Genomic DNA, 55753 nt, shown 5'->3' with positions numbered 1-55753 from the left:
ATTTTAATCTTTTTAATTCCATATTCCTGATTATATCTCTTTTTGGCAAAATTTCAAATGCTGTTGCCCTGGGAAACTCGCATAAATTTGTTGCCATTTTCAGAAAAAAGGTGTAAACTGTCTTTAAAAGTCTGCGCAAAAGAACGCAGCACCGAAAGAAGCAATCCGTTTCCCGAGAATAACAGGCGGATATTGATATATCGCCAAAACATGTAAGGAAGTGTGAACAATGTCCATCGACATGAAACGAAATCTGACCATGCTTACCGATTTTTATGAAATTACCATGTCAAACGGTTATTTCCAACACGGATTTCAGGATCGGGAGGCCGTATTCGATATGTTCTTCCGCCGGATTCCGGATGATGGCGGCTTTGCGATTTTCGCAGGGCTGGAGCAGCTGATTGAATACCTGCAAAATCTCAGCTTCACGTCAGATGATATTGACTATCTTCGGTCGAAAGGTCAGTTCAGCGAAGCGTTTCTTGACTATCTGAAGCATTTTTCGTTCCAGTGCGACATCTGGTCGATGCGGGAGGGTACGCCGATCTTCCCATATGAGCCGGTTGTGATCGTGCGCGGCCCGATCATTCAGGCACAGCTCGTCGAAACGATGGTCCTGCTCACCATCAACCATCAATCCCTGGTGGCTACCAAAGCGAACCGCATTGCGCGCGCAGCGGCCGGTCGGCCGGTCTCCGAATTTGGCTCACGCCGGGCGCAGAGCTACGATGCAGCGATTCTTGGCGCGCGCGCAACCTACATTGGCGGATGCTCCTCGACCGCCTGCGTCATTGCCGACCGTGAGTATGGAATCCCAGCAGTCGGCACGATGGCACATAGCTGGGTTCAGGTGTTCGACAGCGAATATGAAGCCTTTAAAAATTATGCCGAGCTCTACCCGGACAACAGCGTTTTTCTGGTCGATACCTATAATGTACTGAAATCCGGCGTCCCCAATACCATCCGGGTAGCCAACGAGGTGCTCAAGCCGCTGGGATTTCGGCCCAAAGCGATCCGGATCGACAGCGGAGACATTGCCTATCTATCGAAAAAGGCCCGGAAAATGCTAGATGATGCAGGGTATCCAGACTGCAAGATCATGGCATCCAACTCGCTCGACGAATATCTGATCCGGGACCTTCTGGTTCAGGGTGCGCAGCTTGACCTGTTTGGCGTAGGCGAAAACCTGATTACCAGCAAATCCGATCCTGTGTTTGGGGGGGTCTATAAGCTGGTTGCGGTCGAGCAGAACGGGACCCTCGTTCCAAAGATCAAGGTGAGCGAGAGCATCGAGAAGATCACCACCCCTTGTTTCAAAAATCTCTACCGGTTCTATAACCGGGATACCGGGCGCGCAATCGCCGACTATGTCACCATGCACGATGAAACCGTGGACGATACCCGCCCGGTTACCATCTTTGACCCGGTTGCAACCTGGAAGAAAAAGACGATCAGCAATTTCCGAGCCGAGTGCCTGTTGGTGCAGGTGTTCGAGCGCGGTAAATGTATCTATCATTCGCCCACGCTGGAACAGATTAAGCAGTATTGCGCCGCTCAGATGGAGACTCTTTGGGATGAGGTCAAACGGTTCGAGCACCCGCACCGCTACTATGTGGACCTTTCCGACAAGCTATGGAAAGAACGAAACGATCTGCTGGAAAAAATCAACGCTGACTGATTTAAAAATCCCCCGCTGTGTTGCAGCGGGGGATTTTTTATTCGACCGAAATCACAAAGTAGTAAACCGGCTGTCCGCCATTGATGAGCGCAACCTCCACATCCTCCGGCATCTTCGCGCTTACCGCGCGGTAGACTGCCTCGGCTTCCTCTTCAATCACGTCTTCGCCAAATAACAGGGTCACAAAGCTGCTGTCCCGGCGCACCAAAGACTTGGTCAGACGGACAACCGCCTTGGTCAGGTCGTGCTCGGTGAAAGCCAGCTTCCCGTTTTCCAATGCAAGCAGTTCGCCTTCCTTGATTTTATGCCCATCAAAATCACTGTCCCGAGCTGCAAAGGTAATCTGCCCGGTCCCAACCCGTTCATACGCTTTCTGCATGGTGAGCTGGTTGGACTTGACATCTGCATCTGCATCGAACGCGAGCATTGCCGCCAATCCCTGCGGGATCGTCCGGGTCTGCAGCACCACCACATTCCGATCCGCGAGCTTGGTCGCCTGCTCCGCTGCCATAATGATGTTCTTGTTGTTGGGCAGCACGAACACTGTTTTTGCCGGGGTCGCGTGCACCGCCGAAAGGATGTCGTCGGTCGACGGATTCATCGTCTGACCGCCCGAGACGATGTTATCCGCTCCGAGATCCTCGAAAAGCTGGTGCATCCCCTTGCCTGCCGCAACTGCAACAAACCCATATTCCCGTGAGGGATCGACCACCGCATACCGGAACCCCTGGTCTGAAACCGGTTCCACGATCTTTTTCTTCTGGTTTTCAAACTGCTCCCGCATATTTTCAATCTTCATATTGGTGAGCTGTCCATTTTCAAGCGCTTTCTGAAGGGCAAGGCCCGGATTGTCGGTATGCACATGGGTCTTGATGATCTCATCATCGTCAACCACTACAACGCAGTCACCAATCGTCTCAAGATAGGTGCGCAGCGGCTGCGGGTCTACTGTCCGCTCCTTTTTCAAAATGATAAACTCGGTGCAATAGGTGAAGGTGATTTCTCCTTCGTACTCCCCTGCTGCGTTTTTATCCGGGTGTATCGAATCCGAGTCGTTTTTCGCGCTCTCTTCGGCAAGCTCTATGATCCCGTTGCCGTCGAATACCGACGCCATCCCCTGGAAGATCACCAGCAGGCCCTGTCCGCCCGCATCGACCACGCCTGCCTTTTTGAGAACCGGCAGCAGCTCGGGGGTTTGGTCCAGCGCTTCCTGTGCCGCAGAAACCACTACCCTCCAGATCTCGGCGGGGGTAACCTCGTCGGTGAGTACCTCCCGCGCCGCAACGGCCGCCAGACGGGCAACCGTGAGAATCGTCCCTTCGGTCGGCTTCATTACCGCCTTATAAGCTGCCTCCACGCCCTTTTCGAGAGCCGCCACGAGATGCTCCGCATCCGCCTGTTTCTGATCTTTCAGCCCGCGGGAAAATCCACGGAAAAGCAGCGAAAGGATCACGCCGGAATTCCCGCGCGCTCCCCGCAGGAGCGCAGATGCGCAGACATCCGCCGCCTTGGAGACATCCGATCCGTCCGGGAGCCGGATCAGCTCCCGTTTTGCCGCCGACGCGGTCATCGACATATTGGTTCCGGTATCGCCGTCCGGCACCGGGAAAACGTTCAATGCATCTACTGCCTGCCGTTTGTTCGTGATGTGGTTTGCTCCCGAGATAAACGCGTCCCTGAGCATCTGTCCTGTAATCACAATGTTTGACCCCCATATATCCAGTATTATCGGTTCAGAAAGGATGCATCAGACGCCCTCGGTCTTCATCGCGTCGACAAAAACATTGACTTTTGACACGTCCAGATTGGTTGCCTGTTCGACGGTATAACGCACCTTATTGACAATGCTTTTGACAATCGCAGAAATGTTCACCCCATAAACAACGGTGATGTGCAGATCAATCACCAGGCCGCCGCCCGAAGCGCGCACACGGACACCGGTATCCTGCGTCTGTCTGCCAGCGATTGCCGAGCGAAGTCCCTGCGCCGCAGTACCGACCATCCCAGCCACTCCAAAACACTCGGAAGCCGCCTTGCCTACCAGGTTAGAGAAATACTCCTGGGAAATTTCTATTTTTCCATACTGATTTTCTATGCTGACCAAATCTTGAGTCCCCCTTTTCTTTCCGTTTCTAATCAAACAATTTTGCTGGAAGTGCTTGGTTCTATAGCAGTTTGAAAACAGGACGATTTTTCAGGCAATCATCCAAATACCCGTATAAAACTACCATTCAACTATATTATAAAATAAATCCTGCTCTGTTGCAATCATTTCTGCCTGAAATTCCCGATTAAACGAAATTTGTCCTTGACGGTAGAGCAATGGCAAAAACAGGCATTCGGCCTCAAATGCCTCACAAAAGGCTTCCAACCCTTCCCCTGTCCCCTTATAGGCAGCGTAAAGTGTCTCAAGCTGTTCGCTGTACCCCACCGAATAAGCAAGTGCCCCTCCGCTCATCAGCGGCGAAATATCCATATTCTCAAACAGGCGGACCTCTCCCAAATACAGGTCATAGCCGCCTCGGGCGAGGCTCTCCTCGTACTGGGAAAACGACTGTGAGACCACCTCTACACGAATTCCGATCTGGGAAAGCTGTTCGACAATCAGGGTTGCAGCAGCGGTGCGGGCCGCGTTCTCGCTGTTGGTCAACAGGCGCAGCCGAATTGGTTCCCCTAAAATGCCGAGCCGATAACCATATTCATCCGTCTGTGTCAGCCCCAGCCGGTCAAGCAGGGCATCTGCCTGTGTAAGCTGGCGGGGCGCTGAACGGTTGAGGGTTCCGAGCCGGTAGAACGATGGATGAAACGGATAGCGGGAAACTTCAGCGCAGGACATATAAGCAGTTGAGACCAGCTCGTCCCGGTTCAGCGCCAAATCAAGCGCGCGCCGGAACGCCGGCTCGGCCAGCACCCCCTGCTGCCTGCCGTTTATTCCAAGAAATACCATACGGTTTTGGGACACCACACGCCCGGAAGTGGACAGATTGTTTGTCTCTGAGCCGCTCAAGTCAGAGTAATGCAGGTCGATCTCCCCTGATTTCAACGAGAAAGCCAGTGCGGACGGATCGGTGGAGGAAACCAACCGGATTGTTTCAATCGAGCCTTTCTCACCATAATAAAGCGGGTTCGCCGAAAGCATAACACCGGTATTTCCCCAAGTCCCGGAAACATAGTACCGGCTGATTCCGGTCGGGAAGTCGGCATCCGCATGCCCTTCCTTGATGATTGGAAAAGAAAGCAGCGCAGCAAAATCTGCGTCCGGTTGAGAAAGGGTAAATATGACGTTCCCTTCTTGATCGACCTCACATCGCTCGACATTCTGCAAACGCATTGCAATGCTCTGCCCTGAAGCGACCGCCGTACGGAACGAATAGACCACATCTGCCCCCTGCAACAGTGATCCATCCGAAAAAAGGATGTTCCTTCGCAGCTTGACAGTACAAATATTCCCATTATAGGTCACTGACTCCGCAAGCCGGTTTTCAGGCCGGTAGGAAGGGTCGACCCGTGTCAGGCTGTCATAAAGCAGAGGGATCAGCTGGCGGTTCAGTTCGGTCTTCATCTTATATGGGTTGAGCGAGTCCGAAGCGCTGTACGCCAACCGCAGTTCACTGACCGGCTGCACCTGCTCCGGCTGCGAAGTAACCGGAGCAGGCACCGGTATCTGCTCCGGAGAAATATCCTCTGGTTCAGGTTCGGAGACCGCACAACCGGAAACTGCGACTGCAACCGCCAACAGAAGCGCATAATATCTTTGTTTCATCTGGTTCTCCATCTGGTTCAAAATCGGGCAGCCCACCCATAGACGGAACATATAAGCCATCTATACAGCAATATTGGGGTCCATGGACCTGTGAATAAACCGAATAGCGGTTTACCTGCCAGAATCTATTATACCCGATAAAGGTTCCATTTTCAATGAAGATTTGGAAAGTATCCCGTAAAATCTCGTGATCATAGCGAAAGCACTGGCTATATCCCGCCATCTCCAAGCAACTTGGTGTCACGATGCGGCCGCTGCTTTACGGCTATTGCACCACAATTCGTTCGATTGATTCAACCTTCCCTGCCTTCCCAAACCGCAGCAGGACTCCATGCAGCTCGATCCGGTCAGGGTCGTTGGCAAACCGCTTGGGCAGGCCGGTGCGGAGTTTTTCAATCGCGCGTTCCCGTTCAACCCCCAGGATCGAATCTCGCCCGCCGCACATCCCTGCATCTGTGATGTAGGCAGTCCCGTTTGGAAGCAAGCGCTCATCTGCGGTCTGAACATGCGTATGGGTGCCAACTACCGCTGAAACGCGGCCATCCAGATAGTATCCCATTGCCAGCTTTTCGGCGGTCGCTTCCGCATGAAAATCTACCAGAATATTTGGGCAGTCGATCTGCTTCAAAAGGAGATCGACTGCATCAAATGGACTTTGGTGCACCGGTTCCATATAAACCCTTCCCTGCAGATTGATAACACAGAGGGAAAAAGCGGGATGATCGTAGAGGAACACCCCTGAACCAGGCGCGGAAGGGTGGTAGTTTGCCGGACGAAGCACGCCGGTCTGCTCCTCCAGCAGATCGTATATCTCCCGCCGGCGCAGGCTGTGGTTTCCGGTCGTAATGATATCAACGCCGCTGTCGAACAGATGGCGTGCACTATGCGGAAGAATCCCGTTTCCCTCTGCTGAATTTTCTCCATTCGCAACCACCACCCCCGCCTGGCAGACCTGTTTCAGACGCGGAAGTTCCCGGCGCAGACGCTCACATCCCGCCTGCCCCACAACATCCCCGAAAAACAATACATTCATCCAATCACCATCCAGTCCCTGTATTCTGGTTTTTAACAGGCTTGAGGGACATATTCCATGTCCCCAAATTTTACTCGATTTTTTTGTTTGATTCAAAATCCGCCTTCAGCGGCTACACTCTGAAAGGTTCGCCGGCCATTGGGAAGGATGCGGTTTCCAAAGGCTTCCATATTTGACCGCACTCCACAGAATACAGCGTCCCCAAAAGATTCTAAAATGTAGGAAGGAGCCTTTTTATCAAAAAAGGCTCCCTGTTCTTCCTCAAAGCACTTTTGAAAGAAAATCCTTGAGGCGCGGATTCTGTGGATTGCCAAAAAAGACATCCGGAGGGTTCTGCTCGAGGATCTGTCCCCCATCCATAAACAGAACACGGGTTCCCACCTCACGCGCAAATCCCATCTCATGGGTGACGACGACCATGGTCATTCCCTCAGACGCAAGCTGCTTCATCAGCTCCAACACCTCGCCAACCATCTCCGGGTCGAGCGCGGAGGTCGGCTCATCAAACAGCATGACCTCTGGGTTCATCGCCAACGCCCGCACAATCGCGATCCGCTGCTGCTGGCCTCCCGAAAGCTGGTTCGGATAGGAATTGGCTTTTTCCGCCAGTCCAATCCGGTTCAGAAGCTGCATCGCTTTTTGATCCGCCTCCGCCTGTGTCATCAGCCCCAGCTTAACCGGTGCAAGGGTGATGTTTTCGCGCACGCTCAAATGCGCAAATAAGTTGAACTGCTGGAACACCATTCCCATCTTCTGGCGCAGCTTATTGATGTCACATTTTTTATCCACAATATTGACGCCATCGAACCAGATCTCCCCGCTGGTCGGTTCCTCGAGCCGGTTCAGGCAGCGCAGAAAGGTCGATTTCCCGGAGCCAGACGGCCCGATGACAACCACCTTTTCGCCTTTTTCAATCTTCTCGTCAATCCCCTGAAGGACGCAGTGCCCATGAAAGGATTTTTTCAGGTTTTTAACGTCGATCACCTTTCGCCAGCCTCCTTTCGAGTTGTTTCTGAATCTGGGTCATGCCAACCACCAGTACCAGATAGATGACCGCCGCAATGAAAAGCGGCTCCCCAACAAACGCCCGGCCTTTGATCCCGTCCGCCACCTTAGTCAGGTCACGTACCGCGATATAGCCGGCAACCGAAGTTTCTTTCAGCAGAGTAATGAACTCGTTGAAGAGGGCAGGCAGAATGTTTTTGATCGCCTGCGGAAGAACAATCAGACGCATCGTCATCCAGGAGGTCAAGCCGAGTGAACGCCCCGCTTCGGTCTGCCCGCGGCTGATCGAAAGGATGCCGGAGCGGAAAATTTCTGCAACATAAGCACCCGAATTCAGGCCAAATCCCACGATTGCAACCGGGGTGCCGTTGGTCATGGAGGTAAAGACCGCAGTATACAGAATCAGGAGCTGCACCACCACTGGCGTGCCGCGGATTACCGTCAGATAGAGATTGCAGATCGCCTCGAGCGGCCATAATTTACGGTTGTTCACCGCCGAAACCTTGATGACTGCTACGACCAGCCCGATCAGAATACCCATCACAGTTGCACATGCAGCGATCAGCAGCGTGCGCCCCAGTCCTTCCAGGTATTGTTTCCATCTGTCTGCCTCAATCAGCGCGACATACAGATTATAGTAGTGCGTCTGTAAAAATTCCGCCATCACTTTCTCCAGCCTTTCCATGTCCGAAGGAAGGGACTCTGTGTCCCCTCTGTGCACCGCTTCCAAACCGTATCATCATAATTATACATGAATATTGATTAAATGCAAGGAAAACGCTCCCGATTGCGGGTGAATCGGTAAACTTCAGGGAAAAAACAGGGCGGAGGTATCGGAAATACCCCCGCCTGTCGTATCCAGCATTCTGATTACGCTGCGGTCATGTGCTTTGTGACCAGCTCATCGATTTCTCCATTGGCGACCATCTGCTCCAGCACCTTGTTCACCGCATCCAACAGATCCGGGCACTCTTTCTTGACCGCAATCGCATAGCTCTCTTCGGTCAGGGAGTCCGGCAGAACCTCCAGTGCACCGTTGCTGTTGGCAGCAATCGACTCGGCGGGCAGCTTGTCGATGATAACCGCGTCGCACTTGCCTGCCGACAGTGCCGCACCAGCGTCAATGCCGCTCTTGAACCGCAGGACTTCCTTTGCCGCAACCTCATCGGTCGCATAAAAATCACCAGTGGTCAGTTCCTGCACCGCAATGGTCAGGCCATCAAGCGCATCAGCGGTGACGCCGCTGCCCGCTCTGACAATGACATACTGCGCAGATTTTACATATTCGATCGAGAAGTCGACCTGTTCCGCACGTTCCGGCTTGATGGTCATACCTGCTGCCGCAATGTCGCCCTTGTCGGTTTTCAGCGAGTCGATCAGAAGATCGAAGTTCATGTCGAGAATCTCCAGCTCAACCCCCAGATCATCTGCGATCGCCTGTGCGACATCCACATCAACCCCGGCCGGCTTCCCATCGTCCCCGATATACTCGAACGGAGGGAACGAAGCATTGGTCATCATCACCAGTTTCCCAGCGGATTTGATCCGGTCGATGTTCGGGGTGCTGTCCGACGCTTCAGACGAGCTGCTCTCGGCGGGGGCCGATGCCTCGGCCGAGGAGGACGGTGCTGCGGAAGATGCAGGAGCCGCCGAAGAAGAAGGTGCGCTGCTGCCGCCACAGGCTGCGAGCGAAGACGCCATGGTCATTGCAAGAATGCCTGCCAAAATCTTTTTCATTTCGAATTTCCTCCCTAACCATTCTATACATTTTCAGAATGTTGTTTGCATGTGATGACATTATTATACATGCATTTCGGAGAAAATCAAGCTTTTTTATGAAAAAATATTCAAAATGCAGATTTTTTATGCATCTTCACTATGATTTCTCACAGCGATCCAATAAGTTTTGCATATCTTGAGGGAAAGGCGCGTCAACCACAAGCGGATTCCCGCCCACCGGATGGACAAATGAGAGGCTTGCGCAATGCAGAGCCTGACGTACAATCCATTCCTGCGGCCCTCCATAAAGCAGGTCGCCAAGCAGCGGGCATCCAATCTGCGACAGATGCACCCGGATCTGGTGTGTACGCCCGGTCTGTAACCGGCAGCGTACCACGCTGCACCCTTCCCCGCGTGCGATAACGGTATATTCTGTCACCGCGCGCTGCCCGTCCGGCAACACCATCCGATGCGGATCGGAGCGGTCGGGCTGGCCAATCGGCAGGTCGATGATCCCGGAGACAGGGTCCGGAGTCCCGGAGGCCACCGCAATATAGCACTTTTCCACCCGTCCGGTCAGTGCCGCAGCTGCAAACGCATTGCGGGCGATCAGCACTGCGCCGGTCGTATCCCGATCTAACCGGTTGAGGATATGGCAGGTCTGCGCGATGCCCTGTTCCGCGCAGTGGTGCGCAAACACATTGGCAAGCGTCCCCTGCTGGAGGTTGCGCACTGGGTGGCACGCCATCCCGGATGGCTTGTTGTAGACGATCAGGTCGTCATCCTCGTAGAGGATAGCCACCGGCAGGCTGCACTGCTCCAGCGGCTTTGGCGTATCGTGCAGGGTAATTTTTATCTGATCCCCAGTGTGCACCCGGTCAATCGTACGGACCTGCTGCCCGTTGCGGAGAATCCCGCCTGGGCAGGTCTTGAGCGACCGGACGAGCGAATAGGAGCATCCCGCCCCTCCCCGCAGAAAATGCAGCAGTTTTCGCCCATCATACTCCGGAGGGACCGTATAATTGAGAACCCTCAAAACGGGAGTGCGTCCTCGTCCTCTTCTTCATCGTCGTATCCCCAGCCGCCGTAAGAATTTCCATTGTTGTTGCCGCAGTAGATTCCCTTCTTGACCGGTGCGAGCAAAAAGCCGACGATAACCCCTGCCAGCAGGCAGACCAGACCGATTAAAGTTGTCATTTTCCGATCCATATACAGGCCCCTTTCCTCTTTTCAACTATGTAAATTTTGACGCAAAAACGCAGCCGTAGTGGCTACGGCTGCGCAGTTGATCCGCAGAAATTACTTATCCATGCCAAAACGCTTTTTGAATCTGTCAACACGCCCGCCGGTATCAACCAGCTTCTGACGGCCGGTGAAGAACGGATGGCACTTGGAGCAGATTTCGACGCGGATATTCTCCTTAGTCGAACGGGTATGGATCACTTCGCCGCAGGCGCAGGTAATCGTAGTCTCCTTGTAGTTCGGATGAATGCCCTGTTTCATGATTGTTTCACCTCTCTCTGACATCTATATTGGATGTCATAAATGTAACATATGAATATTACCACAAGTATATCCCGAAAGCAAGTCTTTTTTTCAGATTTCCGCTTTTTCTGCCAAACTCTGCCGGATCAGACCCCCAAAAGCTGTTTCATCGAGCTGCCAATCGCTTCCGAGCGGGCGCCGATCTCCGCTTCTCCGCTGCCAACAAGCGACAGGTAGAGCTTGATCTTCGGTTCGGTGCCGGACGGACGGACAATCGCAGTGCAGCCGTTTTCCAGTCGGTACTCCAGCACATTGGATTTGGGCAGATCAATCGTGCTGACGCCCGCCGCACTGGTTGCGGTCGAGAGTTGGTAATCGAGCACCTCGGATACCGGCGAGCCAGCGATTTCCTTGGGCGGATTGCCGCGCATGGTGGACATGATCTCATCCATCTTCTTCATGCCCTGTGCACCCTCAAACTGGAAATTCGCGACACTTTCAACATACCGTCCGCATTTCTCATAGATCGCATTGAGCGCATCAATCAGGGTCATCCCCTTCTGCTTGTACCAGGAGGCCATCTCGACAATCAGCATCGAGCCGACAACCGCATCCTTGTCTCGGACATGGGTGCCCGCGAGATACCCATAACTCTCCTCAAAGCCGAATACGAACCGCTCGGGATGTCCCGCCGCTTCCGCAATCGCGATCTGCTCGCCGATGTACTTGAAGCCGGTCAGGACATTTTTGACCTCAACCCCATACATTTTACCAATCGCGTTGGTCAGCTTGGTAGAAACGATGGTGGTCACTGCAAACGGGTCTTTCGGCATGGTACCGTTTGCCATCCGGTTCTGACAGATATAGTCAAACAGAAGTGCTCCGACGTGGTTTCCGGTCAGCAGATGGTATCCGTCCTCCGCCTTTACTGCGATACCCACCCGATCGCAGTCAGGATCGGTTGCAAGAAGCAGGTCGGCGCCGGTCTTTTCAGAGAGTTCCAGACCCTTTTGCAGCGCCTCCTTGATTTCGGGATTGGGGAACGGGCAGGTCGGGAAGTTGCCATCCGGCATCTCCTGCTCGGGGACGACAGTAACATCCGCCACGCCGATCTCCTTGAGTACCCGGCGAACCGGCTTATTGCCCGAGCCGTTAAGCGGCGAATAGACCAGCTTCAGGCCCGCCTGTGCACAGACGCCCGGATTGACCTGCTGAGCCAGCGTCGCCTGAATGAAACTGTCAATCAGTTCGTTGGTGATATAGGAAATACTTCCATCCGCAAGTCCCTGCTCGAAGGCGACTCGTTTGATCCCATCGAAATAGTCAAGCGCATTGATTTCTGCAAGCACCGCATCCGCTGCAACTTCAGTAAGCTGTCCGCCGTCGCTTCCATAAACCTTGTAACCGTTGTATTTTGCGGGATTGTGGGAGGCTGTAACCATAATCCCCGCCTCGCAATGCAGCTCACGGGTTGCAAACGAAAGGGTCGGGACCGGCATCAGTTCCTGGTAGATATGTACCTTGATCCCATTTGCCGCGAGCACCCCTGCCGCCTCTTTCGAGAACAGGTCGGACTTGATCCGGCTGTCGTACGAGATTGCAACTGTCGCGTGTTCAAATTTCTGGTTCAGATAGTTGGCGAGTCCCTGAGTCGCACGCCGGATGGTGTAAATATTCATCCGGTTGGTCCCTGCGCCGATAATACCGCGCAGTCCAGCGGTTCCAAAAGCCAGGTCTCTGTAAAACCGCTCAAAAATTTCTTCCTCCTGCCCTTTGATAGATTCCAGCTCTACAGACAGGTCAGCATCCTCAAGGTTGGTTCCCAGCCAGCGTTGATACAGATCGTTATGGTTCATAAACTACCCCTCCAATAATTCCGGAAATTTAGGCAAATTGCTATTCTTATGATATCCTTTTCCTGCCTCAAAGTCAATCAATCTGACCAAAAAAATCCTGTTTTGCACAAAAAATCCCTCTGATGGCCAAACAACAGAGGGATTCCTGGCTTCTTATTGATCTTTCTTATTGTCCAACGCAGCTAACGCGACATCGAATATCTTGTTGACCCGTGTTTTCAGTTCGAACAGCTTCCTTTTCAGGAACTCATTCTGACGCTTGATTTCTACCACCTGGATATAACGGCGCACCTTAATCTTCATCAGCTCCGCATTTACCGGCTTCTGGAGATAATCCACTGCGCCAAGCTGGAGACACTCCAATTCAAAGTTGCGCCCTTCCATGCTTGTAAGAAAAATCACAGGAATATTGCACAATTTCGGGTCCTGTTGGAGAATCTTCAACACATCCTGCCCGCTTTTGGTCGGCATAACCATATCCATCAGGATCAGATCAGGGCTGTCGTACTCTTTCAGATAGCCCAGCGCCTGCAGGCCCGATTTCATCGTCAGCACCTCATATTCACCGCTCAGAAGCGCTTTGCCGATCGCCAAGCTGGTTGGATCGTCATCCACAATCATTATTTTATACATAGCGCTCCCCCTACGATGCCTTTCTATCCTTCCTCTATACATAGAGAAACCTACACTTTTCCTGATGAAGTATCCGCCCCATCCAAAAAGTGTAGATTTTTGGGTGTCGACAGTTGAGGTCGAACTGACACAATATCACTATCGACCAATTTTGTGTGCCGCCATTGAAAACAAATTACTCTGAATTTTATATAACCTGACAAACCTTCCTTGTGAGGCCATTTAAACACTGTTTTTTTCTGCCCTCAAAAACAAAAAAATGTTTTTTCTAAATTATAACAGACAGCAATCTCATTGTCAAGTGGCGTCTCCATAAAGGTGTGAGAATACGCAACAGAAACGGTTGGAATACCTGGGTTATTCTGGAACTCTATCCCCAAATGGCATGCAAAGCTTTAAGACAGCAGCCCACTGGTATTAGATGATTTTCTCCAGCTCTTTTTTCAACTTTTTGATGATCCGCTTTTCCAGACGCGAAATATACGACTGCGAGATCCCGATGATGTCTGCTACCTCCTTCTGGGTCTTTTCCTCCTGCCCCATCAGCCCAAACCGCAGATACATAATCGTACGTTCCCGCTCCCCGAGATGGCTGATCGCGTTGAGCAGCAGATTTTTTTCCGCTTCGTCTTCAATCGGACGGTTGATGCTGTCTGGATCGGTTCCAAGAATGTCCGAAAGCAGCAGCTCATTTCCATCCCAGTCGATATTCAGCGGTTCATCAATCGAAACCTCGTTTTTGTGCGACTGATTCTTCCGAAGGTGCATCAGAATTTCATTTTCGATACAGCGGGATGCATAGGTCGCCAGCTTGATGTTCTTCTGTGGGCGGAAGGTATTGACCGCCTTAATCAAACCGATCGTCCCAATCGAAATCAAATCTTCCACATTGATCCCTGTCGATTCAAATTTTTTCGCGATGTAAACCACCAACCGCAGGTTATGTACGGTCAGAATCTCGCGTGCAGCCTCATCGTTCCGCTCCAGACGCAGAAATACCTCCTTCTCCTCTTCCCTGGAAAGCGGGGCAGGCAGTGTCTCCGGTCCGTTGATATAGTAAATTCCCCGCAGTAATCCCAGTCTGCCAAGCAGGCGTTCCCACCAGAGGGCGACCCTCTTATTCCGCATTGCCATTTTCATCATTGCTACACCCTTTCCCTTCTCAATCAAAATTACTTAACATTCACGGAGCGCTTCTATATGGACCTGCTCAGGGATTCGCCGACCAGACAGGGATTCATCACAGCTTGATATTCCCCGCCAATCGGCTGCCTGCTCACTGCTATGTATACATCGGAAGTCTGTATCTGTGCCCCCTCTCCACTGATTCGGACCTCGTCCGGACGGAATGCCTCCAGCGCACCGTCCCCTGTCACGGTCACACAGGGAATAATCCGGAACCGGGTCTGCTCCTGCGGGCGGATGCGCTCTGCAAGTCCCCGGTCGCAGACGATCACCGGTGCACCCGAAAATGGCTCCTTCAGGTTGCTGCCGGTATCCGCAAGTCCTTTGAGCGAAATCTGTTTCCCTTCGGAGGTGATTACAAGGTCATAGAGATGCTTCGGGGCAGACCGGCTGAAAAACAGCCGGTCAACCAGCCAGAGCACCAGATATGCCCCTGTACAGCAGCCGACCAGAAGCAGCATCGGAAGATCGAAGTAAACGACGCCATTGTAAAAAAACATCCCAACCGGCTCTGCCAGAAACGAAAGCAGAAACAGAAGCCCCCCCATCCCGACCGCAGAAACGGCGACGGCCAGCAGAAGTTTTAAAAATCTTCGCCGATTCTGCCAGCCAAATGCCGCCAATACCATCACACAGGAAAGCAGCAGTTTGTAACCTGCCTGAAACCACCAGCCGATATAGGGCAAAAAGATAACCAATGCCCCCAGCGCACCCGTCAGAGCGCCCAGACCGAGCCTCCCACGGCGGGTGACCACCCCCGCCAGCTTTGCAGCTGCCATCAGCACCAGCAGGTTGATGACATAATTCACCACTACCAGAACATCTGCATAGACTTCCATAAGACGCCCCCTCAAGCCGGACGATCGTTTTCCGGCATCCGGGTTTGAAACAAACCCGCTTCTTTTTTATCTGCTGACTCTATTATAGGGAGCGGACAAGTCTTGATTCTGTCGAAAGCGGGTGGACAGGAAGATATTTCCCGGACAATCGCAAGAACTGCACAGCCTGCATACTATGGGAAAGAGCGGCATAAGCACCTGTTCTGTACCATCCATCGTCAGCTTCTGATCCCTGCTCTCCCATATCAGAAAGTATGGCGCAGGTGCCAGATGAACTGCCGCCCAACTGCTGCATTTTATTTTATACAAAAGGTGTGATTATGAATGGCTTTCTGCTACAACAATGGAGGATGCTGCTGTAATTGCTGTGGTTGCTGCAACTGCTGCGGTTGTTGTAACTGTTGCTGTTGCTGCTGCGAGAAAAAGCGGCCAACAGTCAAAAACGACTGCAAAATCCAGCCGGTCAGCGGCTGCACCGGGAAAGACTGCGAATGGTATCCGGTCGAGGAAAACTGCCCTGATTCCCGGGAAATGCGCATCTGCCGCGACCAGAACGGCTTCTGCGGCATGTACCCTGCCGATTGCAGAAACAGATTCTGGCCAGATTTTGCCCATCCACGCTGGCTCTGCTGCCAGGACCTCTATTGCGCTCGGTAATGTCCGGAACAAAACATATCAAAAAGCGGCTTGAACCTGTACGGTTCAAGCCGCTTTTTTCCCTTATTCACTCCGAAGCCGACATAGCGTCAAACCAAACGTTATGCAATCTTTTCAAGGAAGCCATGGGGTTCTATTGACAACCCCGCCTGCGTATTGTACTATAGAAAAAACGCTGAAGCGTACGGATGCGGCAGAAGCCGCCTGCTGAAACAGCCTGAAGGCTCACCTTTGGTGGGCCTTTTTATCGTAAAGGAGGACTTTCTCTGAATCTGCAAACCTTTTTTCTGTTCCATCCCAAAGCTGCCCTCGCCTTTTCGGGTGGCGTTGACTCTGCCTATCTGCTCTATGCGGCGAAGCAGATGCACTGCGATCTTCGCGCATACTTTGTTCAGTCCCAATTCCAACCGGAATTTGAACTTCAGGACGCACAACGGTTCACCGAACAGCTCGGTATCCCACTCACTGTCCTGCCCTGCGATATTTTGCAGCATCCATTGGTAGTGGAAAATGGCCCCTTGCGGTGCTATCACTGCAAAACTGCCCTTTTCACCGCTCTTTGGGAGCGCGCGCGTATGGATGGCTACCCCCTGCTTCTGGACGGCACCAACGCCTCTGACCGTACAGATGACCGCCCCGGTATGCGGGCACTCGAGGAACTGGAAGTACGCTCTCCCCTGCGGGAATGCGGGCTTACCAAAGCTGACATCCGAAGCCTTTCCAGAGAAGCCGGATTGTTCACATGGGACAAGCCGGCATATGCCTGCCTTGCCACCCGCATCCCCACCGGCACCTCGATTACGGCAGAACAGCTTGAGCACGTAGAGCGGTCGGAGCAGATATTGTCCTCCCTCGGCTTTTCAGATTTGCGGGTACGGACCGAAAACGGCAGTGCCTGCCTGGAGCTGCCCCACCCCCAATTTATCAGAGCAGTGCAGCTGCACCAGGAGATTCGCACCGCTCTTTCCCCTTATTTTAAAAGGGTTCTGCTCAATCTGGCTCCCAGAGATTAGGAATTGTTTGAAAAGGGAGAAAAAACGGTTATTCCGTCTTTCCCGGCAGCTTTTGCGGGCCACGTCCTGAAAAGATTCTGCGAACATATGAAATCGTTTGGCAACACACCAATTGCCAACAGAGCACAGGAGGAATTATGGCACAGGAAAAACTATTGGAACTTCTGCGCCGGGTGCAGGAGGGTACAGTCTCCCCCGAGCAGGCGGTCCTGGAGTTGAAAGTCAGCCCATTCGAAGATTTGGGATATGCAAAAGTAGACCACCACCGGGCAATCCGCCAGGGGATTCCGGAAGTGATCTTTGGGAGCGGAAAAACCGCCGAACAGATTCTTGGCATCGCTTCCGCAATGCGGCGGCGCGGCAACGAAAATATCCTGATTACCCGTCTTTCGGATGAGAAAGCCAGAATCCTCGCAGAACAGCTTCCCCTTACCTATGACCCGGTTTCCCGCATCGGAATCATCGGCCAGAAAGGGGAGGTCACCGCATCAGGGACGATTGTCGTGGCGACAGGAGGAACCAGCGATCTCCCGGTCGCAGAGGAAGCCGCACTCACCGCCGAGACTCTCGGCAACCAGGTAGAACGGCTCTACGATGTTGGTGTCGCCGGCCTGCATCGCATGCTGGCGCATCTGGACGCCATCATGGAAGCCCGGGTGATTGTCGCGGTCGCTGGGATGGAAGGGGCGCTCGCCAGCGTGCTCGGAGGGCTGGTCGACTGTCCAGTGATTGCCGTACCCACCAGCATCGGTTATGGCGCGAATTTTGGCGGGCTTTCTGCCCTGCTTTCGATGCTCAATTCCTGTGCAAGCGGGGTAAGTGTCGTGAACATCGACAACGGATTCGGTGCGGGCTATCTCGCCAGCATGATAAACCACATGGGAGGAGAAAACAAATGAAAACACTCTATCTGGAATGCAATATGGGGGCTGCTGGCGACATGCTGATGGCTGCCTTGTTTGAAATCTGTCCAAACAAGCAGGCGTTTTTGCAGCAGATCAACCATCTGGGTCTTCCGGAAATCACTGTAGAAGCTATACCTGCGCAAAAATGCGGGATTAACGGCACACAAATGCGAATTCTGGTGCGTGGACAGGAGGAACCAGCCAACGACCACCTGCACGACCACGATCACCCGCACGACCACAGCCACCCGCACGACCACAGCCACCCGCACGACCACAGCCACCCGCACGACCACAGCCACCCGCACGACCACAGCCACCCGCACGACCACAGCCACCCGCACGACCACAGCCACCCGCACGACCACGATCACCCGCACAACTACAGCCATCTGCATGACCACAATCACTCGCATCACCACTACAGCTATGCGGACATCTGCAAACGGATCGAGCAGCTCGACCTGCCGCAAACCGTCAAAAAAGATGCTGCGGCAGTCTATCGCCTGATCGGTGATGCGGAATCCCATGCTCACGGTGCCCCGATCGACCAGATTCATTTTCACGAGGTCGGTTCCCTAGACGCGGTTGCGGACGTCGTTGGATGTTGTCTGCTGTTTCACTTGATCGGCGCAGATGAGGTGGTCGTCTCCCCTATCCATGTAGGCTGTGGAACGGTCCGCTGCGCACACGGCATTCTCCCTGTTCCGGCGCCTGCCACCGCCCATATCCTGCAAGGGGCCCCAATCTACGGTGGGCGGATACCTGGGGAGCTTTGCACCCCTACTGGTGCAGCCCTGCTCCGGCATTTTGCCTCTCGGTTCGGCGAAATGCCACAGATGTCAGTTTCTGGAACCGGCTACGGAATGGGACATAAAACTTTTGAAACCGCCAACTGCCTTCGGGCGTTTCTGGGCGAAACCAGCCATGCCCAGGAAGAGATTGTTGAACTCTGCTGCAACCTTGACGATATCACGTCGGAAGCGCTCGGATTTGCAGCAGACCTCCTATTGGAAAATGGTGCACTGGACGTGTTTACCACCCCAATTTACATGAAAAAGAACCGCCCTGCCTATCTGCTGACCTGTCTCTGCAAGCCCCAGGAGCAGGAAAAATTCACCCATCTGATGTTGCTGCACACGACCACACTCGGCGTACGCAGCCGCCTTTGCAAGCGTGAAACGCTCGAATATCAAATCTCCACGGTGGAGACCGCTTTTGGCCCAGTTCGGGTAAAAACTGCATCCGGTTATGGAGTCCGCCGCACAAAACCGGAATTCGAGGATCTAAAAAAGATTGCGGCAGAACAGGGCCTGACGATGGCCGAAGTCTGCCGCTTAGTAGAATCTGCTCTGCATCATGAAATTTGAGGTTTCGATCTAGCGGATCGTCGCCCCTCCGAGTACCCGGTCACCCTCATAAAAGACAACCGCCTGTCCTTTGGTGACCGCCCTCTGTGGCTGTGCAAACTGCACCTGCACAGACCCATTCCCCAATGGATGGACGGTCGCTGAGGCTGGCCTGTGGGCATAGCGAATTTTGGCTGTACAGGGAAACGGTCGTTCCGGGGTGGAATCGTCTGTCATCCGCAGATCGTCTGCAAAAAGTCGGTCCGTGTAAACAGCGCTGTCATCTGAAAGGGTCACCGTGTTCGACACCGGATCCAGATGGCTGACTGTCCGTTTTACTCCCAGCGCGATCCCCAGCCCTCTGCGTTGCCCGATCGTGTAATACAGAACCCCTTTATGCCGTCCAATCACCGTCCCTTTATCGTCCAGATAATCCCCTTCCTGCGGAATCTCTCCCGTATAGCGGGTGATAAAACCAGCATAATCCCCATCCGGCACAAAGCAGATGTCCTGGCTGTCCGATTTGGAAAAGACAGGAAGTCCAGCTTGAGCCGCGATCTCACGTACTTCCGCCTTGCTGTAACGGTCGATCGGGAGCAGAAGCTGCGAAAGCTGCTCCTGCGATAGATGGTAGAGCACGTAGGACTGGTCCTTTCGCTCCTGCTGGCTCCGCAAAAGCCAAAACTGACCACTCTGTCTGTCGAGCTGGATGCCCGCATAATGACCGGTCGAAATAAAATCAAAGCCGAGCCGCTCCGCATCTTCTGAAAACGCTCCGAACTTGATCGTCTTGTTGCAGGCGATGCAGGGATTCGGGGTTTCTCCGTTCTGATAGCCGTGTATAAAGTAATCGAGTACGCCTTTTGAAAAGCGTTCCCGATAGTCGAATACAAAATGCGGGATGCCTAGCCGTTCACAAACCCGTCTGGCGTCTCCGGTGTTGTCCTCAGAGCATCCGTCAAACAGTTCAAACGTCGCACCCGCAACCTCGTAACCCTGCCTTTGCAGGAGCAGTGCGGCAACCGAACTGTCCACACCGCCGCTCATCGCAACCAGTACCCTTTTCTGCATAGTTCTCCTTTTCCTTCTGGAAATACAACAGGCAAAGCCATCGCTCTCCCGTGGCTCCGCCTGTCTGTCGTGTTGTCAATTCTTTATGCAATCAACCCGAAATACAGCCCTGTTGCAACCGCTCCGGCCAACAAAAGCACTCCCACAATTAAAAGCAGTTTCAAAGCGATATGCGGCGCTTTTGGCTCCATCGGCGGAGGCTCCGGCCTTCGAGGATGGTTCCCCTCTTCCCATCTGGAGAGTGTATCCTGCCCGCGCCACTGGCTTTCTTTCGACTGCTCCCACTTCAGTTCAGGAGGGGTTTTTTTCTCCTGCTCTATCACGGGGGTCTCCTGCCATGTAAATCTATCTGTGGTCTTGGACGGTTCCGGATTGGTAGGCATCTTTCCTGGTTGCTGTTCCCATCCAGGCAGCGGACTGGGCGGTACTTCCCACCCGGGGACTGTGCCCGGCTGCTGTTCCCGCATAGGCGGTGGGCTGGGCGGTGCTTCCCATCCGGGGACTGTGCCCGGCTGCTGTGCTCGCGCAGGCGGCGGACTAGGCGGTGCTTCCCACCCGGGGACTGTGCCCGGATGCTGTTCCCACACAGGCGGCGGACTGGGCGGTGCTTCCCACCCAGGGACTGTGCCCAGCTGCTGTTCCCGCATAGGCGGTGGGCTGGGCGACATTTTCCACCCGGGAGCTGTGCTCGGCTGCTGTGCTCGCATAGGTGGCGGACTGGACGGTACTTCCCACTCGGAAGCTGTGTCCGGCTGCTGTTGTTCCCATGCGGGTGGCGGACTGGGCGGTGCTTCCCACTCGGGAGCTGTGCCCGGCTGCTGTTCCCGCACAGGCGGCGGACTGGGCGGTGCTTCCCACTCGGAAGCTGTGTCCGACCGCTGTTGTTCCCATGCGGGTGGCGGACTGGGCGGTGCTTCCCACCCAGGGACTGTGCCCGGATGCTGTTCCCGCACAGGCGGCGAACTAGGCGGTGCTTCCCACCCGGGGACTGTGCCCGGATGCTGTGCTCGCGCAGGTGGCGGACTAGGCGGTGCTTCCCACCCGGAGACTGTGCCCGGATGCTGTGCTCGCGCAGGCGGCGGACTGGGCGGTGCTTCCCACCCGGGGACTGTGCCCGGCTGCTGTTCCCGCACAGGCGGCGGACTGGGCGGTGCTTCCCACCCGGGGACTGTGCCCGGATGCTGTTCCCATCCAGGTGGCGAACTAGGCGGTGCTTCCCACCCGGGGACTGTGCCCGGATGCTGTGCTCGCGCAGGTGGCGGACTAGGCGGTGCTTCCCACCCGGGGACTGTGCCCGGATGCTGTTCCCGCATAGGCGGTGGGCTGGGCGGTGCTTCCCACCCGGGGACTGTGCCCGGCTGCTGTTCCCACACAGGCGGCGGACTGGGCGGTGCTTCCCATCCGGGGGCTACACTCGGTTGCTGTTCCCGCGAAGGTGGCAGATCGGACGGAACTTCCCATCCAGAAATTGAGTTCGGTAGCACCTCTGGTGATTGGATCGACTGTTCTGATTCCGGCACAGAGGACCATGCAGACGGAGCTTCTGATTCAATAGGTGCATCTGGATAATAGACAAAATATGGTTCTTCCAGTTCGATCGGCGGATCCGGCGGCGGAAGTACAAAATCCGGCTCTACCTCTTCCGATTCGGATACATAGACATCTGCATTCTCGTCCGGCTGCTCATCAATCACATAAGGAGGGGTCAGTTCTCCATAATGATCCTGAAAATCCCCAAGAAACCGCTCCCCACAATAAGGACAATATTTAAAATCGCTTTTGACATTATTCCCACAGTTTTTGCAGAGCATCTTTTTCCCTCCGCACCATAATATAAGGACATTATATCACAAAAATATTTTGGGCGCAATAAAAACCCCGGTTCTCACCGGGGTTTTCTTTGGAACTCTTTGAGGGTTTAATCAATCACAGGCTCAATCAAGCCATAAGTACCATTATGCCGTTTATAAATCACATTTACCCCATTGGTCTCCGCATTCAAAAAGAGGAAAAATTCATGTCCAAGCAGGTTCATCTGGAGAATTGCCTCGTTCACGTCCATCGGACGCATATCAAACCGTTTAATCCGCTCGATATGGTATTCCCCGACCTCGCTCTCGTGCTCCTCACCCGCTTCAAGATTTGGGGCGTCAAACGCGGTTTCACGCAGCCTTTTTTCCAGTTTGTTCTTGTTTTTTACGATCTGGCGGAAGAGGGAATCCACCACCGCCTCCAAAGAATCAAAGCGGTCGGAAGTGGTTCTTTCCGCGCGGTAAAACATCCCCCGCGACTGAATCGTTACCTCCACTGTCTCGCGGTCCCCTTCATTGGTCACAGTAACGCTGGCATTTGCACCATCGTCAAAGAACCGATCCAGTTTACCAAGTTTGCGTTCGATGCGATCTTTGAAAGAATCGCGCACAGATGTTTTACGGGCTGTGATGGTAATATTCATAAGTTCAACCCCTTTGTTTATCATGGAAACCCGGCAGAAACATCCATTGACTTTCAACAGTTTGTCCAGATTTCCTGACCTTATTATATATCACATTGGTTGAAATTACAATAGGCTAGACAAAAATTCACAAAGAATTTTATTTTATTGCCTACCTTTCAGCACTATCGAAACGATCCCGCAAGCGATCCCGCCGATTGGGAAAACCACCCAGGCAGGGCTCCATGAATCCGACAGGATACCGATCGCCAGAAAGACCGCTGCCGCTGCAAGGAGAATCACTCCGCAGATGGTTTCCACCTTTTTGGCAGCAGTGGAGACATCTGGCTGGTGGCGCCGGTTGTAGCCCTCAACATTGTACTTCTCTTTCTGCAGCCCAAAATAAATAAAAATCCAGCTTGCGGCGGCTACCAGCAACATAAATCCTGCGGACGCCCGATCTTCTGAAACTTGAAGCTCCAGGAACTGCATCAGGAGCACGCCCAGAATCAACAAAGTGACACTGGAGGCCATTGCGATTGCAAACCACTGTCCGAACTGCTGTCTCTGCGCATCGGTGTAGAAATCGACGATCTGCGGATGCTGTTTTTCAAAATATTCCTTTCGGATGCCAAACAGCACAAACAGAAAGAGGCCGATCGTGAGACAGGGAAGAAAACATAGATAGGCCAGTGTTTCGCTGCTTTCCTCCATCCAGAGAAAAGCAGCCAGCCCCAGGATGATCAGCGCTACCCCTCCCGCAGTCGCAACGCTGAACTGGTTGTAAAACCGGTCGTACTGCGCAGTATCCTCCACCATGTCTTTCTCCACATCCCCGCGCACCAGCATATCCAGATCGCAGGAAAACAGGCTGCAAATCTCAAGCAGATTTTCCATCTCCGGGTAGCTCTGTGCAGCCTCCCATTTGGAAACCGCCTGCCGGCTGACTTGCAGATGTTCTGCAAGCTGTTCCTGAGTCATGTTGTTCTTTTTCCGTAGGAGCTGCAGGTTTTCTGAAAATTGCATTTGACCTCACCTCATGTTCAAATTTGATGGTTTGATTCTACCCGGGAAGCCCCGCAACTTCTACCAACTTGCTGTTACCTTTGGATATTTTTCGCGCAACTTCTGGTTGCATCCGCTTTACATGCGGGTTTACAGACAAAGACAGCCGCCTTTCTTCTCTGGCGGCTGTGCTCATCCCATCGAGGTATTTGGAAAGCATCAGAAGCATTCTTTCCAAATGTGAAGCGAGATTGCCGCACACTGGCTTTAGATTACATCGTTATCCAGTACAAAAATCCTGCCAGCACTGAAAAACAAGCAGTTGTTTTTCAGTGCTTTGACTGGATCAAATGGTTCGATGAGCATGGCGGGTCACATGGCAGCCCATGTTGACCGCCACGGGGAGACTGGCGATGTGGGTCGCACCCGCTTCAATATTAACCGCGAGTGCAGTTACCCGCCCGCCGAACCCCTGCGGCCCGATCCCGGTCTGGTTGATCCGCTCAAGCATCCGCTTTTCCAGTTCGCGGTAGAACGGGTCGGGATTGCCGGACGAGGTGTCCCGGCAGAGAGCACGTTTGGCGAGCAGGGCACAACCTTCAAAATTACCGCCGATTCCCACTCCGACAACAACCGGCGGGCAGGGATTGCTCCCCGCTGTCTCAACCGCCTGCACAACATAATCAACAATCTGATCCGCAGTGGCGGCTGGAGTCATCATCCTGAGGCTGCTCATGTTCTCGCTGCCCGCCCCCTTGGGCGCAACGGTGATCGAAATCCGATCTCCTGGCACCATCCGCAGATGAAGCATCGCCGGCGTATTATCGTTGGTGTTGACCCGACGGAGCGGGTCTCCCACCACCGAGCAGCGCAGCAGCCCATCAAGGTAACCCTGCCGCACTCCTTCATGGATTGCATCCTCCAATCCGCAGACATGCGCGTCCTCGCCCAGTTCGGCAAAAACGACCGCCATCCCGGTATCCTGACAGACCGGGATACACAGTTGTTCCGCTGTCTCATAGTTGCGCACAATGTCACCCAAAACCTCCCGTCCCAACGGGGACTCCTCGATCTGGCAGGCGTGTGCAAGGCAGTCCTTCATATCCTGCGGCAGGACTCTGTTCGCCTCGATGCATAGTTCTTTGACTGTCTGGATCACCAATTCCCGGCTGATTTCACGCATCTTCAGCGCACCTTCTTTCCGTTCAAAATCACCGCCGACGGGCGACCGCAGCATTCGAGCGGTTCCCGGTCGAAAAGCAGGATGTCCGCGTCCTTGCCTGCTTCGATCGAACCAACCCGGTCGGAAATCTCACAGATCTTCGCCGCCTCAATCGTGATCGCCCGAAGTGCTGCCTGCGGTTCCATCCCATGTTCAACAGCGAGCCGCGCACTCATCAGCAGGTAATGTTCAGGCACTTCTGGATGGTCGGTGCAGATCGCGACCTGCACCCCTGCCGCCCGCAAAATTCCCGGGCCAGAGGCACTCGCGTTCGACAATTCGGGCTTCGTGCGTGCGCCAATCAGCGGCCCGACAATTACCGGGGCCTGTTCTTCAGCAAGCTCATCCGCGACCAGATGCCCCTCTGTGCCGTGGACGATCACATAGCCAAACCCAAATTCGTCTGCAATCCGGATCGCAGTAAAGATGTCATCGGCGCGGTGGGCATGGATATGTGCCTTGATCCGATGGTCAAGCAGCGGCAGCAGCGCTTCACATTTGGCGTCGTACTCCGGCTCATCCAGTTCATCGTCCTTTGCTGCTTCCGCAAGCTGCTTGGCATATTTCTGCGCCTTGGCGAGCTGTTCCCGAATCAGCGCGGCAACCGCCATCCGGGTCGCCGGACCGCCATCCTTCTCGTGATAACAGTTTTTCGGATTCTCCCCCATCGCCATTTTGATCGCCAGCGGCGCGCGGACGATCATCTTGTCCACCCGTTTCCCGCAGGTTTTCAGCGCGCAAAACTGACCCGAAATCGGGTTTGAGCTGCCCGGCCCGGTTACGACAGTGGTCACGCCATAGCTCAGTGCCTCAGCAAACGAACGGTCAAACGGGTTGACCCCGTCGATCGCCCGCAGGTGCGGGGTCACCGGATCGGTCTCCTCGTTGCCGTCGTCCCCCTCAAAGCCCATCCCGTCCTCCCACATCCCAATGTGGGAATGTGCGTCAATCAGGCCGGGCATGGCGATCTTCCCCTGTGCATCTATCGTTTCAAAATCCGCGGGGCAATCCTCCATCGGCCCCACCGAGACGATCTTTTCCCCCACGATTTGAATATAGCCGCTCGCATAGTCCCGTCCGGCCATCGTGCGTATCTCTGCATTTATAATCAGCATCTGTTCTATCCTCCAACAAAAAAGGGCACCGCGGTGCCCTTCGATTCCGGAATCCCCCGGCGCGATTATCTGGATGAATTGCGGCTTCGGGACGTCCCGCGCTTGACATCGGTATACCGCTTGAGATCGGACATCTTGTCGTCGCTCGCCTGTTTAAACTTGCTCATCATGTCCTCAAACGACATATTCTCATTCGTAATGGGCTGGCGGCGCTCAAACCCATAAGAAGCCTCTCTGGGGGGCCTGCGCTGATGCTGCTGACGCGGAGGGCGATCCCCCTGCTGCCCGCCCTGATGGCTGCGGAACGGGCGCTGCGGCGGCGCGGAAGGGGCGGGCGCTGCCTGCTTGATCGACAGACTAACCTTTCCCTCGGGGTTGATCCCGATGATCTTCACCTTTACCATCTGGTTCAGGGAAAGATGATCGGAAATTTCCTTGACATAAGACGAAGCGACCTCGGAAATATGTACCATCCCCGTCTTGTTTCCCGGCAGCTCCACAAAAGCTCCAAACTTCGTGATACCGGTCACTTTACCCTCTAAAATACTCCCTACCTCAAGCTGCATAATGTATTACGCTGCCTCCCTTAAAAATCTTGTGTTTTCACCATTTGCCGCAACCTGATAAAATCGCTCGCGCGATGAAAAACCGTTAAGAACCCGCCGCATCCCGAAAGACGTGTTCATCCGAATACCCCATCCCCAGCTTGTCCCGCGCAATACGTGCAAGATAGGTCTGGTCGTCCCCGAGGGAAATCTGGCGTTTAATCTCCTTGTTGCTGATCCGCTGCTCCTCACACTGTTGGATTACCATCTGCAGCTCCTCCTGCTTTGAGACAATCTCCATATGCAAAGAGGCGAGCGAAACAACAATGTATACTCCAAGGAGGAAAAGGCTGATCTTCAATACAGGATTCCTTCTTTTAATCCGTTCTTTTTTCCGTACATGCTCTGCTTTCATCTTTTCAGCATACCTTTTCAGAAAATTTGGCGCGTCATCCTCATGAAGTTACTTTTTCAAATTATACAATATCTTACGTCTCTTTTTCAAGGGTATATTCAAATTTTTTGCCTGCTTTTTCAGAATTATACTGCTTTTATGCAGAATTTTCCGTCCAAAGCGGCCTGCCTTTTCCAAAAGGTGTACAATAGGCGCAACAAATATCCGCCAGAGGGTGCACAGCACCCATCTAGCTGCCCGGATGATTCCCTTGGAGACCCGGATCACCAGCGCACCAATCGTACAGTAGTAGAGCAGAAATCCGACTCCTTCCCCAATCAAAACGAAAATACGAATTTGCCCGTTGTCGGCGGCGAGCATATAAAAAAAGGTGGCTCCGGCGCAGATCACAGAAAAGAGCAGGTCCTCGGCGAGTACCGCGAGCGTTGGATGCGGCAGGGCGATCCGGAGGATGCGGAATAGGTCATAGCAGACCCCCAGACCAGCACCAAGTGCAATTGAGAGCAAAAACAGCCAGGTCTGTCCTGCGATTGTAATTCCCATCTGCACCCCTCCCCATTTAGCGGAACAGCCTGCCCAAAATACCGCCTCGTACCGGCAGGTTATCCGCATAGGACAGTCCGTCGATCCGCTCCCCTTCCAGGCTGAGTTCCCCGGTATCTACATCAATCCGATTGATGTGAAGCCCTGTCCCCCGAATTGCAAGCTCCCCCGTTTCGCAGAAAAGCACCACACTCTGCTCGTCAAAGCTGTCGATCTCGGTCACTCCAGTGACAGTCATCTTCCTGCGTCCCTCCATAATGATATTGTGCGGCGCGGCTGGCTTTTTTTCCTCGACCATCGTGTTTTACCTCCCCTGTCGTTCTCTTTAATAGGTATGCGCCATCCGGGAAAAAAATACACGCCTCCCTGCAAAAAACCAGGCAGCGCGCATCATCGGCAGGTTCTGTCACCAAAGTCTATTAGAACCCGTATTCACAACCATTCGACACCGTCTGAGCGGGTCTTTTGCCGGCCTGCCGCGTTGAAAAATCTTGCAATACACAAAGTATTGTCTGCGTTTTTTCGCCTTGCAGGGCAGCAAAACCCCTCGCCCATCCGGCATCCTCTGATTATGAATACAGGTTCTTATTTTTAAGTGGTCTGGCTGTCAAGCAGATAATGGAGCATCTGCTCGGGATTTTCAAGGAAACGGCGGGTCAGCTGATAGTGTTCTGTTTCGCGATAGGGGGCGCGGCGAATCCCGCTTCCATCTAGCAGGAACAGGTCTGAACCGGGATAGGCCATCAAAATCGGTGAGTGGGTCGCAATCACAAATTGTGAGCCTTCCCGCACCAGGTCACCGATCCGGGAGAGCAGGGTCATCTGACGCATAGGAGAGAGCGCCGCTTCCGGTTCATCGAGGATATAAAGCCCGTTGCCGCCAAACCGGTTGAGCAGTAAAGACAGAAAACTCTCCCCATGTGACTGTTCATGCAGGGAAATCCCCCCATAACTGTCGATGATTCTCGCCCCCATAGGCCCCCTGTCCAGCTGCTCAATATTGCTCGCCAGATTGTAAAAGCTCTCGGCACGCAGGAAATAACCGTCCCGCAGCTTTCGCGCCCCCTTCCAGAGCCGGAGGAACCGGTGCAGGCCGGAGTGCGAATCAAAGGTGCTGAACCGGAAATTCCTGCTGCCTCCCTCCGGATTGAACCCAAATGCGACCGCGATCCCTTCGAGCAGGGTAGATTTTCCCGAACCGTTCTCCCCCACGAAAAAGGTGACCGGACTTTGCAGATCCAGCCCCTCCCTGGCGATCTGGCGGATGGCAGGCAATCCGGCCAGATAGGACCCCTCCGGGAGGCCGTCCGGAACCAGAACCCTGCGGATAAACAGGTCGTTCATTCTACGACGGTGTAAGCGTCGGCAGCGGTCTCCTTTGTCGCATATTCGCTCACCTTGACCACCTTCACCTTGAGCGGTTTCTGCCCCATATTGATCTCGATCAGGTCGCCCTCCTTCACGTCGTAGGATGCGCGGGCGATCTTCCCGTTGACCACGATCCGTCCTGCGTCGCAGGCTTCGTTTGCGATGGTGCGGCGTTTGATCAGCCGGGTCACTTTCAGATATTTATCCAGTCTCATGCTCATTCTCCTTAACAAAAACAAAAAGCCCGCCGCATCGGATGCAGCGAGCCTACATAAATTCCTTACTTACCGGCAACGGCATCCTTCAGAGCTTTGCCTGCGCTGAAAGACGGGACGGTTGCGGCTGCAATCGTAATCGGCTGCTTGGTAATCGGGTTGATCCCCTGGCGCTCCTTGCGCTCCTTGGTTTCAAACGTACCGAATCCAACCAGTGTGACCTTCTCTTTCGCGACAAGCGCTTCAGTGAGTACCTCAATCACAGCGGTCAGCGCTTTTTCGCTGTCTTTTTTGGACAGCTCAGATTTCTCTGCTACCGCATTGATAAGATCTGCCTTTGTCATATTTTGACCTCCATACCTTTTAAAAATCTTTGACTATATCTTCAGACAAAATGCCTGTGATAATACATCACTTCTGTTTAATTTCTTTCCAGAGCCTGTCCAGCTCCTCAATCGGCGTGGTTTTCATGTCAATCCCACGCTTCTGGGCAAGCGTCTCCACCTGTTCGAACCGGCGGATAAACTTTTCGCAGGAATTGGTCAGCGCGTGTTCCGGATCGGCCTTAACAAATCGCGCCACATTAACCGCTGAAAAAAGCAGATCCCCCAGTTCCTCTTCGATATGGGCCTGATCCCCTTCACCGACCGCTTCCTTCAGTTCGGAAAGTTCGCTCTCGAGGTCGCGCATCGCCCAATCGCAACCGGTATAATCGAACCCGGCTTTCGCCGCCCGATGCTGCACCTTCTCGCTGCGCATCAGCGCCGGCAGCACTGCTGGTACGCTGCGCAATGTCTCAGCAGCGGTTTTCTGTCCCTTGCTCTCCTGCTTGATCCGATCCCAGTTGGAAAGCACCTCACCGGTTCCGGAGACAGCCACCTCACCAAACACATGCGGATGGCGTTCCACCAGCTTTTTGCAGATTCCGTCGCAGACGTCCGAAAATCCGAACCGTCCGGCTTCCTCTTCCATCCGGGCATGAAACACGACCTGGAGCAGGACATCTCCCAGTTCCTCCTGCAAAAGCACAGGATCCTCCTTGTCGATCGCCTCGACAACCTCGTAGGTTTCCTCCAGAAAGTTTTTGCGGATCGTGTGGTGATCCTGCTCCCGGTCCCACGGACAGCCATTCTCCCCCCGGAGAAGTTCCACGATTTCCAGCAGGTCGGATATTCCATACTGTTTTTTCTGCGTAAACCCGTCCAACATCACAAAACTCCCCTTCTATCCGCTTTTTAAGAGGACTTTTAGTATTCTAACCTAAAAGAGAATGTTTTTCAAGTGCCTTTGCAAACTTTTCTCCCCCCGGAAGCATGAAAATATCCGTTTTTGTCACAGTTTTTGTCAAAAATACAACACAGAGGTAGACCAGACCCCCGATTGCGATTGCCAAAAGCGTCACAAAACGGCTCGGAATCAGGCGAAAGATCAGATCATGGGAGGTGCGGGCGGCGACAGCACAGCAGACCGATGCAAAAAGCGGCTTCCCAAATACGCTCCCCGCCGGGATGCGGACGCCGGTTACACCCACCAGCGCCCAAAGGCTGGCCAAGACCACGAGCAGGTAACAGGCAAGCGTCCCGACCGGTGCAGCCTGAATATTGAGCTGCGGCACCGCAACCAACAGATAGTTCAGTCCGAGCTTGAGCAGACCGCCGATCAGCAGCAGACGGACTGGAAGTCCGGCGCGTCCCACCGCCTGTAGAATCGCATTGACCGGCAGCGAAATTGCCACAAAAACCGCGCTGATTCCCATAATCCGCAGGGCAGGGGCAATGACCGCAACCTCCATCGGCCTGGAAAAAAAGAGCAGGCGCAGCACCGGTTCTGCCATGGCGCAGACACCGAGTCCGGCAGGCATCGCTATCATTGAGGCAAGACGGAGCGAGGAACAGATATTGCGTTCGAGGGAAAGCCGGTTATGGGTCGTCCAGGCGGCGGTCACTGCGGGTAACAGGCTCACCCCAATCGTGGTAGTCAGAGAGGGCACCAGATTGTAGATCGGAACCGCAAGGCCGGAATAACAGCCATAAAGATAGGAACCAAGTCGGTCGAGCCCTATCCCCGACGGGATCGCCCCATCGTACATTGTGAGCAACAGCTCCGGGGCGTTTATGATTGCGTGGTTCAGGCGGTTCATCACCGAGATCAGGTCGATAAAGGAGGTTAGATTGGAGATCACTGCCGCAAAGCAGACCGGCAGGGCGAGCGCCACAAGCCTGCGCGCAAGGGCCCGCGAGGATGCTGCCGGAGGCGCGGCACGCCATACTTCCGGGCGGATGCTGCCTTTCCCCAGCTTGTGACGGACTACCATATAAAATGCGCCGCAGAACGAACTGACCGTTACACCAAGGATCGCGCCCGCTGCCCCGTAGGGCAGCACCGCAAGCTGTGCCTGCTCGAGTGAGGGATACACCGCCCCAAATACGGTGCCCCCTGTCTGGTATTCGCGCAGCCCGGTATAGACAATCCCATACGAGAATGCCAACCCGAACAGAAGCCGTGTCACCGCCTCTACCACCTGTGAAATTGCGGTCGGAAGCATCTCCTGCATCCCCTGCCAGTAACCCCGGAACGCCGCCATCACGCACCCCAGGAACAGGGCGGGCGAGAGTGCCTGAACGGCCAGCCTGGCGTCCGGATTGCGGACCAGATCGGAGAACCAGCCCGCTCCCATAAACATTACAAAAGAGCCCGCTGCCCCAATGATAAAAAAGACCCCTACCGAAACCCGAAGGAGCCTGCGGGCATCCCGCACCCGTCCCCGCGCCATACTTTCGCTCACCAGTCGTGAGACCGCTACCGGCACTCCTGCTACAAACAGCGCATAAAGCGGATAATATAGGTCATAGGCAACATTGAAACAGCTCATCCCAACCCCGCCCAGAATATTGGTCAACGGGATTTTGAAGAGCGCCCCAATCAGTTTCACAGCCACTGTCCCTGCTGCCAGTATGATCGTACCATACAAAAAGCTCTGTCTGTGCTGCTCCTTCACAGGGAATCCCTCCATTCTCTTGTTCAGGTATATGATCCTGCGGACAGGATTATGCAGTCTGCTGTCCAATCCGGCTGCTATATTGGAAAGATGCTCCAAAACAGTTGAAACGGGTCGAAAAATCGGGTAAAATAGAGGTATCTGAATTCAGGAGGACTGCCTTATGTACCAGACAATCGGCATTATCTGTGCAATGGACAAAGAATTTGCGCTGATCCGCGATGCACTCAGCCACGGGCAAACCGAAAAAGTGGGGCTGCTGACCTTTTACGTCGCCGAACAGAATGGCAAAAAGATCGTTGCGGCGGTCAGTGGGATCGGCAAGGTCAATGCCGCCTGCTGCGCACAAATGATGATCTCCCGCTTTGGAGCGGAATGCATCCTCAACAGCGGGGTATGCGGCGCACTTTCTCCCACCCTGCACCGGATGGATATTGTGCTTGCGGATGAGCTTTGTTACCATGATCTGGAGGAAGAACATCTGCGCGATCAGCTTCCAGGATTTTCCCGGTTCCATCCGGACACCGAGCTGAACGGCCTGGTCCGGACTCTCTGTAAAGAGCAGGGGCTTTCCTGCGTCACCGGACGGGTCGCATCGGGCGACGCGTTCGTCCTTGACCCCGCAGTAAAAGCGGAAATCGCGTCCCGCACCGGCGGCGATGCGATCGAGATGGAAGGCGCAGCGATCGGGCATACCTGTGCGCTGAACCAGCTTCCGTTTGCGGTAATCCGCTGTGTCTCGGACGGCCTTTCCGACTCCGAGATGGATTACAACACCTTTGCCGGGATCGCCGCGCAGAAATGTGCAAGACTTGTGCTTGAGGCGATCTCCCGTCTCTGATTCAATCTCCACAGATGAAAAGAACGCCGCTCCGCTTTTTCGCAAGGTGGAACGGCGCCCTCTTTTTAGGGCCTGCTTCATATTTGGGGTAAGAGCGTTTTAACAGCGAAAACCTGGATCCCTGGCCAAGCTTCCAAGCGATAAGTATCCTCTCTGGGGCTTCCTGATTGTACCAAACTGCGAAAAGCCGAAGACCTTTTTGACTGCTAAAAGAGCCACATCTGGTAAAGCTCTTCCAAGCGCGCCTGTAAAAACGGCTCGATTGATTCCGCATCGGCAATTGTGCAGTGAAGGTCCGCATTCTTTCCGGTAAGCGAGATGAGCGCATCCGCCGCGATCTGCGCCGGGAGTTCTCCACCCGCAAAGGAAAACGAAAGCAGACGTTCCATCCCCGCCATCTTGAGCGGGAAAAACGGGCAGCCATACCGCACCGAAAAATCGCAAAGCTGCATCCCCCGCGCTGGATAGGGATCGCTTCCCCTCCATGGGCAGAGTGTCGCGCAGAGTGCTTCCCGTTCGTTCCCGGAAAGCGGCAGGACCTTCAGGTTCCATGCATCCGAATGCAGGAGATCGGAATAGATCACGGTGACCCCTGTAGGCACGTCCACGCTGCTGACCGCCAGCTCGCAGACCGGTTTCTGACGAAAAACCCCCATCCGATCGAGCAGCCCTACCCCCTGCACCGGTGTGGCCGACCGGGAAAACGCCTCTATCAGTTCCCCGGTTTCTTCCCGGGAAATCCCGCGCGACCATAGCATAGCCGGGATCGCTGCCAGCGAGCAGGCAGACAGCATCTCTATCTCAAGCGCATTGTCCCGCAGCCACTGTGCGAGGATGTGGGAGGATAATGCTCCCGCTCCGCTGCCGGAGAATGCCAATCCGAGTTTCATGGTAGACCTCCTCCAATGAAGATACTACCATCTTATGTCCAGCCCGGCTCAAATGTCACAGGGTCAGTCGAGCGGCTGGTAAACCGCCATGATTGCCAGTGCAGTCCGGAGGCCATCCACCGCCGCACTCATGATCCCCCCTGCGTAACCCGCGCCCTCCGCACAGGGATAGACCCCTTTTACTGTAAGAGACTGGTAATCTTCGCCGCGCAGAATCCGTACCGGAGAGGAAGTCCGGGTTTCGACCCCGGTAAGCAGGGCATCCTCCGCCGCAAATCCCCGGAGTTTTCTGTCAAAGTCAACCAGCCCCTCCCGCAGCAGGCCGGTCACAAAATCCGGAAGAATTTGGGTAAAGTCACACGGGGAAATCCCGCGCGCATAGGTAGGCTCTACCCGTCCAACGGTCAGTCCTGGTTTCCCTTGCAGGAAGTGCCCGACATCCTGGGCCGGTGCGCGATAGTCCCCCTCTGCCGCCAGATACGCCGCCTCTTCCAATCTGCGCTGAAATGCCACTCCATCAAGCGGATGGGTTCCGTAGTCCTCCGGCGCAACCCCAACCACCAGCGCGGAATTTGCATTTTTCCCATCCCGCGCATAGCAGCTCATACCGTTGGTAACGACCCGCCCTTGTTCGGATGCGGATGGCACCACCATTCCGCCCGGGCACATACAGAATGTGTAGACGCCGCGTCCATCCACCCGTTTGGAAAGCTGGTATTCCCCGGGAGGGAGGACGGGATGCCCCGCTAGATCGCCATAAAGCCCTCTGTCGATCTGGCTTTGCAGATGCTCGACCCGCACCCCTACCGAAAATGGTTTGGGCGCAAGTGCAAACCCATGCCGGTGAAGCATCTCAAAAGTATCGCGCGCACTATGCCCCGCCGCGAGGATAAGCTGTTCCGTCGGGATTTCCCCGTCCGATGTCACTGCCGCTGCCAGCCGTCCAGATGAAATCCGCAGGTCGGTCAAGCAGGTGCCGAAACGCACCTCCCCGCCCAGCGCGATGATTTCCTTCCGGATATTCCGGACCACCTGCCGAAGCCTATCGGTTCCAATATGCGGCTTTGCTTTTTGCAGAATTTCTTGCGGTGCACCGAATGCCGCCAGTTCACGCAGAACCCAGCCGCATTTTGGATCACCGATCCGGGTGGTCAGCTTCCCGTCTGAGAAGGTGCCCGCGCCCCCTTCCCCAAACTGCACATTGGTGCGCTCATTTAAAATACCCTCTCGCCAGAACCGCTCAACAGCTTCCACCCGTTCTTCCATCGCGGCACCCCGTTCAAGGATCAGCGGGCGGTATCCATTTCGCGCAAGCAGCAGACCCGCAAACATCCCTGCCGGGCCGAATCCGACCACTACCGGCCGGTGATCCAGCGGTCGGGTACCCCGCGGTACCTCCAGCGGCTTGTCCTCCGTCCAGACCGCCCGGTTCCCCGGCACGCGCGCCGCGGCAGATGCCTCTCCACCCTCAAGCGAGATCGAAACGGTATGCACAAAATGCGGTTTCTCCCGTTTGCGGGCATCGAGCGAGGTTTTGGAGATGCAGGCGGAAACCACCTCCCGCTCGGATACGCCCAGCAGCTTGACCGCTTTGGCGATTGCGGCGGATGGCGCTTCCTCCAACGAGGTGCGGATGGCATGAATCAAAATTGGCATAAACAATTCTCCTAAACCTGGATTTGATGCATCATTGATGGAACAAAAAAGGATGTGATATTACAAATGGGATGTTTGATCATAGAAAGAGATGATGGAGTCAGAATCAAGCCAAAGACAAGCAGATGGATCGTTCTTCTAGCTTGCGCCCTCCTGCTCGGCGGATGCGGGAACAGCGCCGCCGCAAAACCGGTCATCGGACGGCTGTGGACGCTGGAACGGTTCTCGGCCCTTGGGGAGGAATCCCCTGAACCCCCGGAGGAACCGCCTCTGGTGGAACTGGTCTTTGCGGATGACCGCACCTTTACCCTCTCCGACCGCACCAACCAGCAGGAATGGCGCGGGACCTATCGTGCGGAAAAGGTGTACGACTTCTATGAAAAAGGCGGGGTTTCCTGCCGTCTGGAGCTGGACTTTGCGGACAGTCCGACACCCGTTATCGGAAGCTACGGGACAAGGTACTACTATGACGGCACCCAGCTCCCATCGCTGCTGCTTTCCTCCGAAGATTGGGTCTGTTCCTTCCTTGCATATGAATAACACTGTCCATCCGCCGAAACAGGGGCGCCCGGATTCTCCGGGCGCCCCCAGTTTATTTTTCGTCAATCGTGACCACAGCGGCGTATTCCCCGACCGCCCATGCCAGTTTCCGTCCCGGCACCGAGATCGAAACCGGCAGACTGCTCGACCCGGTTGAAAGCTCACGCTCTGAAAAGTCAATCTCTGCAACGATGTCTTTGGCGGTAAGCGTCTCCATCACCTCGGAACTCCCGATGATCCGTACTCCAAAAAGCTGTGTGGTATTGATCGTCACATCGTAATTGATCGGCACATTGACCGGCGTGATCTGTGAGACATTGAAGTATGCCTCGGTCAGACCCTCTCCGCTAAAGCTGACGCCGACCGACCGCAGATTTTCCACACTGATAAACCCGGTTGGCAGGCTGATGTCAAACACCTGTACAAATCCCGGCGTCACCTCACTCAGGTCCACATAACCAATCTGGAGTTCCTCGTAAGAATCCACCACCTCCTCGGGTCCCGCAACCAGAATGCTGTTGTCTGTCATCTCAAACCGCAGATCGTCCCGCGGGAATCCAGAAGGCATATTCAGGTATTCAAAACGGAGCGGCAGACGTTTCTGTTTGAGCACCTGCACAGTTACATTCGCGGAATCGCTCTCCATCGTGAGCCTATCTTTGGGAATTTCGTGACCTTCCTCATCAAACAGTTTAATCTCGCTGCGGATGGTCTGGTTTTCGGTCAGCGGACGCCCGGAGAACGATGCAGACACGATGCACTGTGCAATCCGGCTGATGTCCGCTTCCGGGCCGGTCACCTCGACCGCGCGGGGACTGATCGTTGTCCCTGCATTCAGATACCCGTCAGGCACCTGAGGACCGTCAATATCCATTTTTACTTCGAACCGTTTGGTGGTGATCCGGTCAACCCGCACATTCACCGTAGACGGCTTGATCTCACGCACCACATAGTTTTGATTGGCAGTCAGCACATTTTTAAGCTTGACCGCATAATCGCCCGGGGTGGAGATCCCTTCCAGATCAGCAACGATCCGGATTTCCCCCTCCTCCAGTCCGCCGACGACAATCCGCCCGCCCTCGACTACCACTGTGACTTCCGCCTGCGGATCCTCAACGATCCGCAGGCTGTTGATCGAAAGCAGCTCTTCTTCCGCATAAACATCGACCGGCACCCCTTTGAACTCCCAAGGGATTTCATTGTCGACAAAAATGACGACAAACATCCACGAAAGAACGCCCATCACAAGCGAAAAGATCATCAACAGGCGGCGGCTTTGGAAAATCTGCCCAAAATCCAACTTCTTCATGCTTTTTTCGCCTTCCTCCGCTCAAATTTTTTCTCGGAAGGTTCACTCGGTTCCGGGAGCAGCTCGTCGGTGAGGTACTGGCGCAGCCGTTCAACCGAATAGCCGCGCTCAAGCTTTCCATCGCGGCAGACAGTAATGAATCCCGTTTCCTCCGACACCACCACGACCACTGCATCACTCATCTCGCTCATTCCGAGCGCGGCGCGGTGGCGAGTCCCCAGTTCACGGCTGATCTCCGAATTATCCGACAGCGGCAGGAAACATCCGGCCGCGTGAAGCCGCCCGTCCCGGACGACCATCGCACCATCATGCAACGGGGAATTGGGAAAAAAGATGTTGCCGATCAATTCGGCGCTGGGGCCGGAATCAATCACGGTGCCGGTCTTGATGATGTCGCCCAGACGGGTGTTTCGCTCAATGACCACCAGCGCACCGATCTTCTGCCGGGAAAGGGACGCCGCCCCTTCCACCAGTGCATCTACAAACCCTCTCCAGCGCTCTCGAACCTCGCCCTCATCCATCCCAGAAGAGAAAAACTTCAATTTTCCGATCTGGGAGCGCCCTACCTGTTCGAGTGCGCGGCGCAGCTCCGGCTGAAAGACCACGACCATCACCACAAGTCCGGTTTGCAGGATATTTTCCATCAGAAAGCTCAACGTCCGCAGCCTGAGCTGGGTGGCGAGGACGCTCATCAGCAACAGGATCATAATTCCCTTGACCAGCTGGGCTGCGCGAGTCTCCCGCACCAGTTTGGCCACCTGGTAGAACAGGTAAGAAATAATCGCGATGTCAAGCAGGTCCTGCGGCAGTACCGTACCAAATACGTTTCTCAGATTGTTCCATAAATCCGCCATACGCTTTCATTCCCCTCGGCTTTTGAAGAGGCGGCCAGCGAACCGGCCGCACAGTTCTCTTATCTTATATTTTATCACATGCTATCATGAAATCAATCCTTTTTTTCCACAAACCGGACAATATTCTGCACCGCACAGATTAGCCCGCGTGCATGCTCCTCGGTATTGAATGCCCCTGCACTGACCCGGACCGTACCGCCGATGCCGATGGTGCCGAACTTTTTGTGGGCGGGAGGCGCACAGTGCAGGCCGCCCCGCACCGCAAATCCTGCGCGGTTGAGCTGACTGGTGACCTCCTCGGAGCTAATCCCCTCCACATTGAAGCTCAAAACCGGCAGGTTTACGCCATATTGAGGAGGGGCCGTATATAGTTTTACCCCCTGAATTCCGGCAAGCCCCTCATAAACACATCGCGCAATGTAGGTTTCATGCCGGGCGATCCGCTCCGGGCCACGCTGGTTCACAAAGTCAATCCCAGCCCCCAGCCCGATAATCCCGGCGGTATTGAGCGTCCCTGATTCCAGCCGGTCAGGCATGAAGTCCGGTTGGCTGTAGTCGGCGGATGCGCTCCCGGTGCCGCCCTCCACCAGAGGGCGCAGCCGCTCCCCAAACCGGGTGATAAGAAGGCCTGTCCCCGACGGCCCATATAGCCCCTTATGCCCCGCCGTACAGAGAAAATCAATCTGCATGGCAGACAGGTCGATCGGCTCGACTCCTGCGGTCTGGGCAGCGTCCAGCACAAAATACAGCCCATAGGCGTGTGCAAGCTGCGCAAGACGCTCGACCGGCAGTTTGATTCCAAAGACGTTGGATGCATGAGTGCAGATAATCGCCTTGGTATTGTACCGGATTGCATTTCGGAACGATTCTACCGTCTGGTCATCCTCCTCAAACGTTTCCGCGATCGTGTAATCCAGCTCCCCACGCATCGAGAGCGCATGTACTGGCCGAAGCACCGAATTGTGCTCGAGGTCGGAGATAATCACATGGTCGCCCGGCCGTACCAGCCCTTTGATCGCCGTATTCAGGGCATAGGTGCAGTTTTGGGTAAAGACCACCTGCCCCGCATCCTCCGCGCCAAAAAATGCCGCGACCTTTTCCCGCACGCAGTAGACCTGACGCGCTGTCTCGGTTGAAAGGTCATGCCCGCTGCGCCCAGGGTTTGCCCCATAACGGAGGATTGCGAGATCCACCGCGTTTTTGACTGCAGCCGGCTTCGGAAAGGTGGTTGCAGCATTGTCAAAATAAACCATCCTTCAGCCCCCCTGGATCTCCACGACCTTGATCCCCGCACCCGCGAGAATCCCTGCCGCCTTCGACACATCCCCGCTGATCCTGATTCCATAGCCGCAGCCCTGGTTGCTGTTTGGCGCGGTGTTGCGCTGGACATATGCGCTGATCCCGCTGCTCTCCAAAAGTTTCTGGCCCCGCATCGCACTGGTGACCGAGCGGACCACCAGAACAGACTGTCCGTTGTTCGCCATATCAAAAGTCCCCTAACATAACAAAATACAGCGGTCCCACGGCTGTCCGCCGAATGGAAATACCGCTGTATCATCTTATGCATTTCCAGGACGATCTGCTCCCTCTTACGGAAGTCTTAGCCGTCCAGCCGGTCCCCGACCCGCTCAAGCAGACAGACCGCGTGCGCACAGATTCCTTCTTCCGCGCCGGTAAACCCCATCTCCTCCTCGGTCGTCGCCTTGACGTTGACGTTGCCCGGATTGGTAGCGCAGGCAACCGCGATGTTCTCCCGCATCTTGCTGACATATGGCTTCAGCTTCGGTTCCTGCGCCACCACTGTTGCGTCGATGTTTCCGATCTGCCAACCCATCTCCTCCATCACCAGGCGCACCTTGCCAAGCAGCCGAAGAGAATCGGCATCCTTGTATGTCTGATCGCTGTCCGGGAACAGACAGCCGATGTCACCAAGTGCAAGCGCACCGATGATCGCATCCATCACTGCATGCAGCAGGACATCCGCGTCCGAATGTCCCAGCAGCCCGAGCGTGTGCGGTACCTTTACCCCACCAAGCACCAGCCTGCGGCCTTCCACGAGCTGATGTGCGTCATATCCATGCCCAATCCTGAAATCCATCATTGTTCCTCCATCTGTCGTTCTGCCAGAGCCTGCGCAATCAGCAGGTCGACTGGCGTCGTAATCTTGAGATTCGTATATTCCCCCCGGGAGAGATAAACCTTCTGCCCAATTGCCTCCAACATCTGGCAGTCATCTGTAAAATCCTGGCCTGCCTCCCGGGCGGACTGCGCCGCTTCCCGGTACCGGCCGAGCCGGAATACCTGTGGGGTCTGCACCGCATAAAGGGTTTGACGGTCGGGGGTCGCGCAAATCATCCGGTCGGCGTCTGCCACTTTGATCGTATCCACCACCGGCACCGCGGCGGCGGCAGCTCCGTAACGGATCGCGCTGAGCACCGCATCGGCGATCACCTGCTGGGAGACAAGCGGTCGGGCGCCATCGTGCACCGCAAGATAGTCCGCTTCCCCGCTGACCGCTTCCAGCCCCTGCATGACCGACTGCTGGCGGGTCTGCCCGCCGGCAACCACCGAACGTACCTTGCCGATCCCATAGCCGTTGACCAAAGCAAGCACATCGGGAATGTCGTCCGAACGGGCCACTACCACCAGTTCATCGATCCAATCGCTCTGGCTCAAAGCCTGCATGGAGCGCACCAGCACCGGCACCCCGCAGACCTCCTCAAACTGTTTATCCAACCCATTCATCCGGGACGCGCTGCCGGCCGCCGGGATCACCGCCGATACAAACGGCTTTTCCCACTCCTGTTTTGATGCCATCCTTCCGCTCCTCCCATCGTTTCATCCACCCGCGCGGTTCCGCTTGCCAGTGATCTCCCGGATTTCCAGACGGATCACCGCCACTTTCGAAAGGGATGCCCGAATATAGGCGTTCTGTGTTTCCGCCATCGACGGGGTCAGTCTGCCGCAGAGCAGCTCAAGCGCCCGCACTTTCTCCGCCTCTTCCTCGACCAGCGACGCTCTCCCCTGCACGATCGCGCTTTCATAGCGGGTGGTGAACTTCTCCTCGATGACCTGCCCCGAACCCACCACCGTAAAGGATGCCTTCGGGTTTTCCCGCAGAAAATCGAGCTTCTGCCCCTCCTGCGCACAATGGATATAAACCGCATTATCCTGCGGTACATAGACATGATTGACCGGTACCCCGTACGGCTGCCCATCCGGCGAAACCAGCGAAAGAACTCCATAACTGCTGCTGTCGAGCAGCCTGCGCGCCTCTCCCTGGGAAACCATCCGTTCGGCTCGTCTCATCCAGCCCACCCTTTCCAAAATTCCCGATCGTCACTCCCGCTAAAGTGACGGTATGTTGTACATTTTTCTTTATTATATCAGATTTGCCAGGCAGGTTGCAAGAGGATGCGTGTATTCCCGAACCTGAAACATGGGTAGGAAATCTGTGACCTGCGGAGCCGAGCCTGCAAACCGGTAATTTCATCCATTGATTCTTGCGCCTCTCTGTTGGTTGTGATAAAATCAAACTGACGAATCAAGCGTTATGGGGGATTGTTATGATTATTATTGCAATAATATGTACCATTTTAGGTGGTGCTCTCGGGGCATTTCTCGAACCTGTTTCTTTTTCTGTTTCCATTCCGATTGCGATTATGGGCGGCTTTATTCTAAGAGCAATTAAGGACAAAAAAGATTAGGGGCTGTTTGAAAAATCGAAACAGCCGTCTTGGATGTCGGGCAAAAGGTTCCTGGTGTCCGGCATTATCGACACGAATGGGAAAAGAGATGATATCCGCAACCGGTTGTAAAACCAGATTCTTCATGGTACAATGGTTGGGACAGGGGGCATGTTTCCGACGCAGCAAACACGTCCATGACCCACAGGGAAATCAAAAAGGAGGTTGTTCGGATGAAATACACCAAAGAAACCCTGATCGGCGAAGCGCTCGATCAGGACCTATCCCTCTCGAAATATTTTATGGAAATGGGGATGCACTGTCTGGGATGCCCGGCCTCGCGCGGCGAATCCATCGAGGAGGCCTGCATGGTACATGGGGTCGACTGCGAAGCGCTCCTGAAAAGGCTGAATGCCCATGCAGGTTGAACCAACGGCGCTCCGCCTGCCCAAACTCGATGCCCGCCTTTCTGCGATCGCTTCATTGGTGCGTCCGGGGGTACGGTGCGCCGATATCGGGACCGATCATGGCCACCTGATCGCGTGGCTTGCCGCCAGTGGGCGGATTCTATCTGGATTTGCGTGCGATATTAACCGCAAGCCGCTTGATAAAGCGGCTTGTTCGCTGTCGGAATACGGCGTATCGGACCGCGTGAAGCTGATTTTGTGCGATGGGCTTTCGGGGCTGCATCCGGGCGAGGTGGACGATATTGTAATCGCCGGAATGGGCGGCGATCTCATCTGGGAGATTCTGTCCACCCAAAGCTGGACCCGCGACCCGTCTCTGCGGTTTCTGCTTCAGCCGATGACCAAAACCGAACGCCTCCGGCGCAGCCTGTGGGAAAACGGATTCGAGATCCTGCGGGAAGAACCGGCGGAAGCCGGCGGATTCCCATATACAGTCTTGCAGACAGCCTATACTGGGAAGGTGCGCCACCCTTCCCAGATCGAGGCATATACCGGCCTGCTCTGGCAGGACAGCCGCCCCGCAGCGATAAACTATCTCGAAAAGGTCACGCGGCAGGTGCGGGAAAAGGTGGAGGGGCTGTCCGCCAGCACCCAAAACCGGGAAGAATATATGTCATACCGAACTTTACTGACAGAATTGGAAAGCAGGTGTAAAAAATGACCGTACAAGACGTATACAATAAAATTGATCAGGCCGCACCGTTCTCGCTGGCAATGGAATTCGACAATCCCGGCCTTCTGGTCGGCGACCCTTCCGAAGAGGTAAACGGTGCGCTGGTTGCGCTCGATGTGACCGACGAAGTGATCTCCGAGGCGGTATCCAGAGGCGCGAACCTGATTGTCACCCACCATCCGGTGATCTATTCCCCACTGAAACGGGTGACTTCCGACCTGCTGGTCTGGAAACTGGCGCGCGAAAACCTGTCGGTTATCAGTGCGCATACCAATCTGGACATCGCTCGGGGCGGTGTAAATGACATCCTTGCCGAAAAACTTGCATTGTCCGGGGTAGAAACGCTTCCGCCCGACCACATGGTGCGGGTCGGGACTGTCGAACGCGGGATGACTCCACCCGAATTCGCCTATTATGTGAAGCGCATGTTGGAGCTTCCCGCAGTGCGGTACTGCGACGGCGGGCAGGCGGTCGAACGGGTCGCAGTCTGCGGCGGAAGCGGCGGAAGCTGTCTGGAAGAGGTCATTGCAAGCGGCGCACAGGCGTTCGTGACCGGTGATGTCAAGCACAGCGTGATGCTCGAAGCCGTACATCGTGGGATCACCCTGATCGACGCAGGGCATTATGGCACCGAGCATCATGTACTGGGGTATCTGTCCGGACTGGTGCGGGATGCGTTGGGTGGAGATGCTGTTGCAATTGCCCGCAGTGACGCTGATCCCGCGACCGTCATCTAAGAGAACGAATTGGAGAAGCATATGAAACCAGTTTCGCTCAGCAAAACTGAATCTTACGACCTTCCGCAGATGCTGGAAGCAGTTCGGCGCCACCTGGATCTGCTGGACTTCCGGATTGACCCTGGTTCCAAAGTTGTGGTAAAGCCAAACCTGATTATGCGCTGCCGCCCCGACCGGACGGCAACCACCAACCCAGTTGTAGTGGAGGCAGTGATCCGGTCAATCCAGGCCATGGGCGTGTCGGACATCACCATTGCCGACAGCCCCGGCGGTCTTTACACCCCGCAGGTACTCGCCGCAAACTATGAACAGACCGGGATGAAGGCGGTCGCGGAGCGATGTGGGGTCGCACTGAACCTTTCCTGCGGTTCGAGGACGGTGCGGTACGAAGAAGGCCGGCTCTGCCGCGCATTCGATCTGATCGACCCGATTGCGGGCGCGGATGTGGTTATCAACCTCTGCAAACTGAAAACCCACTGCATGACTACCCTCTCCTGCGGGATCAAAAACCTGTTTGGTTGCATTCCAGGGCTGCTCAAGCCGCAGCTCCACTACCGGTTCCCAGACGGGAGACAGTTCGCGCAGATGCTGGTCGACCTGTCCCTGCTGGTCAGGCCGTCGCTGACTCTGGTGGATGCGGTGGACGCGATGGAGGGAGACGGTCCGACCGGCGGCAGCAGGCGGCACATCGGACTGACCGCTGCCGCTGTGGGGGATGGGCTTTATGCCCTCGACCTGATGATGGCGCATCTGATCGGCCTGGGGCCTGGGCAGGTTCCAATGCTGGCGGATGCGGTTGAGCGGGGACTATGCCCCGCCCGTTGGGAACAGATCGAGCTTACCGGGGACCCGGATGCGCTCTCCTGTGCAGTGACTGACTTCGTCATGCCTGTGAGCAAAACGCTCGATTTTACAGGAAATGTGCCGCGCCCACTCGCCGGACTGATTCGCCGGCTGGAACCGCGCCTCGCCCCTCGCCCGCAGGTGCGCGGGAAAGACTGCGTTGGCTGCGGAAGGTGTGCCGAAAGCTGCCCTGCAAAAACGATTGTGCTTGAAAACCGCAGGGCAAAGATCGACCTTTCCAGCTGTATCCACTGCTTCTGTTGCCATGAGATGTGTCCTGTCAAGGCGATCGACATCAAAACAACCCGCATTTTCCGGTTTCTCTCAAAATCTTGAATCCATCTTTTCTGTACAAAGGGGAATCCAGCATGAAAAAAACACAAATAATGGCTGCTGTTCTGCTGATACTGTTTGTTCTTTCGGCGTGCAGCTCCCGCAGTGAAAATCCTGCTCAGGCGGCTTCCGTCTCCCCCGAACCGACGGGCAGCAGTCAAGCCGAACCGCAGCCGGACGATCCTCCCGAGGAGGAGCTTTCCGAGCTGCCTGCTGTGGTAGGCAGCTATACCTTCGAAGTGCGCGGTGTGGAACCGCAGAACTACCCTGCCCTGGAAATCTATGCGGATGGGACATTCCGTTTTACTGCGAATCTGCTCAACTATCTGGGGCATTTCGAAGGAGGCTGTAAAGTCGACAATATGCAGGTCACGCTGACTGTGGATACGGTCGATTTTGAGGGGTTTACTGCGGACCAGGTCGGAGAGATTTACTTTGAAGTTGCAACTGGCAATGATCTGATCTATATGGGGAATGACTCGGAGGAACAGGCCATCGGCGTCACCAACCCGTATGACCTCTTTAAGCGCCAGAAAATGAATGCCGGAAAAGAACCGGAAACTTCCTCCGCAGAGGAATCCAGGGTTTCGATCAAACTGGTCAGCAACACGAGTTATGGTGAGAAAGAGCTAAGCGAACAAGCGGCGGTCGGGCCGATCCTTTCTATGTTGGAAACGCTCTCCCCCCTTTCCGACACCGACGACCTGATCGAAAAACGAGAAGGCAGCCCTTCGATCAACCTGACAATCATCCGGGATGGGAGCTCTGAACAATGGATCATCTTTCCCGGGACACCCGAATCAATCGGCGAGGAGGTTACAGTCCTGTTTGGTGAAAACGGACAGTCCTCGACCGATATCGGCCTATTCGAAATGTTGAACGGCATCCTGGTTTCATGAATGCACCAAAAAAGGGATTCGACGGTTTACCGTCGAATCCCTTCTCTTTTTTCATCCCAGTCGATGAAACGATGTTCTCTTAAAATTTCAAAATACCGGATCAACCGCGGCAGCAGCGGTTCCGCCTGTTCCCCGAACTGCTCCCGCACCGCCTCCGAGATGGCATAGACCGACCGCTCTCCGTCGATCATCTCCCAGACAAAGCTGCCATACCGGTCGAGCGCAATCCGGCTCTGCTTCGGACGCCCCAGAAACTGCGCAATCCGGTCAAAAAAACCGGTATGCACCACTGTGACTGTCACCATTCCGTCTTCGCCCTTTTCCCAGGAAAAAGACGGGTTCCTACAGGGGATAAAATCCAGATAATTCTGCTTCTGTCTGGCCATCGGCTCAACCAATGCGGCTCGCTTTGCGCCAGATCGAAAATTTAAGCACCGACAGAATCAAAAGCACGAAAAAGACGAGGGAACCAATACTGCCAAGGGAAAGTTTTTCTGAAAGGTCAAGCACTGCGTCAAGATAGACCGGCTCACCGAGGGAGTCTACACCGACTTTGATAACCGCAAACACCGCAAGCAAAACACCGACCAGCCCTTCCCCGGCAATCATACCGGAGGTGTAGAGAATACCGCTGTCAATCGCATCTTTGCGTGCCTCGTCCGAGCGGGCCTTCCGACGCTCAAACCAGAGGCGGAGCAGGCCGCCCGCCATGATCGGTGCACTGAGGTGGATCGGCAGGTAAAGCCCGACCGCGAACGGGAGCACCGGAATCCGCAGAATTTCAAGCCCCACCGCGATACCTGCACCGGCAAACACCAGTGTCCATGGAAGGTTCCCGTTCATGACCCCTTCTACCACCATCTTCATCAGCATCGCCTGCGGGGCGGGCAGCTCTGTCAATCCGAATCCCCATGCGGCATTCAGCAGATAGAGCACACCGCCAAGTGCCAGTGAGGCGGCAACCACTCCGATCAGCTCCCCGATCTGCTGTTTTCTGGGAGTCGCGCCGAGGATATAGCCGGTTTTCAGGTCCTGGGAGGTATCCCCCGCGATTGCCGCGATGATGCAGATAACCGACCCGATCGCGATTGCGCCGCTCATGCCATGTCGCCCAACATCTCCGGTATATTTCAGCAGGATGGTGGAGAGCAGCAGGGTCGCGATAGCCATGCCCGAAACCGGATTGTTGGACGATCCGACCAAGCCCACCAGCCGCGCGGAGACTGTCGCAAAGAAAAAACCGAACAGAGCGATTGCAACCGCTCCAAGCAGGGTCACTGGGATGGCAGGCGCCAGCCAGATAACGATGATAATGACCGAGATGATGACTGCAATCAGCCGCATCGGCAGGTCATCATCGGTGCGCAGCGAACTTTTGGAAGAGGGGCCCCGGTTGTAGCTCTGAACCGATTGCAGAAAGGTCCGGCCGATCAGCGGCAGCGATTTTGCGAGACTCAGGATGCCGCCGGTTGCTACCGCCCCCGCTCCAATATATTTGATATAGTTGTTCCAGAGTGTCGAGGGATCCATCGTGGAGACCGGGTCTGTGCCGGGAAAGATAATCGACACCCCGCCAAACAGCGAGATCAGCGGCATCAGAACCAACCAGCTCAGGATACCGCCCGCCATCATATAGGAGGAGATGCGGGGTCCGCAGATGTACCCGACGCCGAGCAGCGCGGGCAGGACATCAATCCCAACTGCGGCACCTTTATAGCTTTTGAGGTCGTAGTTGACCTTGCTCGGAAAAAGCTTCAGGCCATCCGCAATAAATTTATAGGCTGCTGAGATGCCAAGGCCGGCAAAAACCGTGGTGGACTGGGAACCACCGCGTTCCCCGGCGAGCAGTACTTCCGAGCAGGCGGTTCCCTCCGGATAAGGAAGGACGCCATGCTCCTGTACGATCAGGGCCTTGCGCAGAGGGATCATGAAGAGAACCCCGAGCAGACCTCCACAGAGTGCAATCAACGAAATTTCAATCAGGGACGGGCTGGAGACACCCCACTCGGCCGCCCACATGAACAGCGCCGGGAGGGTAAAGATCGCGCCTGCCGCGACCGATTCACCAGCAGAGCCGATCGTCTGCACCATATTATTTTCAAGTATTGAATCCTTGCGCAGCAATACACGAATAATCCCCATCGAGATCACTGCGGCGGGAATCGACGCCGAAACGGTCATACCAACCCGCAGCCCGAGATAGGCGTTCGCCGCACCAAAAAGCACAGCGAGCAGGATTCCAAGAACTACCGAGGTCGCGGTGAATTCCGGGACGATCCGATCAGCGGGGATGAATGGTTTGAACGAGTTATTTTTCTCCATCTGTTTTACCACTTTCTTTTGGATTGAGGGGAGCGATCAGTTCCGTACGGCAAAACGAACCATCAGACGGTTCCTTTCACAACTCAAATGGCTGCCAGTCCGATTGATGGCATGTCCGAGCCTATTTTTCCACATTTTTACCGCGCGATTCATCAAAAGAAGAATGACACCGCAATGCGACGCATTGCGGTGTAAACCACAAATCTCCGGTCAGATCAACTCGATTGCGTTCGTAATAATCTGGAAGGTTTTTCCGATCGAATCCAGCTTCCAGAACTCATTGGTCTGATGATAGGTGACCGGGTCTTCCGGGAAAAGTGCACCGAACGCGACTGCATTTTCAAAAGCGCGCGCGTAGGTACCGCCGCCGCATGAAACGGGCGGAAGATCTGTCCCGGTGCACTCCTGGAAAACCCTTTGCAGAGTCTGCACGAGCGGGGAGTCCTTTTTCACATAGAGCGGCGGCATATAGGAAGTGTTGCGCGTCTCAAAGCCGAACTGCGCTGCTGCTTTTTCGGCGGCTCCGACTACCTGTTCGAGTGGAACGGTGACCGGAATGCGCAGGTCACAGCAAAGGCTGGCGTGCTTTTCATCCACATGAGCAATTGCGGGATTGATTGTCGTGCAGCCCGAAGGCTCGTCCGAAAATGCGATTCCAAGCCCCTCGGCGGTCGCGATTCCGGCGAGCGACAGGAATGGATGCTCTATCCCCTGCGCGCGGAGCTGTGCGCACAGTTTCAAAAGGGCGTTTTCCCCCTTATGCGGCTCCATTGCATGGGCCGCGCGTCCCTCCGCCTCATAATGTTTCCCTGCAAATTCCGCTTCGGCAAATGCGGGAACAATATTGTACATCTGCCCACATTGGAGCGAAAGAGGCGGGATCGAATCATCGAGGTCACGGTGAAAATCCAGATGCAACAGACCCTTTTCAGCGAAGGTCACAGGATACTCCGAGTCCGGGGTGAATGCACAGTCAGGCAACTCTTCAGTCTTTTTATACCGTTCAATACACCGCCATCCACCAGCTTCTTCGCTGCCGCCCAGAATCAGGCGCACCCGTTTGCCGAGATTTACGCCGCTGGCAGCGATCGCCTTCATTGCGTAGAGTGCGACCATCGCAGGACCCTTATCATCCGACACGCCACGCCCATATAACTTTCCGTCAATCACAGTACCATCGAATGGATCAGCAACCCATCCTTCCGGATCGACCGAAACGGTATCGAGATGTGCGACGACCGCCACCAGCCGTTCTCCCTCACCCATCTCGATCCAGCCCGCATATCCATCGAGATTTTTGGTGCGAAAGCCAAATTTTCTGCCGAGATCCAACATATATTCGATTGCATCGTAGATGCCCTGTCCCAGCGGAGCCCGCTCGCTTACAGGACCACAATCTCCATTCACACTTCTAATTTTGAGCAGACCTTTTAGATCATTGATAAACTGGGCTTCCTCCCATGGATATTGTTTCATAGTTTCGCTCCTTTGCTGTTTCAGTCAATACCACTTTATCTATTATATTGTCCAAAAAATCGTTTGTAAAGCCTTGTCTGAAAAATGTTCCAAATACCTGACCGAAAAAAGTAATTTTGTGCCTCCTGGTAACCTCTTTTATCAAAAATGTGGTCCCGCAAAAATACAGTCCATGCATGGTGGATTTTAACTGGTGTCCAGGGAAAGCTATCATTGCATGGTTTCAAAAGAATGTTTTTGGAATCCCCGGCAGATTTGCCGCAGCAAGATGGTTATAAGCATCCGATTTCATAGCGAAAAATAGTTGGCAGGTGATTTTTTTGGTGGTGGTTGCCGCAAAAGATCCGGACAAACAGCTTTTTAAACTGCTTCAGTGTCACGGTGGACGGATTTCTCTTTTGAATGTGCGTACCCTGTCCGCAAAACTGGAAGGGGAAACGCCTGACCTGGTGTTCGCAACTGGACCGCGGTTTCCGCGTCTCTCCTGCGAAAACGCAGTTTTGATTCTGCGCAATGGCAGAGAACTACCCGTGGGACCCGTCAACCGGCACGCAATCGCAATTCTGAACAGTTCCGACCCGCGCACGCTCAAGCAGGCTGCGAGCCGTCATCTGCCCGCGCTGACCTGCGGACGCCTGAGTTCTGACACCTTTACCCTCTCCTCGCTGACCCCGGACAGCGCAGTGATTTCTCTCCAGCGCCCGGTGCACGCATTTGATGGCTCCACTGTCGAACCATTTGAACTTCCTGCCGCATTTTCTTTTCCCCCCGATCCGTTCTGCCTGCTTGCGTGTGCCGCCATTTTCTGTCTGCTTGGCAAAAAAAATCCGCTCGCGGGGTTGAGCCGCTGGCATCTGAGCCTATAGCACCTGCTATCCAGAGCAATGATTGCAGATCCGATCTTATTTTTTCATAGAAGGTACAGCCCATTCAAAGCAACCTCCCTGACTTTTTAATCGGGATAAGCTGAAATCTGGATACACACACAAGATTTGTCAGTGATAATCCATTCCCTATGGACGATACTAGTACTGCAAACGCAATCAATTCTACCAAACGATTTTAAGGAGTGTATATCATTATGGCTAGTAACAAACATGTTGTCCCCGAGGCGAAAGATGCGATGAACCGTTTCAAGATGGAGGCGGCGAACGAAGTCGGCGTCAACCTGAAACAGGGCTACAATGGTGATCTGACCTCCAGACAGGCTGGTTCGATCGGTGGCCAGATGGTCAAAAAGATGATTCAGGCATACGAGAACTCGATTAAGTAAACCCTACCGGACAGTTCTATGATATAGTCAACATCCTTGAAACCCATTCTGCTTTCAAGGAAGGGGACAAGGCGTACCTGTTGACTATATAAGACGAAACAGAGCCGTCAAAGTCGGCTCCCTGCGGGCAAAAAACGCAGGCTTCAAAAGAAAGTAATGATCCTTTTGAGGTTTTTCGACTATAAAACCGGGTGGAAAAGCAGTTTGCTTTTCCACCCGGTCTCTGTTTTTAGGGAGCGTGCTTTCAAATTGATCTATTTTACATTTAAGTTCATAACACAGAAAAAAGGACAAGCAAAAACAAACCGCTTTTTGCTTGTCCTTTTCCGCATTCTGTCTGATAACCGCTCTGTTTTTATGTTGCCTTAAAAAGTTGAGATACGGCAGACTATTTCATCATGCTGGCAACTTCATCCGCAAAGTTCTCTTCCTTTTTCTCAAGGCCCTCGCCCTTCTCATAGCGGACAAATCCAGTGATCTTAATCGAACCGCCAAGCTCTTTTGCAGTCTGCTCGGTATACTGTGCGATGTTAATATCGCCATTCTTTACAAATGCCTGCTCAAGGAGGCAGTTCTCCTTGTAGTATTTTCCGATTCTACCATCAACCATCTTCTCGATGATATTTGCAGGCTTGTTGCTGAGCTTCGGATCATTCGAAATCTGCGCCTTGAGAATCTCCTTCTCATGCTCGATCACGTTAGCCGGAACAGCAGCGGAATCCAGATATCCCGGATTGATTGCCGCAACCTGCATCGCAACATCTTTTGCGTAGGCACCAAAGCCTTCTTTATCGGCAACATCCGAATCAAAGGTAACCATAACACCGATCTTACCGCCGCCATGGACGTAAGTGGTCAAAACACCCTCCGCATAGGTGAAGCGGCGAATCTTCATGTTCTCACCAATCGTGAGAACTTTGTCACGCAGCTCTTCCTCGACCGTCAGATCAGAACCAACCGCTTTCATCGGCAGAAGCTCTTCCACCGAAGCAGGTTTATTTGCCGCAACTGTTTTTGCACAGGAAGTGACAAACTCCATGAACTTTTCGTTCTTCGCGACAAAATCAGTCTCCGAGTTGACCTCGATCACGACGCCCACTTTTGTTGCCTCGTCGACCATCGCAAGTACAACGCCCTCAGCCGCAATCCTGCCAGCCTTTTTGGTAACAGCTGCGAGTCCCTTTTCACGGAGCACCTCGATTGCCTTATCCATATCGCCGTCGGTCTCGGTAAGTGCCTTTTTGCACTCCATCATGCCGACGCCGGTTTTCTCTCTCAACGCCTGTACGTCTTTCGCTGTAAAAGCCATTTTATTCAAACCTCCATTCTATCGTTTCCGCACAATCGAATTTACTCCGCTGCCGCTTCCTCTTCTTTCTCTGCAGCAGCTTCTGCGGATTCCGCACCCTGACGGCCTTCAATGATTGCATCAGCCATTGTAGCAGAAAGCAGCTTAACCGCACGAATTGCGTCATCATTGCCCGGGATTACATAGTCGATTTCGTCCGGATCACAGTTGGTATCGACGATCGCAACGATCGGAATACCAAGCTTTTTCGCTTCTGCAACCGCAATCTTCTCTTTTCTGGGGTCGACAATAAACATTGCTGCCGGCAGCTTCTTCATATCCTTGATACCGCCAAGGAACTTTTCGAGCTTCTCGATCTCGAGGTTGAGCTTGCTGACCTCTTTCTTCGGCAGACGGTCAAAGGTTCCATCCTCTTCCATCTTGCGCAGCTGTGCGAGACGGTCGATTCTGCGGCGGATGGTCTTGAAGTTGGTCATCATACCGCCCAGCCATCTGGCATTTACATAATAGGCGCCTGCGCGAGTCGCTTCCTCACGGACCGAATCCCCCGCCTGTTTCTTGGTCCCGACGAACAGGACATTCCCGCCATTTGCGGCAAGGTCGCGGACAAACATATAAGCCTCGTCCAGTTTCTTGACTGTTTTCTGGAGGTCGATAATATAGATGCCATTTCTCTCCGTAAAGATATAACGTGCCATTTTAGGGTTCCATCTTCTGGTCTGATGACCAAAGTGAACGCCCGCCTCCAACAGTTGTTTCATAGATACTACGCCCATGATAAATTCCTCTCTTTCGGTTCATTTCCTCCATCACGCTTTCGGCTCGCCCTATCATCCCCGTGAGGACACCGACAAAACGATGGCATGATGTGTGTTTTGCTGACAATCGTTCCATATCAGCCGTAATATAATACCATAACCAGAAAGGAATTGCAAGAGGGTGCGGTGCATTTATCCGGAATAGTTTGTGTAAATTTCCAAAAAAAATTCCGCAGCAGCAAAAACTGTGCGGAATAAAGTCCAATCTGCTTTTTAATCTGCCTGACAGATTTTTGAAAACGGGGTTTCAATCGCCTGATGCGGGCAGGCTTTCGCACAGTTCCCACAGCGGATGCACTCCGGACTATTCGGAGTTTGGTGAACCGGTATATCCAAGCCGCATGTCCTCTGGCAAAGACCGCATGCCGTACATTTTTCAGCATTGATCCGATAACGATAGAACGCGATCGGGTTAAAAAGCCCGTAAATCGCACCGAGTGGGCAAAGATACCTGCAAAACGGACGATAGATCAGCATGGACAGAACCAGCAGAACCACCAGAATCAGATTTTTCCATGCAAACAGCCACCCGATCGTCTGCTGTAGCGAGGGGTTTGCAGAGACAAGCGGCCATCCGCCAAACAAGGTGCCGGATGGACAGATATATTTGCAGAACCATGGTTGGCCCTGCCCGATAAAATTCACTGCATAAAGCGGCAAAAGGATCACAAACCCCGCCAAAATCAGGTATTTGAGAAATTTCAGCCAGCGATCCCCCGGAATTTTCCGGAACTTTTTGGGAAATGGGATTTTGTGGAGAAGGTCCTGTACCAGTCCGAACGGGCAAAGCCAGCCACAGACAAACCGTCCCAAAACCGCCCCGAACAACAGGAGAAAACCCGAAACATAAAATGCAAATTTGTAGTTTCGATCCGCAAGCACAGCCTGAAGGGAACCGATTGGGCAGGAACCAAGCGCTCCTGGGCAGGAATAACAATTCAAACCGGGGACGCAAAGGGACTTTGCCTTTCCTGTGTAAATCTTACCACGAAGAAATCCTGCCAGATAGCCATTTATTAATGCGGTAAAACCAATCTGCACCAAAAGGCGCAACCGGTTTCCCGCTTGTTTCAGATGATTACCCAATTCCGATACACTCCAAACAGATATTTGCCGCTTTCGTAAACACAGTATATACCTCTCCGCGCAGGATGCCAGCAACGATCATAGCTGCGCCGACAATAAGCAATGCCGCGGCCTTCCAGTTAGCCTGCACCGGCTTCACTATGCACCATCTCCAGACGTTTTTGAATTTCCTCCGACCACTTGTCCTTTGTGCGGGCACCAAGGTGAGGTTCCCCCACCAGGTTCCCCTCTTTATCCACAAAAATGGTTTCGGGCACCGCCTGCACATATCGCAGTTTTGCATAGATCAGATCAGTAGACGGCATCAGGTGGAGATAGTCCGCACCGGTCTCTTGGATAATTTCCTTCGCCAAATCCACCTGTGACTGGACCACATTCCAATTCTGGTCATAAACGTCCATCAAAATACCGATAATCTGCACTCCCTGATCCGCATATTCCTCTGCGAGCACACCAAGGTCTGGCATCTCCCCGAGGCAGGGATTGCAGTAGGTCGCCCAAATGTTTATCATGGTCAGGTCAGCATTCGAAAAAATTTCCTGCGTGACCTCATTGCCATCCAAATCGGTGGTTTTAAAATTCTTCAGGGTTGGTTCATCCGGATTGGCATCTCCGGACGTATTTTCTGAAGAGGCAGGCTCCTCCACCTGTGCAGAAGCAGACGAGGATGCAACGGGTTCACTGCTCTGCTCCTGTCCTCCCCCTGACTTCGCACATGCAGACGACGACAACACCATAAGTGAGGCCAGCATCACCAGAAGCAACCGGTTTTTATTGAACATCATACGCAAATCCTCCCATATCCAATCGGAGCAATCCAGTTCTGAAAGCTCCTGTTTTCAGTCATTGGTCAACCCGCTTCCAAATAACATGTCACTTCGAAGCGATTTGGCTATATGTATGCCCATCTTCAAACGAAAAGTAGCCAAAACTGCGCATCGAAAGAAAGTCGGTTTCGGTAAAGATGATATGATCTGTCAGCTTGATCTGCACTGTTTTCAAGGCTTGGTAAAGCTCGTGTGTGACAGAAATATCCGCATTTGAAGGATTCACCAGTCCCCGCGGATGGTTATGAGAGAAGATGACAGACACCGCCCGGAACCGAAGCGCCAGTTCAACAATGTTGCGGATATAAACTGACGCCATATTTATGGTTCCCTCACCCACAATATCGCAGTAGGAAACTCTCCCCTTGTTATCCAGAAAAAGGACACAGATATTTTCCCGGTTCGATCTGCCGATGAACTTCGGACGCAGATATTCCACCGCCTGCTCTGTTGTTTGAATTACCGCACCTTTTTTGTTGTATGCGTCAAGATAATAACGGCAGCCGGATGCAAACAGTTTGATCAGAACAGCAGCGTTCTCACCGATTCCCTCTACCTCGCAAAGCTCTGGAACCTCCGCATCAAATACAGCAGTGATGTCCCCAAAATACTGGATCAAACGATGTGCCAAATCATTGGTATCTCTTCGGGGTATCGCATAAAACAGGATTAGTTCCAGCACCTCATGCGGTTCAAACCCATCCAGGTCCTCTTTCAAAAAGCGTTTTTTGAGCCGCTGCCTATGACCATCATGATAGCCGGACATCCTTTACACCACCCGACCTGTTTCTTTTATTCCGGAAGCTTTCTGCTTCCGGGCTTCACCGCCGGCAGCTTCCCCTCACGGCAGAGCGGGCAAT

General features: G+C 54.1%; 65 protein-coding genes (1 of these 65 running past the window's edge). 15 read left to right on the top strand and 50 right to left on the bottom strand.

The genetic code is table 11. From position 1 onward, the window contains the following. Positions 1–229: 229 nt before the first annotated feature. A complete protein-coding gene (locus tag D5269_RS01720; RefSeq protein WP_199735669.1) occupies positions 230–1681 on the top strand; it encodes a nicotinate phosphoribosyltransferase in 1452 nt (483 codons plus the stop codon). Between the two features lie 37 nt (positions 1682–1718). Here the strand turns inward: D5269_RS01720 and D5269_RS01715 are convergent, their stop codons facing one another. The 15 genes from D5269_RS01715 to D5269_RS01645 form a co-directional block, all read right to left on the bottom strand. Continuing rightward, positions 1719–3380 (bottom strand): DAK2 domain-containing protein, encoded by a 1662-nt coding sequence (locus tag D5269_RS01715; RefSeq protein ID WP_016315484.1) that lies wholly within the window; start codon positions 3378–3380, stop codon positions 1719–1721. A 48-nt stretch (positions 3381–3428) separates the two neighbouring features. Further along, complete coding sequence (locus D5269_RS01710; RefSeq protein WP_016315483.1) at positions 3429–3785, bottom strand: Asp23/Gls24 family envelope stress response protein; 357 nt, start codon at positions 3783–3785, stop codon at positions 3429–3431. Positions 3786–3905: 120 nt separating this feature from the next. Further along, positions 3906–5444: an ABC transporter substrate-binding protein gene (locus D5269_RS01705; RefSeq protein ID WP_158604804.1), complete on the bottom strand. Its 1539-nt coding sequence runs from the start codon at positions 5442–5444 to the stop codon at positions 3906–3908. A 265-nt stretch (positions 5445–5709) separates the two neighbouring features. After that, positions 5710–6477 carry a TIGR00282 family metallophosphoesterase gene (locus tag D5269_RS01700; protein ID WP_016315481.1) on the bottom strand — a complete coding sequence of 256 codons (768 nt, stop codon included), beginning with the start codon at positions 6475–6477 and terminating at the stop codon, positions 5710–5712. A gap of 261 nt (positions 6478–6738) precedes the next feature. Next, entirely contained in the window at positions 6739–7461 is a 723-nt protein-coding gene (locus D5269_RS01695; RefSeq protein WP_120481838.1) for an amino acid ABC transporter ATP-binding protein, read from the bottom strand. Then, positions 7448–8146, bottom strand: coding sequence for an amino acid ABC transporter permease (locus tag D5269_RS01690; RefSeq protein WP_016315479.1), 699 nt, complete (start codon positions 8144–8146; stop codon positions 7448–7450). Before D5269_RS01690 ends, D5269_RS01695 begins: the two co-directional genes overlap by 14 nt. 206 nt (positions 8147–8352) lie before the next feature. Further along, a complete protein-coding gene (locus D5269_RS01685) occupies positions 8353–9219 on the bottom strand; it encodes an ABC transporter substrate-binding protein (RefSeq protein WP_120481836.1) in 867 nt (288 codons plus the stop codon). Positions 9220–9358: 139 nt separating this feature from the next. Next, a complete protein-coding gene (locus D5269_RS01680; RefSeq protein WP_120481834.1) occupies positions 9359–10237 on the bottom strand; it encodes an RluA family pseudouridine synthase in 879 nt (292 codons plus the stop codon). Further along, entirely contained in the window at positions 10234–10410 is a 177-nt protein-coding gene (locus tag D5269_RS01675) for a hypothetical protein (RefSeq protein WP_016315476.1), read from the bottom strand. Before D5269_RS01675 ends, D5269_RS01680 begins: the two co-directional genes overlap by 4 nt. 90 nt (positions 10411–10500) lie before the next feature. Further along, complete coding sequence (gene rpmE / locus D5269_RS01670) at positions 10501–10704, bottom strand: 50S ribosomal protein L31 (RefSeq protein ID WP_016315475.1); 204 nt, start codon at positions 10702–10704, stop codon at positions 10501–10503. Between the two features lie 128 nt (positions 10705–10832). Continuing rightward, positions 10833–12542, bottom strand: a complete 1710-nt coding sequence (locus D5269_RS01665) for a phospho-sugar mutase (RefSeq protein WP_120481832.1) — start codon at positions 12540–12542, stop codon at positions 10833–10835. 153 nt (positions 12543–12695) lie between these two features. Then, positions 12696–13175 carry a response regulator gene (locus D5269_RS01660; protein WP_120481830.1) on the bottom strand — a complete coding sequence of 160 codons (480 nt, stop codon included), beginning with the start codon at positions 13173–13175 and terminating at the stop codon, positions 12696–12698. A 417-nt stretch (positions 13176–13592) separates the two neighbouring features. Continuing rightward, a complete protein-coding gene (gene sigE, locus D5269_RS01655) occupies positions 13593–14303 on the bottom strand; it encodes an RNA polymerase sporulation sigma factor SigE (protein WP_196809913.1) in 711 nt (236 codons plus the stop codon). 68 nt (positions 14304–14371) lie between these two features. Beyond that, positions 14372–15199 carry a sigma-E processing peptidase SpoIIGA gene (locus D5269_RS01650; RefSeq protein WP_016315471.1) on the bottom strand — a complete coding sequence of 276 codons (828 nt, stop codon included), beginning with the start codon at positions 15197–15199 and terminating at the stop codon, positions 14372–14374. A gap of 335 nt (positions 15200–15534) precedes the next feature. Continuing rightward, a complete protein-coding gene (locus tag D5269_RS01645) occupies positions 15535–15768 on the bottom strand; it encodes a hypothetical protein (RefSeq protein WP_147407889.1) in 234 nt (77 codons plus the stop codon). Positions 15769–16122: 354 nt separating this feature from the next. Between D5269_RS01645 and larE the strand changes: the two genes are divergently transcribed. The 3 genes from larE to larC all read left to right on the top strand — a co-directional run bounded on the left by larE (position 16123) and on the right by larC (position 19144). Beyond that, a complete protein-coding gene (larE, locus tag D5269_RS01640) occupies positions 16123–16869 on the top strand; it encodes an ATP-dependent sacrificial sulfur transferase LarE (protein ID WP_120481823.1) in 747 nt (248 codons plus the stop codon). A gap of 137 nt (positions 16870–17006) precedes the next feature. Continuing rightward, positions 17007–17768: a nickel pincer cofactor biosynthesis protein LarB gene (gene larB, locus D5269_RS01635; protein ID WP_120481821.1), complete on the top strand. Its 762-nt coding sequence runs from the start codon at positions 17007–17009 to the stop codon at positions 17766–17768. Further along, positions 17765–19144 (top strand): nickel pincer cofactor biosynthesis protein LarC, encoded by a 1380-nt coding sequence (gene larC, locus D5269_RS01630; protein ID WP_166545117.1) that lies wholly within the window; start codon positions 17765–17767, stop codon positions 19142–19144. The genes larB and larC overlap by 4 nt, the downstream gene beginning before the upstream one ends. 9 nt (positions 19145–19153) lie before the next feature. On the opposite strand, the gene mnmA is transcribed toward larC, so the two are convergent. The 3 genes from mnmA to D5269_RS01615 all read right to left on the bottom strand — a co-directional run bounded on the left by mnmA (position 19154) and on the right by D5269_RS01615 (position 21115). Next, a complete protein-coding gene (gene mnmA, locus D5269_RS01625) occupies positions 19154–20194 on the bottom strand; it encodes a tRNA 2-thiouridine(34) synthase MnmA (RefSeq protein WP_120481817.1) in 1041 nt (346 codons plus the stop codon). 83 nt (positions 20195–20277) lie between these two features. Beyond that, the gene (locus tag D5269_RS01620; RefSeq protein WP_147407888.1) at positions 20278–20577 is read right to left on the bottom strand and encodes a hypothetical protein; all 300 of its coding nucleotides are present in this window, start codon (positions 20575–20577) and stop codon (positions 20278–20280) included. A gap of 154 nt (positions 20578–20731) precedes the next feature. Continuing rightward, complete coding sequence (locus D5269_RS01615; protein WP_147407887.1) at positions 20732–21115, bottom strand: hypothetical protein; 384 nt, start codon at positions 21113–21115, stop codon at positions 20732–20734. Positions 21116–21224: 109 nt separating this feature from the next. On the opposite strand from D5269_RS01615, the gene D5269_RS01610 reads away from it, so the two are divergent. Beyond that, positions 21225–21401, top strand: a complete 177-nt coding sequence (locus tag D5269_RS01610; protein WP_166545116.1) for a hypothetical protein — start codon at positions 21225–21227, stop codon at positions 21399–21401. 711 nt (positions 21402–22112) lie between these two features. Here the strand turns inward: D5269_RS01610 and raiA are convergent. From raiA to D5269_RS01545, 13 genes are all read right to left on the bottom strand, one after another. Continuing rightward, a complete protein-coding gene (gene raiA, locus D5269_RS01605) occupies positions 22113–22649 on the bottom strand; it encodes a ribosome-associated translation inhibitor RaiA (RefSeq protein ID WP_016315464.1) in 537 nt (178 codons plus the stop codon). Positions 22650–22793: 144 nt separating this feature from the next. Next, positions 22794–23654: a helix-turn-helix domain-containing protein gene (locus tag D5269_RS01600; protein ID WP_120481807.1), complete on the bottom strand. Its 861-nt coding sequence runs from the start codon at positions 23652–23654 to the stop codon at positions 22794–22796. A gap of 325 nt (positions 23655–23979) precedes the next feature. Continuing rightward, complete coding sequence (locus tag D5269_RS01595) at positions 23980–24816, bottom strand: fumarate hydratase (RefSeq protein WP_016315462.1); 837 nt, start codon at positions 24814–24816, stop codon at positions 23980–23982. Between the two features lie 2 nt (positions 24817–24818). Further along, positions 24819–25970, bottom strand: coding sequence for an amidohydrolase (locus D5269_RS01590; RefSeq protein WP_016315461.1), 1152 nt, complete (start codon positions 25968–25970; stop codon positions 24819–24821). A gap of 65 nt (positions 25971–26035) precedes the next feature. Beyond that, complete coding sequence (locus D5269_RS01585; RefSeq protein ID WP_016315460.1) at positions 26036–26536, bottom strand: S1 RNA-binding domain-containing protein; 501 nt, start codon at positions 26534–26536, stop codon at positions 26036–26038. Between the two features lie 85 nt (positions 26537–26621). Continuing rightward, complete coding sequence (locus D5269_RS18835) at positions 26622–26930, bottom strand: septum formation initiator family protein (protein WP_081644918.1); 309 nt, start codon at positions 26928–26930, stop codon at positions 26622–26624. Between the two features lie 48 nt (positions 26931–26978). Next, on the bottom strand, positions 26979–27473 hold the full coding sequence (gene yabQ, locus D5269_RS01575; protein ID WP_016315458.1) for a spore cortex biosynthesis protein YabQ: 495 nt from the start codon (positions 27471–27473) through the stop codon (positions 26979–26981). A gap of 16 nt (positions 27474–27489) precedes the next feature. Beyond that, positions 27490–27771 (bottom strand): YabP/YqfC family sporulation protein, encoded by a 282-nt coding sequence (locus tag D5269_RS01570; protein ID WP_016315457.1) that lies wholly within the window; start codon positions 27769–27771, stop codon positions 27490–27492. Between the two features lie 293 nt (positions 27772–28064). Then, positions 28065–28817, bottom strand: a complete 753-nt coding sequence (locus D5269_RS01565) for an AAA family ATPase (RefSeq protein WP_016315456.1) — start codon at positions 28815–28817, stop codon at positions 28065–28067. After that, positions 28814–29056, bottom strand: a complete 243-nt coding sequence (locus D5269_RS01560) for an RNA-binding S4 domain-containing protein (protein ID WP_016315455.1) — start codon at positions 29054–29056, stop codon at positions 28814–28816. Before D5269_RS01560 ends, D5269_RS01565 begins: the two co-directional genes overlap by 4 nt. Positions 29057–29121: 65 nt before the next feature. Further along, positions 29122–29400, bottom strand: coding sequence for an HU family DNA-binding protein (locus D5269_RS01555; protein ID WP_016315454.1), 279 nt, complete (start codon positions 29398–29400; stop codon positions 29122–29124). 67 nt (positions 29401–29467) lie between these two features. Continuing rightward, entirely contained in the window at positions 29468–30265 is a 798-nt protein-coding gene (gene mazG, locus D5269_RS01550; RefSeq protein ID WP_120481805.1) for a nucleoside triphosphate pyrophosphohydrolase, read from the bottom strand. A gap of 46 nt (positions 30266–30311) precedes the next feature. Beyond that, on the bottom strand, positions 30312–32054 hold the full coding sequence (locus D5269_RS01545) for a polysaccharide biosynthesis protein (RefSeq protein ID WP_016315452.1): 1743 nt from the start codon (positions 32052–32054) through the stop codon (positions 30312–30314). A 163-nt stretch (positions 32055–32217) separates the two neighbouring features. Between D5269_RS01545 and D5269_RS01540 the strand changes: the two genes are divergently transcribed. Next, positions 32218–32895: a 5'-methylthioadenosine/adenosylhomocysteine nucleosidase gene (locus tag D5269_RS01540; protein ID WP_120481801.1), complete on the top strand. Its 678-nt coding sequence runs from the start codon at positions 32218–32220 to the stop codon at positions 32893–32895. 206 nt (positions 32896–33101) lie between these two features. Here the strand turns inward: D5269_RS01540 and D5269_RS01535 are convergent, their stop codons facing one another. Both D5269_RS01535 and D5269_RS01530 read right to left on the bottom strand, forming a co-directional pair. Further along, complete coding sequence (locus D5269_RS01535; RefSeq protein ID WP_016315450.1) at positions 33102–33785, bottom strand: hypothetical protein; 684 nt, start codon at positions 33783–33785, stop codon at positions 33102–33104. Positions 33786–33848: 63 nt separating this feature from the next. Continuing rightward, positions 33849–35441: an FAD-dependent protein gene (locus tag D5269_RS01530; RefSeq protein ID WP_120481799.1), complete on the bottom strand. Its 1593-nt coding sequence runs from the start codon at positions 35439–35441 to the stop codon at positions 33849–33851. Between the two features lie 66 nt (positions 35442–35507). On the opposite strand from D5269_RS01530, the gene D5269_RS01525 reads away from it, so the two are divergent. Continuing rightward, positions 35508–35981, top strand: a complete 474-nt coding sequence (locus tag D5269_RS01525; RefSeq protein ID WP_120481797.1) for a hypothetical protein — start codon at positions 35508–35510, stop codon at positions 35979–35981. Positions 35982–36033: 52 nt separating this feature from the next. Here the strand turns inward: D5269_RS01525 and D5269_RS01520 are convergent, their stop codons facing one another. The 7 genes from D5269_RS01520 to D5269_RS01490 all read right to left on the bottom strand — a co-directional run bounded on the left by D5269_RS01520 (position 36034) and on the right by D5269_RS01490 (position 41453). Further along, on the bottom strand, positions 36034–37290 hold the full coding sequence (locus D5269_RS01520; protein ID WP_120481795.1) for a hypothetical protein: 1257 nt from the start codon (positions 37288–37290) through the stop codon (positions 36034–36036). Continuing rightward, positions 37287–38144, bottom strand: a complete 858-nt coding sequence (cdaA, locus tag D5269_RS01515) for a diadenylate cyclase CdaA (RefSeq protein ID WP_016315445.1) — start codon at positions 38142–38144, stop codon at positions 37287–37289. The genes D5269_RS01520 and cdaA overlap by 4 nt, the downstream gene beginning before the upstream one ends. Positions 38145–38236: 92 nt before the next feature. Next, positions 38237–39397 (bottom strand): aminotransferase class V-fold PLP-dependent enzyme, encoded by a 1161-nt coding sequence (locus tag D5269_RS01510; RefSeq protein ID WP_016315444.1) that lies wholly within the window; start codon positions 39395–39397, stop codon positions 38237–38239. Positions 39398–39400: 3 nt separating this feature from the next. Beyond that, a complete protein-coding gene (locus tag D5269_RS01505) occupies positions 39401–39628 on the bottom strand; it encodes a putative Se/S carrier-like protein (protein WP_016315443.1) in 228 nt (75 codons plus the stop codon). A 116-nt stretch (positions 39629–39744) separates the two neighbouring features. After that, complete coding sequence (ispF, locus tag D5269_RS01500; RefSeq protein ID WP_016315442.1) at positions 39745–40242, bottom strand: 2-C-methyl-D-erythritol 2,4-cyclodiphosphate synthase; 498 nt, start codon at positions 40240–40242, stop codon at positions 39745–39747. Further along, positions 40242–40961 carry a 2-C-methyl-D-erythritol 4-phosphate cytidylyltransferase gene (gene ispD / locus D5269_RS01495; RefSeq protein WP_016315441.1) on the bottom strand — a complete coding sequence of 240 codons (720 nt, stop codon included), beginning with the start codon at positions 40959–40961 and terminating at the stop codon, positions 40242–40244. The genes ispF and ispD overlap by 1 nt, the downstream gene beginning before the upstream one ends. Positions 40962–40982: 21 nt before the next feature. Then, positions 40983–41453, bottom strand: a complete 471-nt coding sequence (locus tag D5269_RS01490; protein WP_016315440.1) for a pyridoxamine 5'-phosphate oxidase family protein — start codon at positions 41451–41453, stop codon at positions 40983–40985. Between the two features lie 257 nt (positions 41454–41710). Here D5269_RS01490 and D5269_RS01485 point away from each other — a divergent pair, with 257 nt between their 5' ends. The 6 genes from D5269_RS01485 to D5269_RS01460 all read left to right on the top strand — a co-directional run bounded on the left by D5269_RS01485 (position 41711) and on the right by D5269_RS01460 (position 45782). Continuing rightward, positions 41711–41851: a hypothetical protein gene (locus tag D5269_RS01485; protein WP_158604803.1), complete on the top strand. Its 141-nt coding sequence runs from the start codon at positions 41711–41713 to the stop codon at positions 41849–41851. 212 nt (positions 41852–42063) lie between these two features. Continuing rightward, positions 42064–42258, top strand: coding sequence for a DUF1858 domain-containing protein (locus D5269_RS01480; protein WP_016315438.1), 195 nt, complete (start codon positions 42064–42066; stop codon positions 42256–42258). Beyond that, on the top strand, positions 42248–42958 hold the full coding sequence (locus tag D5269_RS01475) for a class I SAM-dependent methyltransferase (protein ID WP_158604802.1): 711 nt from the start codon (positions 42248–42250) through the stop codon (positions 42956–42958). Before D5269_RS01480 ends, D5269_RS01475 begins: the two co-directional genes overlap by 11 nt. Next, complete coding sequence (locus D5269_RS01470; protein ID WP_120481791.1) at positions 42955–43707, top strand: Nif3-like dinuclear metal center hexameric protein; 753 nt, start codon at positions 42955–42957, stop codon at positions 43705–43707. Before D5269_RS01475 ends, D5269_RS01470 begins: the two co-directional genes overlap by 4 nt. A 21-nt stretch (positions 43708–43728) precedes the next feature. Then, a complete protein-coding gene (locus D5269_RS01465) occupies positions 43729–44886 on the top strand; it encodes a DUF362 domain-containing protein (protein WP_120481789.1) in 1158 nt (385 codons plus the stop codon). Between the two features lie 32 nt (positions 44887–44918). Further along, positions 44919–45782: a hypothetical protein gene (locus tag D5269_RS01460; protein WP_120481787.1), complete on the top strand. Its 864-nt coding sequence runs from the start codon at positions 44919–44921 to the stop codon at positions 45780–45782. Positions 45783–45808: 26 nt separating this feature from the next. On the opposite strand, the gene D5269_RS01455 is transcribed toward D5269_RS01460, so the two are convergent. From D5269_RS01455 to D5269_RS01445, 3 genes are all read right to left on the bottom strand, one after another. Next, on the bottom strand, positions 45809–46087 hold the full coding sequence (locus D5269_RS01455) for a PqqD family protein (RefSeq protein ID WP_242828986.1): 279 nt from the start codon (positions 46085–46087) through the stop codon (positions 45809–45811). 85 nt (positions 46088–46172) lie between these two features. Beyond that, positions 46173–48104, bottom strand: coding sequence for an oligopeptide transporter, OPT family (locus D5269_RS01450; protein WP_120481785.1), 1932 nt, complete (start codon positions 48102–48104; stop codon positions 46173–46175). Positions 48105–48314: 210 nt separating this feature from the next. Further along, on the bottom strand, positions 48315–49580 hold the full coding sequence (locus D5269_RS01445) for a Sapep family Mn(2+)-dependent dipeptidase (RefSeq protein ID WP_120481782.1): 1266 nt from the start codon (positions 49578–49580) through the stop codon (positions 48315–48317). A 326-nt stretch (positions 49581–49906) separates the two neighbouring features. Here D5269_RS01445 and D5269_RS01440 point away from each other — a divergent pair, with 326 nt between their 5' ends. After that, the gene (locus D5269_RS01440; RefSeq protein ID WP_166545115.1) at positions 49907–50446 is read left to right on the top strand and encodes a hypothetical protein; all 540 of its coding nucleotides are present in this window, start codon (positions 49907–49909) and stop codon (positions 50444–50446) included. A gap of 215 nt (positions 50447–50661) precedes the next feature. Beyond that, a complete protein-coding gene (locus D5269_RS01435) occupies positions 50662–50853 on the top strand; it encodes an alpha/beta-type small acid-soluble spore protein (RefSeq protein WP_016315429.1) in 192 nt (63 codons plus the stop codon). A gap of 388 nt (positions 50854–51241) precedes the next feature. Here D5269_RS01435 and tsf read toward each other — a convergent pair whose 3' ends face one another. The 7 genes from tsf to pyrE form a co-directional block, all read right to left on the bottom strand. After that, positions 51242–52162, bottom strand: a complete 921-nt coding sequence (gene tsf / locus D5269_RS01430) for a translation elongation factor Ts (RefSeq protein WP_016315428.1) — start codon at positions 52160–52162, stop codon at positions 51242–51244. A gap of 41 nt (positions 52163–52203) precedes the next feature. Further along, complete coding sequence (rpsB, locus tag D5269_RS01425) at positions 52204–52938, bottom strand: 30S ribosomal protein S2 (protein WP_016315427.1); 735 nt, start codon at positions 52936–52938, stop codon at positions 52204–52206. Positions 52939–53193: 255 nt separating this feature from the next. Then, positions 53194–53922: a 4Fe-4S binding protein gene (locus D5269_RS01420; RefSeq protein WP_347707281.1), complete on the bottom strand. Its 729-nt coding sequence runs from the start codon at positions 53920–53922 to the stop codon at positions 53194–53196. A gap of 136 nt (positions 53923–54058) precedes the next feature. After that, entirely contained in the window at positions 54059–54148 is a 90-nt protein-coding gene (locus tag D5269_RS18830) for a CD1871A family CXXC motif-containing protein (protein WP_347707283.1), read from the bottom strand. A gap of 37 nt (positions 54149–54185) precedes the next feature. Then, positions 54186–54851, bottom strand: a complete 666-nt coding sequence (locus tag D5269_RS01415; protein ID WP_243126534.1) for a TlpA disulfide reductase family protein — start codon at positions 54849–54851, stop codon at positions 54186–54188. A gap of 88 nt (positions 54852–54939) precedes the next feature. After that, positions 54940–55659, bottom strand: a complete 720-nt coding sequence (gene radC / locus D5269_RS01410; RefSeq protein ID WP_120481778.1) for a DNA repair protein RadC — start codon at positions 55657–55659, stop codon at positions 54940–54942. Positions 55660–55685: 26 nt separating this feature from the next. Continuing rightward, a protein-coding gene (pyrE, locus tag D5269_RS01405) for an orotate phosphoribosyltransferase (RefSeq protein WP_016315423.1) crosses the window boundary here: on the bottom strand, positions 55686–55753 show its 3' end. 517 nt of this gene lie beyond the right edge of the window; the window shows 68 of its 585 coding nt (coding positions 518–585); its start codon lies off the right edge, out of view; the stop codon is at positions 55686–55688.

The sequence above is a fragment of the Anaerotruncus sp. 1XD42-93 genome (genome assembly GCF_009917605.1).
Taxonomy (GTDB): domain Bacteria; phylum Bacillota; class Clostridia; order Oscillospirales; family Ruminococcaceae; genus Anaerotruncus.
This window is presented reverse-complemented; position numbering and strand designations above follow the sequence as displayed.

Excerpts from the sequence above, each read along its gene's own strand:
- D5269_RS01485 (WP_158604803.1), top strand. The coding sequence starts at position 41,711 with ATGATTATTATTGCAATAATATGTACCATTTTAGGTGGTGCTCTCGGG.
- D5269_RS01705 (WP_158604804.1), bottom strand. The coding sequence starts at position 5,444 with ATGAAACAAAGATATTATGCGCTTCTGTTGGCGGTTGCAGTCGCAGTT.
- D5269_RS01660 (WP_120481830.1), bottom strand. The coding sequence starts at position 13,175 with ATGTATAAAATAATGATTGTGGATGACGATCCAACCAGCTTGGCGATC.
- D5269_RS01465 (WP_120481789.1), top strand. The coding sequence starts at position 43,729 with ATGAAACCAGTTTCGCTCAGCAAAACTGAATCTTACGACCTTCCGCAG.
- D5269_RS01530 (WP_120481799.1), bottom strand. The coding sequence starts at position 35,441 with ATGCCAATTTTGATTCATGCCATCCGCACCTCGTTGGAGGAAGCGCCA.
- D5269_RS01480 (WP_016315438.1), top strand. The coding sequence starts at position 42,064 with ATGAAATACACCAAAGAAACCCTGATCGGCGAAGCGCTCGATCAGGAC.
- D5269_RS01590 (WP_016315461.1), bottom strand. The coding sequence starts at position 25,970 with ATGCTGATTATAAATGCAGAGATACGCACGATGGCCGGACGGGACTAT.
- D5269_RS01565 (WP_016315456.1), bottom strand. The coding sequence starts at position 28,817 with ATGAACGACCTGTTTATCCGCAGGGTTCTGGTTCCGGACGGCCTCCCG.
- D5269_RS01685 (WP_120481836.1), bottom strand. The coding sequence starts at position 9,219 with ATGAAAAAGATTTTGGCAGGCATTCTTGCAATGACCATGGCGTCTTCG.
- D5269_RS18830 (WP_347707283.1), bottom strand. The coding sequence starts at position 54,148 with ATGATCGTTGCTGGCATCCTGCGCGGAGAGGTATATACTGTGTTTACG.
- sigE (WP_196809913.1), bottom strand. The coding sequence starts at position 14,303 with ATGCGGAATAAGAGGGTCGCCCTCTGGTGGGAACGCCTGCTTGGCAGA.
- D5269_RS01535 (WP_016315450.1), bottom strand. The coding sequence starts at position 33,785 with ATGAAACTCGGATTGGCATTCTCCGGCAGCGGAGCGGGAGCATTATCC.
- D5269_RS01490 (WP_016315440.1), bottom strand. The coding sequence starts at position 41,453 with ATGAGACGAGCCGAACGGATGGTTTCCCAGGGAGAGGCGCGCAGGCTG.
- D5269_RS01665 (WP_120481832.1), bottom strand. The coding sequence starts at position 12,542 with ATGAACCATAACGATCTGTATCAACGCTGGCTGGGAACCAACCTTGAG.
- D5269_RS18835 (WP_081644918.1), bottom strand. The coding sequence starts at position 26,930 with ATGAAAGCAGAGCATGTACGGAAAAAAGAACGGATTAAAAGAAGGAAT.
- D5269_RS01470 (WP_120481791.1), top strand. The coding sequence starts at position 42,955 with ATGACCGTACAAGACGTATACAATAAAATTGATCAGGCCGCACCGTTC.
- D5269_RS01585 (WP_016315460.1), bottom strand. The coding sequence starts at position 26,536 with ATGCAGCTTGAGGTAGGGAGTATTTTAGAGGGTAAAGTGACCGGTATC.
- mazG (WP_120481805.1), bottom strand. The coding sequence starts at position 30,265 with ATGTTGGACGGGTTTACGCAGAAAAAACAGTATGGAATATCCGACCTG.
- radC (WP_120481778.1), bottom strand. The coding sequence starts at position 55,659 with ATGTCCGGCTATCATGATGGTCATAGGCAGCGGCTCAAAAAACGCTTT.
- raiA (WP_016315464.1), bottom strand. The coding sequence starts at position 22,649 with ATGAATATTACCATCACAGCCCGTAAAACATCTGTGCGCGATTCTTTC.
- ispD (WP_016315441.1), bottom strand. The coding sequence starts at position 40,961 with ATGGCATCAAAACAGGAGTGGGAAAAGCCGTTTGTATCGGCGGTGATC.
- D5269_RS01455 (WP_242828986.1), bottom strand. The coding sequence starts at position 46,087 with ATGGTGACAGTCACAGTGGTGCATACCGGTTTTTTTGACCGGATTGCG.
- D5269_RS01525 (WP_120481797.1), top strand. The coding sequence starts at position 35,508 with ATGGGATGTTTGATCATAGAAAGAGATGATGGAGTCAGAATCAAGCCA.
- rpmE (WP_016315475.1), bottom strand. The coding sequence starts at position 10,704 with ATGAAACAGGGCATTCATCCGAACTACAAGGAGACTACGATTACCTGC.
- D5269_RS01595 (WP_016315462.1), bottom strand. The coding sequence starts at position 24,816 with ATGCGTGAAATCAGCCGGGAATTGGTGATCCAGACAGTCAAAGAACTA.
- D5269_RS01435 (WP_016315429.1), top strand. The coding sequence starts at position 50,662 with ATGGCTAGTAACAAACATGTTGTCCCCGAGGCGAAAGATGCGATGAAC.
- D5269_RS01700 (WP_016315481.1), bottom strand. The coding sequence starts at position 6,477 with ATGAATGTATTGTTTTTCGGGGATGTTGTGGGGCAGGCGGGATGTGAG.
- D5269_RS01675 (WP_016315476.1), bottom strand. The coding sequence starts at position 10,410 with ATGGATCGGAAAATGACAACTTTAATCGGTCTGGTCTGCCTGCTGGCA.
- D5269_RS01520 (WP_120481795.1), bottom strand. The coding sequence starts at position 37,290 with ATGAAGAAGTTGGATTTTGGGCAGATTTTCCAAAGCCGCCGCCTGTTG.
- D5269_RS01475 (WP_158604802.1), top strand. The coding sequence starts at position 42,248 with ATGCAGGTTGAACCAACGGCGCTCCGCCTGCCCAAACTCGATGCCCGC.
- D5269_RS01540 (WP_120481801.1), top strand. The coding sequence starts at position 32,218 with ATGTACCAGACAATCGGCATTATCTGTGCAATGGACAAAGAATTTGCG.
- cdaA (WP_016315445.1), bottom strand. The coding sequence starts at position 38,144 with ATGGCGGATTTATGGAACAATCTGAGAAACGTATTTGGTACGGTACTG.
- D5269_RS01570 (WP_016315457.1), bottom strand. The coding sequence starts at position 27,771 with ATGGTCGAGGAAAAAAAGCCAGCCGCGCCGCACAATATCATTATGGAG.
- yabQ (WP_016315458.1), bottom strand. The coding sequence starts at position 27,473 with ATGGGAATTACAATCGCAGGACAGACCTGGCTGTTTTTGCTCTCAATT.
- rpsB (WP_016315427.1), bottom strand. The coding sequence starts at position 52,938 with ATGGGCGTAGTATCTATGAAACAACTGTTGGAGGCGGGCGTTCACTTT.
- D5269_RS01445 (WP_120481782.1), bottom strand. The coding sequence starts at position 49,580 with ATGAAACAATATCCATGGGAGGAAGCCCAGTTTATCAATGATCTAAAA.
- D5269_RS01560 (WP_016315455.1), bottom strand. The coding sequence starts at position 29,056 with ATGAGACTGGATAAATATCTGAAAGTGACCCGGCTGATCAAACGCCGC.
- D5269_RS01690 (WP_016315479.1), bottom strand. The coding sequence starts at position 8,146 with ATGGCGGAATTTTTACAGACGCACTACTATAATCTGTATGTCGCGCTG.
- larB (WP_120481821.1), top strand. The coding sequence starts at position 17,007 with ATGGCACAGGAAAAACTATTGGAACTTCTGCGCCGGGTGCAGGAGGGT.
- D5269_RS01720 (WP_199735669.1), top strand. The coding sequence starts at position 230 with ATGTCCATCGACATGAAACGAAATCTGACCATGCTTACCGATTTTTAT.
- D5269_RS01450 (WP_120481785.1), bottom strand. The coding sequence starts at position 48,104 with ATGGAGAAAAATAACTCGTTCAAACCATTCATCCCCGCTGATCGGATC.
- mnmA (WP_120481817.1), bottom strand. The coding sequence starts at position 20,194 with ATGCAGAAAAGGGTACTGGTTGCGATGAGCGGCGGTGTGGACAGTTCG.
- D5269_RS01510 (WP_016315444.1), bottom strand. The coding sequence starts at position 39,397 with ATGGTTTATTTTGACAATGCTGCAACCACCTTTCCGAAGCCGGCTGCA.
- D5269_RS01650 (WP_016315471.1), bottom strand. The coding sequence starts at position 15,199 with ATGGAAGTCTATGCAGATGTTCTGGTAGTGGTGAATTATGTCATCAAC.
- D5269_RS01555 (WP_016315454.1), bottom strand. The coding sequence starts at position 29,400 with ATGACAAAGGCAGATCTTATCAATGCGGTAGCAGAGAAATCTGAGCTG.
- D5269_RS01620 (WP_147407888.1), bottom strand. The coding sequence starts at position 20,577 with ATGCCTACCAATCCGGAACCGTCCAAGACCACAGATAGATTTACATGG.
- D5269_RS01505 (WP_016315443.1), bottom strand. The coding sequence starts at position 39,628 with ATGGCGAACAACGGACAGTCTGTTCTGGTGGTCCGCTCGGTCACCAGT.
- tsf (WP_016315428.1), bottom strand. The coding sequence starts at position 52,162 with ATGGCTTTTACAGCGAAAGACGTACAGGCGTTGAGAGAGAAAACCGGC.
- D5269_RS01600 (WP_120481807.1), bottom strand. The coding sequence starts at position 23,654 with ATGCAATTTTCAGAAAACCTGCAGCTCCTACGGAAAAAGAACAACATG.
- D5269_RS01460 (WP_120481787.1), top strand. The coding sequence starts at position 44,919 with ATGAAAAAAACACAAATAATGGCTGCTGTTCTGCTGATACTGTTTGTT.
- D5269_RS01645 (WP_147407889.1), bottom strand. The coding sequence starts at position 15,768 with ATGCCGCAGAAGCCGTTCTGGTCGCGGCAGATGCGCATTTCCCGGGAA.
- larC (WP_166545117.1), top strand. The coding sequence starts at position 17,765 with ATGAAAACACTCTATCTGGAATGCAATATGGGGGCTGCTGGCGACATG.
- D5269_RS01415 (WP_243126534.1), bottom strand. The coding sequence starts at position 54,851 with ATGATGTTCAATAAAAACCGGTTGCTTCTGGTGATGCTGGCCTCACTT.
- ispF (WP_016315442.1), bottom strand. The coding sequence starts at position 40,242 with ATGGATTTCAGGATTGGGCATGGATATGACGCACATCAGCTCGTGGAA.